Here is a 50557-nt window from a genome sequence, read left to right as displayed (position 1 = left end):
CCCCAGGCCGCACGCCCGGACGGCGGGCGGGCGGAGGGCCGGGGGTACGGCGGCGCGCCGCGCCGCCGCTTGATCCTCATAAGAACAACTCGGCAAACCGGCTGACGATGGCGCCGGTGCTGCTATCAAAGTAGAACGCGAACAAAGTTTCGATCTCCCCGCGCGACCCCGAGGCAACGGTTCCTTCGCCAACGCTTCTTGCTTAGCGCGAACGAGACATCCAAGCAGCATGCACCCAAACGTCCAGCGTCTTGCACGCAACCGAGCGTCCTGTCATGATCACATTAGCGGGCCCCGTCACTGGGCGATCACCTAACAGAAGGGCATACAGTGCGAACGTGAATTGCGCATTCAAGGAGAATTGGGATAATACGGTCACGCCAACAATGGCCAGCTGTAACGATTTGTAGTCATCTGACTACGTGAGCGAAATACTGTTTGTCGCCTCTTGAAGGGGATGGCATCCTAGCTGACATGGTGACTGAAGAAGACCTCCCCATCTCCAGCCTTCTCCTCGACAATAAGAACCCGCGCCATCGCGAGGTGGCGGGGCAGGAGGAGGCCATCCGTGCACTCCTCGGTCACCAGCCAATCAAGCTCTACAACCTCGCCGTACACATCATCGACAATGGCCTAAGTCCAATTGATGGGCTGGTCGCCCTACGGCAGGGAAGCGAGTACGTCGTACTCGAGGGAAACAGAAGAGTAGCGGCACTGAAGCTATTGCTGAAGCCCGCGATCTGTCCAATTCCGCGGTATCGCAATCTCTTCGCCGAACTAGCCAAAAAGGCCTCTCTTCCCACAGCTATTCGGATTAAAGTCGTGGACAATAGAGCCGAGGCTAAGCCTTGGCTCGAGCTAAGACACGGCGGCGAGCTGGACGGCGCGGGCACCGTTAGGTGGAGCACGGGGCAGAGGACGCGTGCCTTCGCAACGCCCGGAACCCAGGAGTACAAGGCTGTTGCGACCTTGGACTGGGTATTCGAAAAAGCCGAATCCGGAGCCAACGAGGCGCTCTACCAGCTCGCCGAGAATATATTCGATAACAAGATCACCACTTTTGGTCGGCTTGTTGGAGATCCCAGTTTTCGGTCTTACTGCGGCTTCGATCTTGTTGGCCACGACATGCACTTGACCGACAGCGACAGTGCTGTACTCGTTCGCCTTAACCAGGTTCTACTCGACCTCGCAGGCGATCTCACTGTCTCTGACCTTAAGAGCAAGGAACAGAGAAAGGAATACATCCGGAGGCTCGCCGAGAGGCTCGGTGAGTCCGTCGACACTCCGGCTGCCAAAGATACGACATCATCTTCTGAGAACTCGAAGCCGTCAACGGACCAGCCCAACACGAAGGATGCTGGGGAACAGACAGCGGGCTCCGGCTCCTCCGCCAAGCCGTCCGCCGGCACCACGGATGCCACAGAGAAGGAGACCCACGAGGACGCAGACGACAACGACAGTGCAGCGTCCCCTGGAACCGAGGAGGAAGCCGCTAAGCAGAAATCCGACGAGAAGAAGACCGAAAGAGAGAGGGCTAGGTCCAAAAAGCTGTTCTACGGCCTCAGACTTAGGAACTGCGGCCCTCGTACTCGGGATATACTCCTCGAGGCCCAGAAACTTGATGCTGATACCTTCAGGAATAGCGCGGCTGCGCTCACTAGAATGGTGATCGAGTTTGTGGTCACTCAGGCAATCACCGATTGCGGCTGGACCCAGCCACCGCGGGATGAACTCCGTCAGAAGGTACAGACATGCATCACCTATCTAGACCCTTCCGGAAAGGACAAAAGGTATAAGGATATTCGTAATCAGGTTGGCGCTCCTGACAGCATCATCGGCGGGAGCACTCTAAATGCATTCCTTCATAACCCTAACTACTTCCCCACCGCGGTCGAACTGCGTTCAATCGCGGACAAATATGTCGACTTCCTGAAAGAACTCGACGCTGCGATTGGACAGGCAAAGACCTAATGCAATACGTGAGTCCACTCCGGTATCCGGGGGGCAAGGGCAAGATGACAGATTTTCTTGCGCGACTCATCCGAGGCCAACGACCACGTCCTACAACATATATCGAACCATTCGCCGGAGGTGCAGGAGCGGCAGTCGCGCTCCTGCACCTTGAAGTCGTTGACCGCATCATACTGAACGACCTTAATCGAGGAATCGCACAATTTTGGCAGAGTGTGTTCTCTCAAACAGAGGACCTGATTTACAGGATTCAAACCTGCGACGTAAGCTTGAATGAATGGCATCGACAACGAGAGGTTTACCTATCCGACTCTGCCGATGGCCTCGACTTGGCCTTTGCTGTATTCTATTTGAACAGGACCAACCGATCCGGAATCTTGGACGCAAGACCAATCGGTGGACTAGAACAAACCGGGAATTGGAAGATTGACGCACGTTTCAACAAAAAGGACTTGATTGAAAGAATTGAGAATCTAGGCGCCTACAGACATCGCGTAGAGATCATGTCCGAGGACGGCATCGATCTCATGGCGTCCTTTCGAGACAAGAAAGGCGCCTCTTTCTTTTATATCGATCCACCCTACTTTGGGCAGGGCGATGAACTATACATGAACACATTGACCTGGGCGGATCACAGCCGACTTGCCAAGACAATCGCGAGCGACAAAGTGCGCTATTGGCTTCTAACCTATGATGCCGATCCTCGCGTTGAGACACTCTACCCCAAACACCGAATAGCAAGTTTCTCCATCTCTCATACCGCCGCTAAGCAGCACGTAGGCATGGAGTACTTGGTGGTGTCGGACCTACTAGACGTCGTAAGCCTCGACGGCATCTCCCGGCGCAACGGATCATGGCTGGAACGCGAATCTTCAGCGGGTGACAAGCCCATTTCTGTTTGAAGGACCACTTATCCACACAGGAGTCGGATTTTCACCGCTTCTGTTGATGGCCGGCAGCCACCAGCTAGGGCCGCAGACGGGGCTGCCTCCTTGAGGCGAGACAAGGCCACACCGGAGTGGGGCACAGCGGTCGTTGTCCCGCCTATCGATAGAAGCCATGTACTGCGAATGTATAAGGCGATAGCTTCGCGGTGTGGCTGATGACGCTGAGCTGACGCGCTGGGTCGTGCACGGGGAACGGCTGATCTACGACAACCGGTGGATTCGGCTGGGGTTGGCCGATGTGGAGATCCCCGGAGGGGAACGGTTCGAGCATCACGTGGTGCATCTGGATCGCGCCGCAATCGCTGTCGTACTGGATGAGCAGGATCGGGTCTTGCTGATGTGGCGGCATCGGTTCGTGTTCGATCGATGGGGGTGGGAGCTTCCCGGCGGGCTTGTCGAGGCCGGCGAGGATCCGATGGTGACCGCTGCCCGGGAGGTGGAGGAGGAGACCGGGTACCGGCCCAAGAACGTCGAGCGGCTGGTGAGCTACCAGCCGATGGCTGGCATGGTGGATGCGGAGCACCTGCTGTACGTGGCGCGCGGGGCCGAGCTGGTGGGCGCGCCTGACGGCGAGGTGGAAGCCGACCGGATCGAGTGGGTTCCCATGGCGGAGGTTCCCAGCATGATTGCCCGCGGGGACATCTGGACGTCGGGAACGTTGATCGGGTTGCTTCAGGCTCAGGTGTGGCTCAACGGCCGAGGGCGCGGTTGACCGCTTTCGACAGTTCGTCGATGCGGCGGCGTTGTCTGCGGCTCCCGGTCATGGTGGCCAGTTGCTGAGCGCGTTGGATATGGGGTTGGGCGGCTTCGGGGTCGCCGACGGCCAGGAGGGCGTGGCCGAGGTCGCAGCGGACGCCAGATTCGGCTCTGTTGTAGGTGCCGTCCATGCCGGCAAGGGCCGAGCGGAGGTCGTCGGCGGTGTCTGGGTCGCCGAAGCGTACGAGACAGTTGCCGCGCCAGCGGGCTATGTGGTGGGCGTTGATGGACAGGTAGGGCATGTCCGGGTCGCCGTCCCCTTCGGGGAGAAGGGCGGTGGCCTGGTCGAGAGCCGCGCGGCAGGTGGTCTCGTCGCCGAGGATGGCGGCGGCTTCTGCTTCGGCTGCTGAGAGCCAGGTGCGAAGGCGAGCCGGCACGTGCGCACCGTGGTGCTCGTGAACATGCTGCAGGAGTTCGGTCGCTTCGGCGGGGCGGCCGAGTTCCATGAGGACGTACGCCTGTTCGCCAGAGACGTAGGCCAGCAGGGCCGCGTCGTCAGCCTCGTACGCGGCGGCTTTGGCGCGCTCGTAGTGGGTCCAGGCGTCGTTGAGTGCCAGGGTGTTGATGGCCTGCCATCCCGCGAGTGAGGCGGTTTCGGCGAGGAGGTGGGCCAGTTGGGCGCGGAGGCCGGGGCGGATGGCGTGGCGGTGGGCGCGCTGGATCTGGGCCATCTGGGCGTGCATCTTGTCGGCGATGGCGGGGCCTCCGAGGCGGCGGTCCAGGAGGCGCAGGTTGTTGGTGTCGGTACGCAGGATCATGACCGTGGTGGGGTCGACGACTGCGGCGGCGTCCAGTCGGTTGATGAGTTCGGTGGTTTGTTCTTCGTGTTCGTCGTCGTGGTCGCCGGTGGGTGAGGCGATGTCGACCGGGGCCAGGCCGAGGAGCATGCGGGCGTGATCGGGCAGGCGTAGGCCGGAGGCGACGCGCTCGATGACGGCAAGTTCTTTGATCGTTCCGTTGCCGCGCAGGATGGCGTTGACGCGGGGCTGACCGAGGCCGGTGGCGGTGCCGATGCGGACCTGGCTCGCGCCGTATTTGACCGCAAGACCGAAAAGTCCGGCAATGTCGCGCTCTCTGAGAATTTCCCGGGTCTGTTCCTGTTCCCAGACAACGGCGGGTAGTTCAATTGGGTCGAACGCGCCATTTTGCATTGCTGACCTCCGGCTTTGTCAATGTCCGGATGATGCATTGCCGTGTGGCGGAGCCTATATCCCATCGTCGTATATCAGCGTGGGATAGGTAAGAAAAGTATCGGCGTCCATGCTGTCCGGCATGACAACGCCAGTCAGATGTACAGAGTGCGAGGGACGGGGCTGGAAGATCGTCACCCGGCGCGGCCACGTGGCGGCTTCGGGGCTGGGTCTGGCGGCATCCGCCCAAGAGGACTGCCTACACTGCCCGGGGCCGGCCGAGACGCCTCAGGAGCGGTTCGAGTGGGAAGTCCGGATCACCTCGGAGCAGGGTGAGGCGCTGGGACCGTGCGGGTCCTCTGCCTTCCAGGCCACCGCGATGGACGAGTTGCGCAAGGCGATGCGGGGCATGCCGGGTGACGCCTCTATTCGGGGCAGCATCGTGCACAAGGTCTTCGACTTCGGTGCGGGTGCGGATGGCTGGTCAAGCCGTCATATCTTCCGGGCATATCTCGACCCGGCGGGTTCCGTACTATTTGAGCGGGTCGCCAAATGATCGCCCCCATGATGATCGGTACGGATCCCTGTCGGTCGGCCGAGCTCCTGCAAGAGGCTTTGCGGCACGACGGAATCAAGGCCGATGTCCATGATGGTTATGGGCTGGCGTTGGTTTCGGTCTGGGTTGGCCTGGTCGTATGGTGCGACGGTGGGCGCTTTTGGTGGCGTACCGGGTGGAATGCCGGTCGTCGGCGCGTCATTTATGCCTGGCATCCGGCGACTGATCCATTTCGGGCGGCTCGCCGTATCGCTATGCGGTACGAGGAATTGCGCGACCAGCGATGCACTGAGGTGGGCCGACACGAGGCGCCCTCTGCGGAGCCTCAATGAACACGTGGGAGCGTGTTGGGAGCCGCGCAACGATCGTGACCATGGAGCACAGCCCTGCCTCCACGCGGGCCTACCGATCTATGTTGATCGGGCGCGAAGGGCGGGTGGTGGCGGTGCTGCGTGAGGGCAACGTCGCTCTCCTGAAGCTCGACGGCGAGTGGTGCGACCTGCCGGAAGGTGCGCAGCGTTGGGCTGTCGCGTGGGATGACCTTGCGATTCATGAACCGGCGGGCGAGGCTGAGGTCGCTGTCCAGAGGTACGTGGCCGGCTTCTCGAAAGAGGGCCGCGTCCTGAAGCAGCACGCCGTCGTGCCTGGAACGAAGGTCGCCATTTGTTCTTCGCCGGTCAAGCCGCTGCCCTTCTGCGGTTGGTCGCTGACCTTCTCCCCCACTGCCCCTCAGGCGTGCGCGACGTGCCTCACGCTCCTCGATGCCCTTGATCCGGACGGCAGTAAGGTCACTATGCCCGCACCCTGATGGGGCCTGACAAGCACATCCTTAGCCGGTACTGTGCTTGTGCGCATGAGTGCAAGAGCGAACGGGCGGTTGAGATGAGCATGGACTTCGCCCCACCGAAATACGCCCAGGTGATGCGGGCTATTCAAGAGCGTATCGAGTCGGGCGAGTACGCCCCGGGCGACATGCTGCCGTCCGAAACACAGCTCGTGCGCGAATTGGGCGTCGGCCGAACCACGGTAGTGCGTGCCCTTCAGACGTTGGCCATGCAAGGTTGGATCGAGCGCGAGCATGGGCGTGGCTCCTTTGTGAAGGGTCGTCCGGAGAGCGCGGCCGAGCGGGTACGGCCCAGCCAGATGACTACCGAACAGGGCGAGAGCGCCGATGCGGTGGTGGAAGCCGGGCGCGTTCCAGCCCCACGGCATGTAGCGCGTCTGCTGGGTGTTGCCGAGCAAACCCCAGTGATCATGCGTAAGCGGGTGGCTCGACAGGCGGACGTGATCTCGGCCGTGGAGACGGTCTGGGTGCCGCTGGAGCATGCCATCGGCACCGACCTGGACAAGCCCGAACCCCTGCGGCGCGGCATCCGCCAGCACCTCCAGGCCGTCAAGCACCTGCGCTTCGACCACATCACCGAGCGAGTCAGCGCACGCATGCCCACTCAGGAGGAAGCCGAGCTGCTCGGGTCATCCAACCCGGTCCTCGGCGTGCTGGCCACCGTGCATGACCCGGCTGGCGACGTGCTGATGGTGGCGAGCCTGGCCCTGCCCGGGAGCCTGCACGAGCTCGAAGATGTCTTCAAGGTGAGCTAACTCTTACCAGCCACTTACCTCTCATCCACTTGTGCGGACGAGTTGTAGTCACTTACTCTCAACTCATGCGGACAAGTGGACGAGCGAACGAAGGGCTCTCCATCGCTATCGAGAGGAACAACATGGCAATCCAGGGACCCATCCCCGTCACCTACAACATGGTCTTCCCGCACGGCTGCTACATCGTCGGCGAGGTCGAGCCCGTCAAGGACTTCGACGCCTCGTCCAACGGCCGGTTCGTGCAGGCCCGCGACAAGCAGACAGCAGAGCTGGTCTGGCAGGTCGCGGTCATGGACGGTGACCCGACCCTCAAGCCCGCCCAGAAGACGGTGGCGGTCAAGATCCTCGCGCCGGTCCAGCCGGTGCCCCCTCAGCCGATGCCGGGGCTGCCGTTCACGCCGGTCGAGTTCGACGGCATGTCCATCACGCCGTATGTCAACGCCGCCGGTCGCCTCGCGTACTCGATCAAGGTCCGCGAGATGCACGCACCCCGCCAGACCACCCAGCCCACCCAGAGCAAGGCTTCGGCCGGAAAGGACGCCGCCTAAATGACCCGTCGCCGTACCCCGCGCAACAGCGTGATCCGACTGACCACCGGACACGCCGCCCGCACCCTCAACCACCCGTACGCCCACCGTGAGCCCGTCCTGGCGCTCGACTTCGGCGCCACCTCCGTCCTGGTCACCACCAGCGGACCCGTGACCGTGGAAGACCTGAAGTTCGCGCGCCAGCTCGCCCGCGAGGCCCACCGCTTCGCGCGCTCCCTGGAGCGCAGCTTCTACGGGCTGCCCGATGGCAAGGGGGTCGCGGCATGAGTCTCGGCCCGTACACCTACGTCACGCTGTCCCTGCGACAGGAGTCCACGCCGCACGTCGGCGTCTCCTTCCACACGCCCGACCTCAAGGTCCGCTCCGGACTCCTGCTCAGTTGTTCGCGGCCGTACCTGGAGTTCAACTCTCACGAGGCTGACGTGCACATCTCCACCACCGGAGCCGGACCGGTCACCGACACCGACCTGGCCATTGCCAGAGAGATCTTCACCGCTGCCGCTCGCTACCTGGCCGACTGCGAGCAGTTGCACGCCGAGCAGTCGGCCACCACCAAGGACGCCACCGACCCGGCGGCCTGACATGAGGCGGGGCCGCTGGAAGCGGCAACTTCCGGCGGCCCCTCGGTTCTCCCCTGACTCCACATCACGAGAGGTTCCCAGCTTATGTTCAAGCGGCTGCCTGGCGACGAGGCGCGCAACCTCGTCTCCACCACGCCCGACACGGCCGTCGTCTTCCGGCCGGCCGTCGTCAAGACTCCCGCCATCATCACCATCGTCATCCTGGTCTGCCGCACGCTCGCCAGGCTCGTCCGTACGATCTGGCGCCACCCCATCGCCACCGCCATCCCGGTAGCCTTCGGCGCAGCCTGGTACTTCTACGGCTGGCCCATGGCGGCATCCCTGCTCGGCACGGTCGCCTTGGCCTTGGCCTCATGGGCGTTCATCGACCGGCCGTCGTTCGCCCGTCTCGTCGGCTACCGGCTGCTGGCCTGGTGGCGACTCGTCTGGATCTACCGGCGGCACTGGCAACCCGTCATGATCGTCTCCGGTCTCGGCCGACACCTCCAGGGCCGCGACTACCTCCCCCGACTCGGCAAGGTCACCTGCACCTCGTGGGCCGACCTGGTCACCGTGCGCATGCTCAAGGGACAGGCAGTCAAGGACTGGGCTGACCGCACCGACCACCTGGCCCAAGGATTCGGCGCGAAGTCCTGCCGGGTGGCGCTGTCCCGGGCCGGTCGGCTGACGCTGACCTTCCCGCGCAGCGATCCACTCGCCTCGCCCCTGCCAGCGCTCGCCATACCGGACGAGCCGACCGTGGGGCCGGTCGAGATCGGCAAAGGTGAGGATGGGCGGCCGTGGCGGCTCAAGGTGCACGGCACCCATGTCCTCGTTGCGGGCGCGACCGGGGCCGGCAAAGGGTCGATCATCTGGTCCGTCATCCGTTCCCTGCTCCCCGCCGCCTGTGCGGGCCTGGTCGAGTTGTGGGCGTTGGACCCCAAGCTCATGGAGCTGTCCTACGGGCGCGACCTGTTCGGCGATCGGTACGCGGCCGCCCCCGAGGAGTGCGCCGACCTGCTGGACGAGGCCGTCTGCGTCATGCAGAAACGGGCCGCCCGGTTCGCCGGACTCCAGCGCTCCCACACACCCACCGTCGATGATCCGTTCGTCCTGGTCGTCGTCGATGAGGTGGCGTTCCTGACCGCCTACCAGTCCGACCGGCAACTCCGGCAACGCATCTCCGCTGCGCTGGCCACCCTGACCACCCAAGGGCGCGCGGTCGGCGTCGGCGTCCTGGCCGCGCTTCAGGACCCCCGCAAAGAGGTCATGAACATCCGCAACCTGTTCCCCGACAAGATCGCCCTCCGGCTCGACGAATCCGAACAGGTGGACATGGTCCTCGGCGACGGCGCACGCGACCGGGGCGCCCTGGCCGACCACATCTCACCCGTCCCGGAGCTGGGCGCGGGCGTCGGCTACGTCCGGCTGGAAGCCAGCCCCGAACCCGTCCGGGTCCGCGCCGCCTACGTCTCCGATCACGACATCCGCGCCATGGTCGACGCCTACGCCCCGCACGGGGAGGCCGCGTGAAGATCTGCTTCCACGGCACCGCCGACGAAATCAGCCTGGTCGCAGGCCGCCCGCTGCTGGTCCTGCTGACCGCTCACGACCTGCCCCGCATGCGGGTCTTCGAGCTCTACCGGCCTCACGTTCACGCCTACCCCTCTTACGAGCACTACCGGCTCTGCGCCGTGATGACCGAAACCACCGGCGAAGGGAGGACCGAGTGACCCATCCGCACGACCGCGCACTACCCCGGGCCGTCCGCCAGGCCATGCCGATGGCCCGGGATGTCCTCGTAGAGGTCGCCAAGCTTCACGGGGTCTGTATCAGGCCCGTCCCGCTGCGGCGGCTCGACATCGTCACCGGCAAGTCCGAGATCATCGACGTTCCGTGCGGGGCCGTCCTCGCCAGCAAGTGCCCGCCGTGTGCCAAGCGCAACCGGCAGCTCCGCATGGCCCAATGCCGCGAAGGCTGGCACCTGGACGAGGAGCCCACGATCGTGCCCGACGAGCCGAACGAGGAGCAGCGCTGGCTGGTCGAGTTCCGCGCCGACATGCAGGCCAAGCGCGATGCCGCCGAACAGGCCGGCGACGACACCACCGACCTGGACGCCGTCCTGTCCGGCCTCGATGACGAGATCAACGCCGCCGGCATGCGGGGCAGCGTCACCGGATCCGCGGTGCCCAAGCGCACCCGCTCGACCCGGCGGCGTCAGGACGCACCCGACCTGCCCAAGCGCAAGATGACCAACACCACCCTTGGACGCACGTTCACCACCGCCGACGGCAAGACCTACCGGCCGTCGCTGTTCGTCACGCTCACCCTGCCCAGCTACGGCAAGGTCCGTGACGGCGTTCCCGTCGATCCCGACACCTACGACTACCGGCGCGCTGCTCGGGACGCGCTGCACTTCTCCAAGCTCGTAGATCGCTTCGTGCAGAACCTGCGCCGGGTCGCGGGCTATGACGTGCAGTACTTCGCCTCGGTGGAGCCTCAGAAGCGGCTGGCGCCACACCTGCACATGGCCATTCGGGGCACCCTGCCGCGTGCGGAGATCAAGCAGATAGCCGCGGCCACCTATCACCAGGTGTGGTGGCCTCAGGCCGACGAGGTGCGCTTCGAGGGCGATCGGCTGCCAGTGTGGAACGAGGAGGCCGGCTACCTCGACCCGGCAACCGGCGAGGTCCTGCCCACCTGGGACGAGGCCCTCGACTTCCTCGACGAAGACGCCGAACCGCTCCACGTGATCCGCTTCGGCAATCAAGTGGACGTACAAGGCGTTCTCGCCGGTACGCGGGACGCTGACCAGTGCATCTGGTATCTGTCCAAGTATCTGACCAAGTCCATCGGCGAGACTCTCGACGGCGGGCAGGCCCAGCGTGAGCACGCCGCGCGCATGGTCGATGCCCTGCGCTACGAGCCCTGCTCGCCGACCTGCCCGAACTGGCTGCGCTACGGCGTCCAGCCCAAGAACGTCAAAGCCGGGATGGCCCCCGGCCAGTGCCGATCCAAGGCGCATAAGCCCGAACACCTCGGCTACGCAGGCCGCCGCGTCCTGGTCTCCCGCAAGTGGTCCAACAAGACCCTCGCCGAACACAAGCAGGACCGCCGTACATGGGTCCTGGAAGCCCTCGGCCAGGCCGACGAACCCACCGATCCCCACCGCTACGTCTGGCGACCTATACCGGCAGGAGACGCCAACGTGCCCCCGCTGGCCGTACGTCTCCTGCGCACCGTGGCCGAACGCCAACGCTGGCGAGCCCACCTCAGAGAGCTGGAAGCCAGAGCATCCGGACAAGACCTTTCGGCAACCGAGGACCTGGGGAGGGCCGCATGACCAGGCGAGACGAACTGCTGACCGTGGCCCAGGTCCTCGACGAACTCGGCGGAGTATCCCGCCGCACCTTCTACCGCTGGCGCGAGATCGGCAAGGCGCCTGAAGGCATCCGCCTGCCCAACGGCGAACTCCGCATCTACCGCAGCGATCTCAACGCCTGGCTCGAATCCCTCCGGAGCACCGCATGACGACCTCGTACGACGTGAAGTTCTTCGAGATCAGCCGCAACAAGTCCAGCAAGACACCCTCGTACGTCGTCCGCTGGTCCGTCGCCCGCAAGCGCTCCTCCAAGACCTACCGAACCAAGGCCCTGGCCGACAGCTTCCTGTCCGACCTACGGCAGGCCGCCAAGCGCGGTGAAGCGTTCGACGTGATGTCCGGGCTGCCCACATCCATGATCAAGGCCAAGGACGCTCAGAGCGTCCTGGAGTTCGCCCAGGCGTTCATAGAGATGAAGTGGCCACACGCGGCGGCCAAGAGCCGCGACAGCATGTCCGACGCCCTCGCAACGGTCCTGCCCGCACTGAGCAAGGATCGAGCAGGCCGCCCGGACACTCGCGAGCTTCGCACCGTCCTGCGCAAGTGCCTGCTCCTGCCAGAGGACAAGCGACCGGATATACCGCAGCAGCACAGCGCGGCGGCGGCCTGGCTGAAAGCTGCCTCGCTCGACCTGGCGAGCCTGGAGGAGGCCAAGACGGTACGGCTCGCCCTGCACGCCCTGACCTTGTGCCTCGACGGCAAGGCGGCGGCCTCCACAACCATCGCCCGCAAACGCGCCGTCTTCCACGCTCTCTTGGAGTACGCGGTGGAGCTGGAGGAACTTTCGGCAAATCCGCTGCACAAGATCAAGTGGAAGCCACCCAAGACAACGGAGACGGTGGACCCTCGCGTCGTGGTGAATCCGCGCCAGGCGCAGGAGCTGCTGACCGCGGTGACCTACGTAGGACAGCGCGGCAGGGGCCGGCGCCTCATGGCCCTCTTCGCCTGCATGTACTACGCCGCCCTACGTCCGGCCGAAGCAGTCGGCCTACGACTGCAAGACTGCCACCTGCCCACGTCCGGCTGGGGGCGGCTCACGATCGACGTGTCCCGGCCAGAGGTCAACACCCAGTGGACCGACAGCGGAGACGCCCATGAAGAACGCGGCCTCAAGCACCGTGGCAGGCAAGACGTCCGCCCGGTGCCCATCCCACCAGAACTGGTCAAGATCCTTCGCGAGCACATCGCGGAATACGGCACAGCCAAGGATGGCCGCATCTTCAGCAGCGAACGCGGTGGCGTCGTGGCCTCAACCGCCTACACCGAGGTCTGGCAGGCCGCTCGCCTCCTGGCCTTCGCACCCGCCCAGGTCGCCTCTCCGCTCGCCAAACGCCCGTACGATCTCCGGCACGCGGCCGTCTCACTCTGGCTCAACGCGGGCGTCTCAGCCCCGGACGTGGCCGAGAGGGCGGGCCACAGCGTCGATGTCCTGCTGAGGGTCTACGCCAAGTGCATCGACGGCCAACAGGAGATCGCCAACAAGCGGATCGGCGACGCACTCGCCGCATGACCACGTCCCAACCGCACCTAGAGCCCCGGCCCACCACCGGGGCTCTTCTTCTTGGCCGCGTATTGGCCGAATCGGGCCACCGACCTGCGGAAACGCGCCAAAGATCATTGCACGTATATTGGTGGACCAGCGACAACGGGCCGCTCAGAGCGGCATCCGGCTGCATACCCCTGAAATGCAGAAGAGGCCCCGAAGGGCCTCTGAGCTGCGCTTACTGCGTGTGGCAGGTGCAAGGTTCGAACTTGCGTAGGCTGAGCCGACGGTTTTACAGACCGCTCCCTTTGGCCACTCGGGCAACCTGCCGTGCCATCCGCTCTCGCGGCGACAGATAGAAGGATAGCGGACTTCCGAGGTGTGCGTGACAACGGTTGGGTGTGCGCCGGATCTCCGTTGGGCACCGCGCCGAAACGGGTGGAGGGGAGCCGGAATCCGGACGGTTCTCCGTACGGGGAGCGGTGTCCTGCGCGGCGGGCCGATGCTGGCTAGGCTCGTGCGCTGGGTCCGCGCGTTTTCGCGTACGCCGGGGAAGCAGGATCCGGGTAGTGCTTTCGCCGCTGAGAGGATGAGTGTTTTGGCCGATTCGTCTTTCGACATCGTGAGCAAGATCGACCGTCAGGAGGTCGACAACGCTCTGAACCAGACGGTCAAGGAGATCGGGCACCGCTTCGACTTCAAAGGTACGGGGGCCGCGATCAGCTGGTCAGGGCAGGACAACATCGAGATCAAGGCGAACAGCGAGGAGCGGGCGAATGCCGCTCTCGACGTGTTCAAGGAGAAGGTGGTCAAGCGGGGTCTCTCGCTGAAGATCCTCGACGCGGGTGAGCCCAAGCTGTCGGGCAAGGAGTACCGGATGCTGGTCAGCCTGAAGGAGGGCATCGACCAGGAGAACGCGAAGAAGATCTCCAAGCTGATTCGCGACGAGGGGCCGAAGGGGATCAAGGCGCAGATTCAGGGCGAGGAGCTTCGGGTCAGCTCGAAGAAGAAGGACGACCTTCAGGACGTCATCTCCCTTCTGAAGGGCAAGGATCTGGACATCGCCCTCCAGTTCGTGAACTATCGCTAGCGGAGGCTACTTCAGGCCTTTGAACTGGCGTTTCAGCGTTCCGCAGGGCTCGAAGGGCACATCCGGGGCACACGGTCGAGCGCGCTGTCCACGAGGGCACGCGTCTTCTCCTGTGCCTCGGGCCGCTCCCCCGCATGTACGTGTCCTCGGTGGAGTGGCTGAGAGCGGGCTACACAGCCTTGGTCGAGGTGCCTCGCGGATCGGCCAAATGGCTCCGTGGGTGATGCTGGCCAGTCAGAGGCGGGGCACCCACCGCGGACCGCCAACGTCCATATGCACGGCTTAGAGGCCGCATTTCGGAAGTGGATTCATAGCGACTCATTGATTGTGGCGAGGTGGGATGGCGACCTTGTAGCGGATGGCGAGCGTGCCGAAGCGAGGTGGTCACGGCCCAATGAGGTTTGAGCCGACTGATGCCGCGTCCCACAGGTGGCGCTGCTTGCATGATCGACCGGCAAGATCCGCCGGGTGCCATTACGATGCCACCGCCGGAACAACCCGTAGATCGCCTGCCAGCACCCATACCGCTCCGGGAAGTTCCACTCAAACGCTCCCGCCCGCACCGGAGCCTTCAATCGGCTGCCGTTTCGTCCAGATCGGCGCGCGGCCGGCGGGCAGGGACGGCTCTGGTACCACCACCAATAAGGTGCTGGCGAAGTCTCCGCGTTTGATGGTCTCCTTGGGTCGTTGAACCATCTATCCGAGATCTCGTGCCTGTGTCGATCGTCGACGCGGCACCCGGTCTTTCCGATCCGTCACCTTGACCCGTTTTCGCTGGCGGAGTTCTTCGCCGACGCGCACCATGGGAGTTCGATCCTCCTCCCGGGGAAAAGAAATCTAGGCACCGGTGCGAAAGAACCGCTGCCTGACTACGGGCGCCCATCGGCAGGTTGGGGAACTGTCCGTCACTGAGTCCTCACTCAATGAGACCATGGATGAAGTCAACCACAAGGGAGTACTCCCTCTGCCGCAAAGGTGGAACAGTGGACAAAGAAGGACGCCTTCTCGACCTGATGTCACGGATGCGGGCACTCGAAGCGGGCGTGCCCAGCAGTGGCGCCGGCAAGGCCACAACGGCCGAAGTCGCCCAGATAAAGGCCGACATCGCCGAGTTCCGTATTGAGGTCACACAAGATCTCGCAGCTCTCGGCGACGAGATGGCCGGGCTTCGGCGGCACTTGAACGAGTACCTCAGTTCCTTCCAATGCAAGGTCCAACTCCAGCCGGGGTCCCTCTAACCCGACCTCATCGATCCCTAGATAGCAGAGGGCTCAGCCGAAGCCGCCGATATGCCTGCGGCGGCTCAGGCTGAGCCCAGCATCCGCTTGATCTCCGACCTGCGTGGTATGGACATGAATGATCGACTTCGCAGTGCTTCAGGTTGATCTGGTCCAATTCCAGGGTCTGGCTGGTTGTCCAGCCCGATCGCGCCCTCAGTCAGATTGCCCTAGAGGATGGTGGGTGGCGGCGGGCGGTATGTCGGGGCTCGATCGTAAGCTCGGTAAACGTGACGAAGATCCCCCTGCGCCGCTTTACGGCGCGTGCCCTGCCCATTGATGATCAAGATCGAGTCCTCCTGCTCCACGGCTTTGACCCGGCCAGGCCCGATGAGCCGTTCTGGTTCACGATCGGCGGGGCGGCGGAGGATGGCGAGACGTTACCGGAGGCGGCGGCGCGGGAGTTGTTCGAGGAGGTCGGGATCCGGGCGAATGCGGACGAGCTCAGCGGGCCGTACGGGAACAGCGTGATCGAGTTCAACTGGTCCGAATATGCCGTCACGCAGGATCAGACGTTCTTCGCGATCTGGGTGGGGGCCGGTGCGGTCGTGTCGTTCGATCACATGGAGCAGACCGAGAAGGACACGACGACGGCTTATCGGTGGTGGAGTGCGGAGGAGCTCGAGAGCACGGAGGAGACCTTCTTCCCGACGGATCTCGCGTCCATCCTGCGCCAGGTCACTGAGGGCGGAGGATCCGCGTAGCGCCGGCGATCAGCGCCGTGGCCAGGATCCAGCCGGAGACGATCAGTCCGTACGCGAGCCACTGCGTCCACCCGCCCGGGTCGAACAGCTCTCGTTGCCCGAATGCGGGGATCGGGAGCAGGAGGTCGAAGGTGTAGGCGAAGGCGTTGAAATCGGGGCTCTCGGAGGGTTTGAGCGCTCTTGGGGGGTTAATGGCGAAGACGACCGTCCCGATCGCGAGCAGCAAGGCGAACCACATGCCCGCCAGCCAGGGGCGGTAGCCGTACCCGACCGCGACGTCGAGGAGCCGCCCCCACGCCCGGCTTCCGAGGCCCTGGGTCTGCCGGCGGGCTCGGAGTTTGGCGAGTTGGGTGCGCCGGGCGAGCGCGTCGTTGCCGTCGCTGAGGAACCAGGCGGCGAGTTGCTCGTACGGCTGCGGCCTGAACCCCTCCGGATCCCGGGCCACCCAGTCGATTCGGCGGGTTACGCCGGAGCCGCGCAGGCGATCGTAGGTCAGGCCGTTCAGACGTAATTTCTCGGGCCAGGTGTCCGGATTGTCGTGCAGCGTGCCGACGGTGGTGTGCGCGAGGGTGACAACGCCTTCGATGGGCTTTGCAGGCTTCAGGTAGAGCTCGCGGAGCTCCATGTGGCTGGCGTGGAGGGCGTAGCTGGTGTCCGGGCTTCGGATGATCCCGTCGAGCGAGAGTGTCCCGTTGATTCGCGCTCCGCGTAATCGTACGCAGCCCAATGCCAGGAATCCGTCGGTGCAGCGCATGATGTCCTCGACGACCATGTTGTCGGCGATGAGGGCCTGGTTGCCGGGATTGCGGAGGGTTGCGCCGTCCAGGAAGAGTCCGCCGTTGAGGCGGGCGCCGAGCAGGCCGATTGCTCCGGTGATGTCGGCGTTGCGCAGGTACGTGCCGGAGTCCACGACGACGGCGTTCGCGTAGAGCGCCCATCCCTCGTCGTCGTCTGCCGTCATCTTGGTCCCACCCAGCCACAGCCCGCTCTCGAACTGGGCCCGGTTCAGGCGGACGGTGCCCGTGATGTTCGAGCCGGACAGGCTGAGGTGCCCGGCCACCCGCAGGCCGCCGCCGCTGAGGCCCGGGAGGCGGCAGTCGGTCAGGCGTACGGTGCGGGTGTTGGAGTCGGTGAAACGGATGGGTTCATCCAGATGGCAGCCGATCAGGCTGAGTTCGTACGGGATCGTGCCGCCGATGATCGTGAGCCGGCCGGTGATCCGGGCGCCGCGCAGGCGTACCGCCGGGACCGAGCCGGTGCCTGTGTCGCGGGCGCCGAGGAGCAACTGGGCGATCACTTCGGCTCTGATCGAGCGTTCGGGCCCCCACGTGTGGCCGTCCGTGGGGGCGTTCGCGCCGGCCGTACGGAACGGACCGATCTTGAACGGGCCCAGCTCGACGGTCTGCCCGGTGGGGAACGCGTTCCAGAGCCTCCGCTCCGCCTTGGTTAATCGGCGCATGGGTCAGCGGCGGTAGCCGGCCATCCGCTCGAGGCGGGCGACCCGCTCGGACGTGGGTGGATGCGTGGAGAACAGCCGGCCGAAGCCCGAGCCGCTGAACGGGTTCGCGATCATCATGTGGGAGGCCGAGGTGAGGCGGCTGTTCTCGGGGAGCGGAAGCCTGCGGGCACCCATCTCGATCTTGCGGAGCGCCGAGGCCAGTGCGAGCGGGTCGCCCGTGAGTCTGGCACCCGATTCGTCGGCCTGGAACTCTCTCGTCCGGGAGATCGCCATCTGCACCATCCCGGCCGCCACCGGTCCGAGCACCATCATCAGCAGCGCGCCCACGAAGCCCGGCCCCTCGTCATCGTCCGAGCCACCGAAGAACACGGCCACGTAACTGATCCAGGTGATCATCGTGGCCAGCGCGCCGGCTACGGAGGAGATGAGGATGTCCCTGTTGTACACGTGTGACAGCTCGTGCCCGATCACTCCGCGCAGCTCGGCCTCATCGAGCAGCTTGGTCAGGCCGTACGTCACGCACACCGCGGCCTTGCGAGGGCTTCTTCCGGTCGCGAACGCGTTCGGCTGCACCGTCGGCGAGATGTACAGGCGCGGCATCGGCTGGCGAGCCTCGGTGGAGAGCTCTCGCACGATCCGGTAGAGCGTGGGCTGCTCCACCTCGCTGACCGGCCTGGCGCGCATGGCCGACAGGGCGATGCGATCGGAGAAGAAATAGGCGACTCCGTTGCTCGCCAGGGCAAGCACGAGCGCGATCTGCACACCGGCGCCGCCGCCCAACCACGCGCCCACCGCGACAATCAGCGACGACAGGCCGCCCAGCAGGATGGCCGTGCGCAGACCGTTGTGGTGCAAGGTTTCCCCCCTTCGTGGTCTGGGTTCACCTCCTCCAACGACCACGACCCGGTGCTTCGTTCCCCAGCCGCTCCCCGGCGTGCTCAGCTGCGGGCGGAGCGCGACCTTCTTCTTACCCACGGCCCGTTTCTCAACCGAAGGCGGACAGTGCGGTCATGTCCAGGACCAGTTGGGGGGCGATCGAGAACAGCACGGCCACTGCCACGGCCAGGCCGATGGCCAGCCACGTCGTGGGCGTCGGGCGGTGCCGGACGAGGACCGGTGCCGTGGGAGGGGTGAAGAGGCGCGCGGTCCAGACGGCGTAGTAGTAGAGCCCGATCACGGTGTTGACGGCCATGATCAGGGCAAGCCAGCCCGAGCCACCCTCCACGATCTCGCGGAAGACGAACACCTTGGCGAAGAGCCCGGCCAGGCCCGGTGGCAGGCCAGCCAGGCAGACCAGGCAGAACGCCAGCGCGAGCCCTGCCGCGGGGCGCCGGAACGCCAGGCCCCGGTAGTCGTCGAGCTCGTTGCGGGTGGCGGTCCTGGAGACGAGCAGTACCACCGCGAACGCGCCGAGGTTCATGGCGGCGTAGATGACCAGGTACGCCATGGAAGTGCTGACCGCGCCGACCCCGGTTCCGGCTGGGTATGTGCCGGGTCCCCTGGCGGGCCGAAGGGTTATGCCCTGGGCCGCCACCGCCAGCGGCGCCAGGATGTAGCCCGACTGCGCGACGGAGGACCAGGCCAGCAGGCGTACGGCGGAGCGTTGGCGCATGGCGAGCAGGTTGCCCGCGGTCATGGTCAGCGCGGCGATGATCCCGACAATGGGCGCCCAGGTGGCGGCCTGCCCGGACAGTCCGGCGACCAGTACGAGGATCAACCCGGCGAATCCGGCCGCCTTGGAGATCACCGAGAGCAGCGCGGCCACGGGGATCGGGGCACCCTGATAGACGTCGGCCGCCCAGGAGTGGAACGGCACCGCGGCGATCTTGAAGGCGAACCCCGCCACGACGAGCACGACTCCGACCGAGACGACGGCGGGCAGACTCTGGGCCGTCGCGAGGGTCGTGGTCTCCGCCAACCCCGGTGCCGGGGCCTGACCGCTGAACACGGCCGCGAGGCGGGACAGGTAGACCGTGCCCGCGATGCCGTACAGAAGCGAGACGCCGAACAGCATGACGGCCGTCGACACCACCGAAACCACGAAGAGCTTCACGGCGGCCTCGGAGGCTCGGCCGTCGTAGCGCTTCATGGCGGTGAGAGCGAAGACCGGGAGCGAGACCAGCTCGAGCGCCACCACAAGCATGATCAGGTCTCGGGAGGCGGGCAGGGTAACCGCGCCGACGAGGGTGCAAAGGAGGAGGAAGTACCACTCACCCACCGGGATGCCGCCGGCCGCCAGCTCGGTCATCGACATCAGCACGACCACCACGGCCGCGACCAGCACCATGCCCGCGAACACCAGCGTGAAGCCGTCCGCCACGAAGGAGCACAGCCGGGTGGGACCGGCGAGGTCGGCCGGGACGCAGAAGGTCGATCGCGGCAGGCCGCCCCTGATCGCCTGGGCGACGACGAAGGCCAGCGCGACCAGGACGCCTGCCAGCGTGACGATCCCCAGCACGGGCTTCGTACGGGGGCGGGCCGGGAGGAAGGCGTCCAGCAGCAGCACCAGACCGGCCACCAGGGCCAGCGCCAGCGGGGGCGCGATCACGAAGTAGTCGATCTGCTGGATCATGAGACGGCTCCCAGCAGGGTCTGCACGGCCGGTGTGGTGAGCGACAGGAGGAGGCCGGGCCAGAGCCCGAAGAGCAGGATCAGGGCCACCAGCGGGGTCCATGCCAGCAGCTCGTAACTCCTGATGTCATCTGGCGCCTGCTGCCGGGGCGCGCCGGTAACCCGCTGAGCGCCGCCCGGCAGGGTGCCGCCGCTCACGGGTCCGGCATCTTCCAGGTACGCGTCGTCACCGGACGGTGCGGCGTGGTCCGGAGGAGTGCCGGGCCCGGTGGCGCTTGGAGGCTTGTTCTGGCCGCCGTAGGGCTCCGGTCTCGGGGGCGGCTCCAGGGTGGCCGTCGCCGAGCGTCTTGCCGTCGAGCCGAGAGGTACGACGGGACGCTCGTCCGGTGTGACGCCTTCCCGCTCGTCCAAGCGGGGGCGACCGTGGGTCACACGGGACAGCATGACCAGGAAGTACGCGGCCGTCAGGACCGCCCCCAGACCCCCGATCGCCATGTACGTCACGAACAGCGCGCGGGGCAGCCCGTTCGCCGGCTGGAAGGCCCCGAACAGCGCCAGCATCTCCCCCCAGAACCCGGCCAGCCCCGGCAGCCCCAGTGAGGCGATCGACGCGAAGGTGAGCACCGAGCCCAGCCGCGGCAGCGTCGCCAGCATGCCGCCGCCCAGGGAAGGCATGTCGGCGGTGTGGTAGCGATCCTTGATCGCCCCGGCCAGGAAGAACAGCAGGCCGGTGATGAGGCCGTGGGCGACGTTCGCGAAGAGGGCGCCGTTGATGCCGACCGGGGTCAGCGTGGCGAACCCCAGCAGGACGAAGCCCATGTGGCCGACGGAGGAGTAGGCGATCATGCGTTTGAGGTCACGCTGGGCCAGGCAGGCCAGAGCGCCATAAATGATGCCCACCACGGCGAACGCACCGAGCCACGGAGCCACTGCCATCGCGCCCTCGGGGAGGATGGGGATGGCGATCCTGGCGAAGCCGTACGTGCCCATCTTCAGCAGCACCCCGGCGAGCAGCACCGAGCCGACGGTGGGAGCCTCGGTGTGGGCGTCGGGCAGCCAGGTGTGCAAAGGCCACATGGGGGTCTTCACCGCCAGGCCGATGCCGATCGCCACGAACGCCACGATCTGCACAGACCTCGCCATGCCGGCACCGTGGGCCGCGCTCAGTGCCTCGATGTCGAGCGTGCCGGTCTGAGCCCATACGATCAGCAGGCCGAGCAGCATCACGACCGAGCCGAGCAGCGTGTACAGGATGAACTTGACTGACGCCGCCCGGCGGCCCTCGCCGCCCCAGATGCCGATCAAGAAGTACATCGGGATGAGGACGATCTCGAAGAACACGAAGAAGAGCAGCAGGTCGAGAGCGAGGAATGTACCGATCATGCCCACTTCGAGCACCAGCAGCGTGAACACCAGTGCCCTCGGCCGCGCCCCCACGAACCCCCTCCGCGCGGCGCCCCAGCACAGGTAGACAAAGCACAGGAACGTCAGCAGCGCCGTCAGCACGATCAGCGGCAGCGAGATCCCGTCGACGCCGAGGTGGAAGCGGAGTCCCAGCCCGGGGATCCACGCCCGGTCGACCTCGAACTGCGGCCGCGCGCCCCGTGCGTAGTCGAACGTCGCGGCCATCAGCACGGCCAGTGCCAGCGTCAGGCCGGACAGGGTCAGTCCGTACGTGTGCAGCAGCGGCCGGAGCCGGTGCGGCGCGAGGAGGAGCAGGAGGGCGCCGAGCAGCGGCACGGCCAGCAGCGCGACGGAGAGCCAGGGCATCATGCGAGCACCTCCGCCTCTGCGTCGAGGCGATACCGGGCCATCATGTGAACGCCACCGCCTCTGCCCCGAGGCGATACCAGGCCATCACGCGAGCACCACCGCCTCAGCAGCGAGGCGAGGCGATACCGGGCCGTCATGTGAACATCACCGCCCCCACCGCGATCAGCAGGACACCGGCCAGCACGCCGCTCACGTAGAGCTGGACATTGCCGTTCTGGGCCAGTCGCAGCAGTCCGGACAATCCGCGCGCCGACCTGCCGGACGCGCGCACCGCCCCGTCCACGACCACGTCGTCCGTCCGCACCACGAGCCTGGCCAGGGCCAGGACCGGGCGTGCGAACAGCGCGGCGTAGAGGCCGTCCACGTAGAACGCCCGCTCGCAGGGCCCGCGCAACGGCCCCAGCAGGCGGGCGGGGTCGGCGATGGGATCGATGCGCCAGAACGCGTACACCGTCCCGGCGCCGAGTGCGGCGAGCACGACGCTGACGGCGGCCACGCCGAGGTCCAGGTGCAGCTCCCCGGCGAAGCCCAGCAGCAGGGCGGGGACGGCGAGGACGACGACAGGAACGAGCATTGTGCGGGGGGCCTCGGTGACGTCCACGACGTGGGCCGTGCCCGGCTCCGGCTCGGGGAGCGCCACGGCCCGCGCCTGGCCGAAGAACGTGCGTAGCCAGGCTCTGGTGGCGTACGCGCCGGTGACGGCCACGGTCGCGAGTGCGCAGCCGTACAGGAGGAGCGCGGCCGCGTCCGTCAGGCCACCGGTGGACAGTGCGCGGTCCATGGCCAGCAGGATGCCGTCCTTGCTGAAGAAGCCGCTGGCCGGAGGGATGCCCATCAAGGCGGCGAAACCTATCGTCATCGTCACGAACGTCACCGGCAGTTCGCGCCGCAGGCCGCCCATCTGGGTCATCAGGTTGGAGCCGACGTGGTGGATCACCACACCCGCGCACAGGAACAGCAGGGCCTTGAATGCGCCGTGAGTCAGCAGGTGGAAGATGGCCGCCGTGTCGGAGCCTGCGGCCAGGCCGCCTGCCATGTACGCGAGCTGGCTGATCGTGGAGTAGGCGAGCACGCGTTTCAGGTCGTCCTGGGCCAACGCGGCCAGCGCCGAGCCCAGCATTCCCAGGGCCGCGACGACGGCCAGCACGTCGAGCGTGGGCCGGGCCGCGAGAAACGCGGGGAACAGCCTGGCCACGATGAAGATCCCGGCGGCGACCATGGTGGCGGCGTGGATCAGGGCACTGATCGGCGTGGGGCCCGCCATGGCGTCGGGGAGCCACGTGTGCAGCGGGACCTGGGCGCTCTTGCCCGCCACACCGGCCAGCAGGAGCATCGTGGCGGTCACGAGCGTGGCCGCGGACATCTCCGGCACTTTGCCCAGCACGTCGCTGATGCGGAAACTGCCTGCCGCGAGACCGAGCACGAAGATGCCGAAAAGGAAGCCGACGTCGCCCAGGCGGGTGACGAGGAACGCCTTGACCGCCGCGCGGGAATTGCTCCGGTCTTCCCACCAGTGGCCGATGAGGAGGTACGAGCAGAGGCCCATGATCTCCCAGCCCACGTAGAGGACCAGGAGGTCACCCGCGTAGACCACCAGGAGCATGGCACTGGTGAACAGGCTGATGAACGCGCTGTAGGAGGGGTAGCGCGGGTCATCCTTGAGGTAGCCGACGGAGTAGACCTGCACGGCCAGGGCGACGAGGGTGACCAGGACGCCGAGGATGCTCGACAGGTTGTCGGCCTGGAGGGTGAGCGTGATCGGGACGCCGCCGGTGACGATGGTGCCGTACGTCTGGCCTGTGGGTGGGGAGGTGGTCGCGCCGTGCAGGTAGGCGACGCCCGGGCCCCAGGCTAGCCAGCCCGCCAGGATCGCTGAGAGCGTGGTCGGGAGGATCGCGATCCAGGCTGCCCGGGTGTTGGCTCGCTGGGCCGCCGCTCTGGTTGCCGCAGTTGTCTCGGCTGTCCTGGCTTCGTGATCGGGCGTTGTGGCCTCTATCGCGGAGGTCGCGGTTTCGGGGGCCGGGGTTGTGGCCTTTGGGGTGGATGTCGTGGCTTCGGAGGCGGGCGTCGTCGTCCCGAGGCTGCCGGCTGGGGCGCCTGGGCTGGGTGTCTTGGGCCCTCTTGTGCTGGAGGGGGCGCTGAGGCGCTGGTGGGGCCAGCGGGAGAGCAGGAGCCCTGCCGCGGCGGCGACGAAGGGCAGGAGCACGGCGATGAGCGGGAATGTCGTCACAGCGTGCCACCTCGCTTGGCGGGCTGCTCGTCCCCACGGCCGCCTTCGGTCTCCGCCTGCCCTGTCCGATCCGCCTCACCTGTCCCGTCTGAGGCTGCTTGGGGTGCCTGAGCCGGCTGGGTGTGGTGGTGCTCGTTGGGCTCGGCGGTGGCGCGTGGACGGCCTTCGGTGGGTTCAACCGTGTTGGCGGGCGTGGCGGGATCGGACGCGGCGGGGTCAGGGGTGTGTTCCGAGGCGATGGCGTGGCCTCGTACCGGTGTCGTTGCTGAGCGCGCGGCGTCGGCGGGCGTGCCCGCGATCGCCGGCGTCTCTGTGGGTTCGTCGGTGGGTTCGGCGAGGTCGCGGAGGTGGTCGATGTCGACGGTGCGGCGGTTGCGGTACAGCGCCAGCACGATCGCGAGGCCCAGGCCCACCTCGGCGGCCGCGATGACGATGACGAACAGGGTGAGGACCTGGCCGCTGTGCAGGCGGTCGGCCAGCCACACGTCGAACGCCACCAGGTTGAGGTTGACGGCGTTGAGCATCAGCTCGACCGACATCAGCACGAGGATCGTGTTGCGGCGGACGAGCACGCCATAGACGCCGATGGAGAACAGGAGCGCGGAGACCACAGCCGGGTAGACGATGTGCACTAATGACCCCCGGTCTGGTCGGGCGGCGGATTGCCCCCGGTCCGGTCGGGCACCGAGTTGTCCTGGGTGTCGGGGGGTGACGGGCTGGTCTCCGGCCGGGCTGGCGAGCTCTCCCCGCTCCGGGTGGATGGCGATCTATCCCCCGTATGCGCATCCTCCCCGGATGGGTGACCTCCGACCCGCCGAGGTGCCGAGTCCTTTTCCGTCGGCGAGCTTGCGGCGCTCGTCTCGTCGGGTGGGGTGTTGCTGCCGGTATGAGCGGACGGCGCGCCGCCGGGGATGTCCGTACGGGACAGGACGATGGCGCCGATCAGGGCGGCGAGCAGGAGCACGGACAGCGCCTCGAACGGCAGCACCCAGGTGGCGAACACACTGGCGCCCAGCTCCTTCGCGGCTCCCTGGCCTGGGGTCAACGGTGTGTAGGCGGTGTGGAATCCGTCGATCACCACCGTGACGAGAACGGCCGCGGTCGCCACCGCCACCAGGGCTGCGACCAGGCGGTTGCCGCTGTCCAGGTCTGTGGAGCGGCCGATGGGGGCCCGGGTGAGCATGATGCCGAACAGCAGCAGCACGACCACCGCGCCCACGTAGATCAGCACCTGGACCCAGGCCACGAACTCGGCGGTCAGCACGAGATAACAGCCCGCCAGGGCACCGAAGGACACCACGAGCCAGAGGGCGGCGTGGACGAGTTGTTTGGTCGTGACGACAAGCAGCGCCGATCCAACCGCTACCGCGCCCAGCAGCAAGAAGACGATCTCTTGCCCGGTGGGTGACAGGTAGGAGGGCACCGCTTCGGTCACGACTCCTCCTCGGACTCCCTTGTCTCGTCAGGGCCGAGCCGCCCGGGCGGTCGGATGGACCGTGGATCGGCCATCCTGCGCCTGCGGGAGCTCGCGGCAGAAGTTTGCTCCTCCGGCTCGGGCTTCGGTTGCGGGACGCCCGAGGCTGTGGACAACTTTTCTGAGGACGGCTGCCCTGTGGATGAAGCCTGTCCCTGGGGTGGCTCCTTCGCGGAGGGACCAGTCTCGCCGCCTTCCGTGGGGGGCGAGGTAGTGGCCGCCGTTGGGGAGGGCGCGCTGGTCGCCGGGTTGTCGTCCTTTGTTGTGGGGGCTGCGGCCGTCTCGCCTTCTCCTGCGGGGCGAGATGTGGTCGTCTGGTCCTGTTCCGGAGGGAGGGCGGAGCGCGGCACGTCGGCATTCGGCTCAGAGGCGTCGTCCTGAGCGCGGGATGGGAGGGCGCCTGGAGGACGGATCCCCCGTACGTTCTGGATGGGTCGGCGTGGGCGTCCGCTTGGCGTGCGTGACGGAGCGGTCGCGGGGCCTGATCCGGGCGCGCCCGCAGTGGGCTCCCCGTCCTGGGCGTCGGGCGTGGACGTCGTCGCTGAGGCGTCGGGGGCCGTGCCTGGGGTGCTGGATTCGGGAATCGTCCCGGATGCGCCGGTTCCGGGCGTCGTCCTGGATGCGCCAGCTGCAGGCGTAGTTCCGGAAACATCGGCTTCTGACGTTGTTTCCGGGACGGCAGCCGAAGGCGTTGTTCCGGGGACGCCAGCTTCGGATGTGGTTCCAGGCAGCCCTGCTGGGCTGGTTGTGGGCTGTGGGCCTTTTGCTCCCATTGCGGGCCTTGCGTCCAGCGCGTCGGGGGTGGGTGGTGTGTCGCTCGTTCCCGCTGCCGGCCGGGTCTTCGGCGTGTCTGGGGAAGGGCCGGCTGCCGTACCTCTGCGCTGGGGTGGTTCCGCTGTGCGTGCCGTACGGGCGGCGGGACGGCGGGGGGCGGCCGTGAGTTCCTTCGGGGGCTCGGCGCCCGGGTCGTGGGCCGGAGGCGGGGGGACGGTCTGGGTCCAGGCGGCCAGCTTGTCCTTCTCGTGGATGAGGTTGCGGATGTCGCCTTCCGCGTACTCGAACTCCGGAGACCAGAAGAGGGCGTCGAACGGGCAGACCTCGATGCATATCCCGCAGTACATGCACAGGCTGAAGTCGATGGCGAAGCGGTCGAGGACGTTCCGCTGGCGGGGGCGGCCACCCTCGGGGGCCGGGATCGTCTCCTTGTGGGAGTCGATGTAGATGCACCAGTCGGGGCACTCTCGGGCACAGAGCATGCAAGAGGTGCAGTTCTCCTCGACCAGGGCGATGACGCCGCGGCTGCGGGGCGGGAGGGCAGGCTTGACCTCGGGATACTGCTGCGTCACCGATTTGCGCAGCATGTGGCGAAGGGTGATGGACAGCCCCTTTGCCAGCCCGACTCCTGGTATCCGCCCCATGCTTCAATATCATGACGCAATTGGTCCCGCAGGCAAATGAGTGGGGACAGGGTCCCCGGTTTTCCACAGCCGTCCACAGGTTGACGGGGAGTTATCCACAAGCTGTGTGCATGCCCGGTATGAACCGTGCCGGGGCGATAGTCTCTCGGCCATGCAGCAGAGCCATCAGGTCCGTCCCGGTGGCGGGGCGTGGGCGGCCGCCGTCGTCTGGGCCTGCCTGCCCCTGTTCACGTGCGGGCTGGCGACCCCGTTCACCATCGGGTTCGCCGCGTTCTGGCTGCGGAGCATCTGGCAGGTCTTCGCGGCGTCCGCCTATCTGGTCTGCATCGGGTCGTTCGTGATCTCGGCGCTGGCGTACGACACCTTCGAAGACATTCCGCAGCCGCTGTCCGTGCTGGTCTCGTTGGGGCTGTTCGTCAGCTGGCTCGGCGGGGCCATTCACTCGGGAATCCTGGTGCCGACCATGGCGCGGGCGCGGCTCCGGGGGCCGGTGCATCCGAAGCACACGAATCTGCACCAGAGGACGACCTCGCCCTCCCATCAGCATGGTCATCGGGAGCCCGGACCCTATCAGCGGTATCCCGGCCCTGCTGAGACGCCTCGGCCGCGCCCCGCCTCGGGCGAGACGTACCAGCGGCGTACCGACTCTGCCGACACCCATCCGCCACGTCCCGGACGTGGCGAGAACTACCGGCGGCGTACGACCGAGCCCGAGTCGCGCCCGCGGCGCCCCGGAGAGCCTGAGTGGATCGGGCACTATCGGGTGCTCCAGTCGCTCGGGCGCGGTGGGCAGGGGGCGGTTTATCTGGCCGCGGCGCCCAACGGGACGCGAGTGGCCGTGAAGGTGCTGCACGATCTCGTCGATGAGATGGCGCGGGCCAGGTTCGCGCGGGAGGTCGATGCGGCGCGGCGGGTGGCGACGTTTTCCACAGCCCGTGTGCTCGACGTGAACATCTCCGGGCAGCACGCCTACATTGTCAGCGAATACGTGGAGGGGCCGTCGCTGGAGCAGCTCGTCAAGAAACACGGTCCGCGTGATGAGGACAGTCTGACCAGGCTGGCGTTATCCACAGCCGGAGCGTTGGCGGCTATCCACAAGGCGGGGATCGTGCATCGTGACTTCAAGCCGAGCAATGTGCTGATCGGGAACGACGGGCCTCGGGTGATCGACTTCGGGATCGCCCGGGCACTGGATCAGGTGACGATGACGTCGGGGAAGATGGTCGGGACGCCGCCTTATATGTCGCCTGAGCAGCTGACCGGGGAGGCTGTGGGGCCGGCTTCCGATGTGTTCAGCTGGGCTGTGACGATCATGTTTGCGGCTACGGGGCGGCCTGCCTTCGGGGAGGACACCGTGCCTGCTGTGTTCAACCGGGTGCTCACGCTGCATCCGGACCTGTCGCCACTGTCGCCTGCTTTACGGGGAGTTGTGGGGTCTTGTCTTAACAAGCGGCCTGAGGATCGGCCTTCGGCGTCTGATGTGATGTTGGCGATCGTGCACTGAGTTGTTGCCGCCCAAGGCGGTCTCCGGCCTCCTGGTTTTGGGAGGGATGGGTTGTTGTCGGTTGCGGTGTGACGCGCTTGGCGTCTTGGGTGGGCGTGCTGGGTGAGCAGGTGGGGTTGATCTGCCAGTGTTCTCGGCGTCGTTGGCTGCTGCCGCCTCTGGCCCGGGTACGTCGTTGATCGCGGCGTGCCTTCGACATGGGTGGGCGCCGCTGGTCCGGGGTGTTGGCGCTGTTGTTGATGTCGTTGATGGTGATGAGCACTGAGGCTGGTTGGGCGCCGCCGAACCGGGCGGATCCTCGACCGGGCAGGCCGTTCAACCAGTTGGGCTCCGGGCGTGTTGTCGTGTGGGTGGCTGATCGCGGGTGTCCGTCAACGGGAGTTGGTTCGGCTGCGTGGGTGGGCGCTGCTGTTCTTGTCGCGGCTGCTCCGGGGTTGTCAGGGGGTGGCTTCTTTGGTGGCTCTGGTGAGGTTGAGGTACTCCTCGCGCGAGATGCGGTGTACGGCGAGGGAGAGGTTGTGGCGTTTGGTGAAGGCGTGGGCGTGTTCGGGGAGCCACCGGCCCGGGAGGTGGTGAAGGGGGCTGCCGGTTACGTCGAGGATGAAGAGGCCGGTGAGGCTGTCGTACTGATAAAGGAGCAGGCTGAAGGCTTCGCGCGGGGATGCGCCGATTCGCCGGGTGGCCGTGACCTCCGTGCCATGGAAGATCTGGAGTGTGCCGGAGGAGCTTGCTTTGAGGTCCGGTCCGCGGCCCGCTGAGGGCAGGAGGGTGCCTCGGCGTGCCCGCCAGCGGGTTATTCGTCCGAAGACGGGGCGTAACACCAGCAGTGCGGGGCTGAAGGCGACCATCAGCCATTTGGATTCAAACATTTCCAGGAGGAACCGGCCCATTGACGAGACAGCGCGCCAGGCGGCCCACATTCCCAGAGACGCGAGGTAGGCCATGAGGACCATGCCTGCGATTCCCGCACAAATGGCCACCGGTTTATGCCATTTGCGCGGAAATAACGGTCGGAGGCCGCGTAAGCGTTGCCAGCCAGGAGCGCGGCTTGCCAGGACGGCGCGTACGCGGGCCGGAGGGTAGGAGCGGGCGTCCAGCAATGGGATGCCTGCCCTGTGCGCGAAAAGCTCCAGGTCGGGCTTGTGCCACTCGCCCGGCAGGTCGAGCAGGACCAGGCCGTCCGCGTCCAGGGCCGCTATGCCTTGCACGGGTTGTAGCTTGCCGGTTTTGGTGGTGACCTGCTCGCAGGTGTAGTGGTAGAGGCTCGCAGGTGTCACGCGTACGGAATGGTCTGAAGCAACGTCGGTGACGACCAAGGTTCGGTCGTGTGATGTCAGAACGGTTTCCGGGCGGAGTTCGCCCTTTGTCGCGCCTGAGATCGGGACGAGATGGTCCATAGTCATACCCCCAAAGGCCCCCTGCCCAGGTACGACGAATAAAGCGAACCTAAAGTTTCGCCTCTAGAAGAGAACCTTGATGATGCCGGTCAGGGCCAGTTGGCCAAGGGCCAGGGGGACCAGGATGGCCCAGGCGAGCTTTTGCAGCTGGTCCTCGCGCAGTCGGGGGAACGTGACGCGTAGCCAGATCACCACGAACGACAGCGCGAAGACCTTGATCAGAGTCCACAGCCAGCCAGGGAGGAACGGGCCGTGCCAGCCGCCCAGGAACAGAACGGTGGTCAGGAACGACAGAACCACGATCCCGACGTACTCGGAGAGCATGAACAGCGCGAAGCGCATGCCCGTGTACTCGGTCATCGGGCCCATGATGATCTCGGACTCGGCGATCGGCATGTCGAACGGGGGGCGGCGCAGTTCGGCGAGCCCCGCCAGGAAGAAGACGACGCCGCCGACGGCCTGCCACGGCAGCCACCACCATTGCCACGCCTCGACGATGCCGGGAATCGACAGCGTGCCCGCGGCCATGGCGACGGACGAGGCCGCCAGGACCAGCGGCAGCTCGTACGACATGAGCTGGGCGGCCGAACGCATCCCGCCGAGGACCGAGTATTTGTTGGCCGAGGCCCACCCGGCCATGATCGAGCCGAGGACGCCGATGCCCATGACGGCGAGGACGAAGAAGAGGCCGAGGTCGAGGTTCACGGCCACGCGGCCACGGTCGATGGGGATGGCGATCAGGACGACGAGGTACGGGACGAGCGCCACGCCGGGGGCGATCATGAAAATGCGGCGGTCGGCCGCGGCCGGGATGACGTCCTCCTTCTGCGCGAACTTCACCCCGTCGGCGATGAGCTGCGCCCAACCGTGGAAACGACCCGCGTACATGGGGCCCAGCCGCGACTGCATGTGAGCCATGACCTTGTGCTCGGTCTGGCCGACGATCAGCGGCAGAACCAGGAACACGATGAGGATGACGGCGAAGCTCAGCACCACTTCAAGCATCGGGCGGCCCCCAGTCGGCTGGAACTCCTGGCGGAAGTGTCTTGCGGCGGCTCGGTGCGCCATGTCCCGATTCGCCGGGCTCCTTGGCGCCGGGCCACGGCTTGGCCACGCGGGCGGCGAGGATGAAATCCTTGCGGAGCGGGTGGCCCTCGAACCCGTCGGGCAGGAGGAGGGGCACGAGGTAGGGGTGATCGTCGAAGATCACGCCGAACATCTCGTACGTCTCGCGCTCGTGCCAGTTCGCGCCCCGGTAGACGCCTACCGCGGTGGGGAGGTGGGGGTCTTCGCGGGGTACGCGGGTGCGGAGGAGCAGGCGTGCTCCGGCGGTCAGGTTGTAGACGTGGGCCACGACGAGGAAGGCCTCCGGCGGGTCGTCCACGCCGGTCAGCCAGTCGAAGAACGCATAGCCGAGGTCGTCTCGGACGAATGTCAGGAGCTCGATCCAGTCGGCGGGGGCCACGTCGATCGTGGTGTCGCCGTAGGACTCGGAGATCTCGGCACGGTCCCCGAACCGGGCCTTTACCTGGGTGAGACCACCAGGGAGGCCGGTGGTGTCGGGGGGTTGATGCGGCGTCGGCTGCTGGGTGCCGGCGTCCGTCGGTTGTGTGGATGGGTGGGTTTTGGGCCGCTCGGACGGCTGTGCGGGCGGGCGACTCCCGGGCTGCTCGGATGGGCGTGTTCCGGACCCCTCGGACGGCTGCGTGGGTGGGTGGGGTTCGGGCCGCTCGGGTGGTTGCTGGTCGTGGGGGTTGGAGGCGTTCGAGGGGTCGGGGGTGTTGTCCGGTCGGTCCGGGGTTCCCTCGGTGGTCACGCGTCCTCCCCGTGGGAGCGGGACCACACGTACCGGTCGCTGAGCTTCTCGTCGGCGATCTTCTCCTGGAGTTTCATGATCCCGTACAGGAGAGCCTCAGGGCGGGGCGGGCAGCCGGGGACGTACACGTCGACGGGGATGATCTGGTCCACGCCGTTGGTCACGCAGTAGGAGTCCCAGTAGGGGCCGCCGGAGTTGGAGCAGGCGCCGAACGAGATCACGTATTTGGGGTCGGGCATCTGCTCGTAGAGCCGCTTGACCGCCGGGGCCATCTTGTCGGTGACCGTGCCGGAGACGATCATCAGGTCGGCCTGGCGCGGGCCGTTCGCGAACGGGATCACGCCGAACCTGATGAAGTCGTGCCTGCTCATCGAGGTCGCGATGAACTCGATGGCGCAGCAGGCCAGCCCGAAGTTGAACACCCACAGTGAGTAGCGCCGGCCCCAGTTGAGCACGAAGCGCATCGGCTTGGGCGCCAACCTGGAGATCGGGCCCACGGTGGGCATCGGGAGGTCTGTTGCTGCCATGTTGACCATTCTTGCGCGGATCGCAGGTCAGGCAAAGGAATCTTCGGTTGGGGGGTGGTTGGGGAGTTCTTGGGATGGGTGAGCGGTGAGAGGGGGCGCGGGCGGGGTGGGGCTCCAGCAGGGCGCGGGTCCCATCGGCGCGGATCCGGCCGGGGCGCAGGCAGGAGCTCAGGCGCAGGTGGGAACTCAGCGGAGGCGGAGGCGGAGGCGGAGGCGGAGGGCGGAGGCCAAAGCGAGGCGCAGGCGAACGCGCAGGGCCACGCGCAGGGCGACGCGCAGGGCGAAGGCGGAGGTGAAACGGGGGCAGGGGTGAAGGTGAGGGTGTGGAGAAGGCGAGAGTGGAGGCGAAGCGGAGGGTGCAGGTGAAGGCGCACTGTGGTGGAGGCACCGTGCAGGTGAAGGTGGAGGCACCGTGCAGGTGAAGGTGGAGGCACCGTGCAGGTGAAGGTGCGGGTGACGGTGAAGGCACCGTGCAGGTGAAGGTGCGGGTGACGGTGAAGGCACCGTGCAGGTGAAGGTGCGGGTGACGGTGAAGGCACCGTGCAGGTGAAGGCGCGGGGCAGGTGAAGGCGCAGGTGGGTGGGTGGGTGGGTTAGGTCCAGGTGAGTACGCGTTTGCGCCAGGCGTACAGGATGCCGAGGGCGATGAAGCCCAGGAAGACGAACATCTCCACGAGCGTCGTCAGCCCATACCCAGGCGTGTCGAAGATCGTGGCCCACGGGAACAGGAAGACGGCGTCCACCGCGAACACCACATACAGGTAAGTGAAGACGTAATAGCGGACCTGCGACTGCGCCCACCCCTCCCCGACCGGGTCGACCCCGCACTCGTACGTGGTCAGTTTCTCCGGGGTCGGGCGGGTCGGGCGGAGGAGGCGGTTGGCCATCATGGCGCCGGCCACGATGGCGACGCCGATGGCGAGCAGTGCGGCCACGAGCACGTAGGACCCGAAGTAGCCCTCCATGAGTGAGATCGTAACCCGGAACCCCCATCACGAACCTGGTCAAAGTTCAGGAATCCGCCACAAACCCCGACGCAGAAGGCATCAGCGCCCGCCAGGTACCCGAGCCGGTCAAAGGCTCGGTGGTGATCACGTCAAGACGGGGTAAATAGTAAGATCAGCAACATACCCTGACATTCATGCACAAATTGCGATTCTTTTCCGGAATCGCTCTGCTGGCCCTCTCGGCGACCGCCTGCGATCTGGCGGCCGTCTCCCCCGAGAGGGACGTCGTGGTCCCGGCAGAGCCGACGATGATCGACTTTGTCGACCCGGCGGCCGTTGCCGGCCTGTCCACCAGGACGCTCACCGACGACCACTACACCGGCAGCCGATATGTGCACATCAGCTACCCCGAGTTCCAGAACGCCCCCGCGCTCAACCGCGCCCTGCGCGCCGAGGCCGAGCGGAGGTGGCGGGACTTCGGCGGGCGGACCAAAGGCCGCGCCGCCTCCTCGCGGCCCGAGCTGAACGTGGACTGGCAGCTCGCCGCCGGCTCCCCCCAGGCCATCGCGGTACGGCTGCGGACAGGCGAGTTCCAGGGCGCGGGCTGGGCGTACTCCACGCGTACGTACTGGTTCGACCGGCGCAGCGGCAAGGCGGCGGAGTCGGCCGGGCTGCTCGACGGCGAGCACGCCCTGCGGCAGCTCGCCCAGCTGGTGCGGGAGCAGTTCAAGGGGCGCGGGTCGCAGGTCGAGCGGGAAGAGGTCAGCGCCGGAGGCGACCGGTTCGACTCAATGGCGTTCAACCGGGGCGGGGACCTGGTGGTCGAGTTCGACGACTGCCAGATCGGGCCGTGCTCGCTGGGGCGGCTGGCCGTGGCGATCCCGGCGGAGCGGGTACGTCCGCTGCTGTCCGAGTTCGGGCGGCGGGTGCAGGACAGCGTGCGGGAGGCGGCCAGGAGAGCGCCGATCCGGCGGCCCGAAACGGCGCCCACGGAGAGCCCGCAGGCCGCCAGCAACCGGGCGGGGACCGTGGACTGCGCCAAGGCCAAGTGCGTGGCGCTGACGTTCAACGACGGCCCCGGGCCTTATACCGCTAAATTGCTGGACATCTTGCGGAAAAGCCAGGCGAGGGCGACGTTCTTCGTGGTCGGCTCCAACGCCGCCGCCCAGCCCACGCTGGTCAAGAGGATGAGCGCCGAAGGGCACCTCGTCGGCAACCACACGTGGGACCACAAGGACCTCTCGAAACAGGCGACGAGCCGGATCACCGACTCGCTCGCGCGCACCGAGGACGCGGTCTCCACCGCCATCGGGCAGCGGCCGACGCTCGCGCGCGCGCCGTACGGGACCGCGAGCCAGGCCGTGCGCGACGTCGCGGCCGAACTGGGGCTGGCCCTGGTCGACTGGGACATCGACGTCAAGGATCTGTTCGCAGATAAAGCGGGCGACATCGCGGACCTTGCCGTGCGCAAGGCGCATCCAGGTGCGATCATTCTCATGCACGACATCCACCGGGAAACGGTTGACGCGGTTCCGGACATCCTCAAACGGCTGCGCGGGAAGGGTTACAGCTTCGTCACCGTTCCTGAGTTGTACGGCTCGGCAGGGATGCAGGCCGGACACCTGTACCGGTCGGGGAGCGAGCTGCCGGGTAAGCGCCCCCTGACGTAAGACACGTATTGGGGGGACGTATAGTTGGCGCTCGTGACCCGAACCGTTCTGTACGCCCGCCTGCATGTGGACCTCTGCAGGCTCGCGTCCGGGCTGTGTCGTCGTTCTCCCACCTCACCCTGACTTCGACCGCGTTTACCCGCTATGCGCGGGACGCAAACGCGTGACCTTCCGAGGATCTAGCATGGATACAGAGAACGCGCCCCGGGCAACCGCGCCTCGGGCGTCGAGGAGGACTGAGCCGTGACCCAGCGCAGCGAGGGCACCAATGAGCACAGTCGAGTTTCGTTCACAGCACTGACGAGGGAGGCGCTGTGAACAAGCAGGTCCAGCAACTCGACCGCGTGATCATCAGATTCGCCGGAGACTCCGGCGACGGCATGCAGCTCACCGGCGACCGCTTCACCGCGGGCACGGCGGAGTTCGGCAACGACCTGTCGACGCTCCCCAACTTCCCCGCCGAGATCCGTGCACCCGCAGGCACCTTGCCGGGTGTGTCGAGCTTCCAGCTCCACTTCGCCGACCACGACATTCTCACGCCCGGCGACGCGCCGAACGTGCTCGTGGCCATGAACCCGGCCGCTCTCAAGGCCAACCTGGGCGACCTGCCCAGAGGCGCGGACATCATCGCCAACATCGACGAGTTCACCAAGCGCAACCTGCAGAAGGTCGGCTACGACGCCAACCCGCTGGAGGACGACTCGCTCAGCGAGTGGCGCGTGCACGCGGTGCCGCTGACCTCGCTCACCGTCAAGGCCCTCGAGGGCTTCGAGCTGTCCAAGAAGGACGCCGAGCGGTCGAAGAACATGTTCGCGCTGGGCCTGCTCAGCTGGCTCTACCACCGGCCGACCGAGCACACCATCAAGTTCCTCGAGCAGAAGTTCGCGAAGAAGCCGGACATCGCCAAGGCCAACATCGCCGCCTTCCAGGCAGGCTGGAACTACGGCGAGACCACCGAGTCCTTCTCCGTCTCGTACGAGGTCAAGCCCGCCCAGCTCGCTCCCGGCGTCTATCGCAACATCTCCGGCAACCAGGCCCTCGCGTACGGTCTGATCGCCGCCAGCGTGCAGTCCAAGCTCCCGCTGTTCCTGGGCTCCTACCCGATCACCCCGGCCAGCGACATCCTGCACGAGCTGAGCAAGCACAAGCGGTTCGGCATCCGCACCTTCCAGGCGGAGGACGAGATCGCGGGCGTCGGCGCGGCGCTCGGGGCCGCGTTCGGCGGAGCGCTCGGCGTGACCACCACGTCCGGTCCGGGTGTGGCGCTGAAGGCCGAGACCGTCGGCCTGGCGGTCACCACGGAGCTGCCGCTGATCATCGTGGACGTGCAGCGCGCGGGGCCGAGCACCGGCATGCCGACCAAGACCGAGCAGACCGACCTGCTCATGGCCATGTTCGGCCGCAACGGCGAGTCCCCGGTGCCGATCGTGGCGCCGATGTCGCCGAGCGACTGCTTCGACGCCGCCATCGAGGCCACCAGGATCGCGGTCAAGTACCGCACCCCGGTCATGCTGCTCTCGGACGGCTACCTGGCCAACGGCTCGGAGCCCTGGCGCCTGCCCGAAGTTTCCGACTTGCCGGACATTTCGCAGCCCTTCACCGAGGCCCCCAACGGCGCCGACGGCGAGTTCCTGCCGTACAAGCGGGACACCGAGACGCTGGCCCGCCCGTGGGCCATCCCCGGCACGGCCGGCCTCGAGCACCGCATCGGCGGCATCGAGAAGGCCGACGGCACCGGCAACATCTCGTACGACCCGAACAACCACGACCTGATGGTCCGCACGCGTGCCGCGAAGATCGCCGGCATCGACGTGCCGGAGCTGGCGGTCGACGACCCCGACGGCGACGCGAAGGTGCTGGTCATCGGCTGGGGCTCGACGTACGGGCCGATCGCCGCGGCCGTCCGCCGGATCAGGAGGAACGGCGGCAAGGTCGCCCAGGCCCACCTGCGCCACCTCAACCCGCTACCGGCCAACACCGGCGAGGTGCTCAAGAGCTACGACAAGGTGCTGCTGCCCGAGATCAACCTCGGCCAGCTCGCGCTGCTGCTGCGGGCCCGCTACCTCGTCGACGTGATCAGCTACAACCGTGTGCGCGGGCTCCCGTTCAAGGCCGAGGAGCTGGCCGGAGTCATCCAGGACGTGATCGACAGTGACTGAGCTCGTAAACGGGAAGGGCCTGTCGCTCATCCCCAAGACCGACGGCAAGCAGACCCTGAAGGACTTCAAGTCCGACCAGGAGGTCCGCTGGTGCCCCGGCTGCGGCGACTACGCCATCCTGGCCGCGGTGCAGAGCTTCCTGCCGGAGCTGGGGCTCAAGCGCGAGAACATCGTGTTCGTGTCGGGCATCGGCTGCTCGTCGCGCTTCCCGTACTACCTCAACACGTACGGTTTCCACTCGATCCACGGTCGCGCGCCCGCCATCGCGACGGGGCTGGCCGCCTCCCGGCCCGACCTGTCGGTGTGGGTGATCACCGGTGACGGCGATGCGCTGTCGATCGGCGGCAACCACCTGATCCACGCGCTGCGCCGCAACGTCAACCTGAACATCCTGCTGTTCAACAACCGGATCTACGGGCTGACCAAGGGCCAGTACTCACCCACCTCCGAGGTCGGCAAGATCACCAAGTCGACGCCGATGGGCTCGCTGGACAAGCCGTTCAACCCGATCTCGCTGGCCCTCGGCGCCGAGGCGTCGTTCGTGGCCCGCACCATCGACTCCGACCGCAAGCACCTGCAGTCGGTGCTGCGCGAGGCCACCGCGCACCGCGGCACCTCGCTGGTGGAGATCTACCAGAACTGCAACATCTTCAACGACAACGCCTTCGAGCAGCTCAAGGACCCCGAGGTCCGCGACGACATCACGCTGCGTCTGGAGCACGGCCAGCCGATCGTGAGCGCCTCCAAGGCCGTCGTTCGGGCGGCCAACGGCGGCATCGAGGTGGTGGCGCGCGACGGCGTGGGCGAGGACCAGATCCTCGTGCACGACGCGCACGCTCCCGACCCGTCGGTGGCCTTCGCGCTCAGCAGGCTGGACGAGCCGGCGTTCGAGCACGTGCCGATCGGCATCTTCCGGCAGATCGACCGGCCGGCGTACGACGTGCTGATGGCCGAGCAGCTGGAGGAGGCCGTGGCGCAGAAGGGCCCCGGCGACCTGAGCGACCTGCTCCTTGGTGGAGACACCTGGCGCATCGGCTAGTTGATGATTAGATGGAGCCGTCGGCCCGAACGGCTCCATCTCCCACGGAGGTCAATCCACGATGTCGTATTGGCCGGAGACCGTGGTGCTGGTGACAGGGGCGGCCGGATTCATCGGCTCACACCTGGTGACGCGCCTACGAGCGCTCGGCGCTCAGGTGCACGCCGTCAGCCGCCGCCCCCAGCAGGCTCGCCATGGCGAGACCTGGCACGTGGCGAGCCTGAGCGACGCCGAGGCGACGACGCGGCTCTTCCGGTCGGTACGGCCGACGCTCCTGTTCCACCTCGCCGGTGAGGTCACCGGATCGAGAGGTGACGAGGTCCTGCGCGCCACCCTGGAGAGCAACGTCATCGGCGGGGTCAACGTGCTGGCCGCCGCGCACGAACGCGGCATCAGGACCGTCTTCACCGGCTCCATCGAGGAGCCGCGCCCGGGCAACGACCAGGCCCCGCCGTCTTCGGCGTACGCGATGTCCAAATGGGCCGCCACCGGCTACGCGCAGCTCTACCACCGGCTCTGGGACCTGCCCGTCACCGTCCTGCGCCCCAGCATGGTCTACGGGCCCGCCCAGCCCGACACCACCAAGCTCGTGCCGTACGTGACGCTCTGCCTCCTGCGGGGCCAGCACCCCCGGCTCACCAAGGCCACCAAGCTCGCCGACTGGATCTATGTCGACGATGTCGTCGACGCGTTCGTCCTGGCGGGCGAATCAGACAAAGCCGTCGGACACACGCTGGATATCGGCACCGGCGTCAAGACCCCGGCCCATGAGGTCGTCGAGCGGATTTATCGGATCACCGGCACGAGCACGCGGCCCGAATTCGGCGCCACCCCCGATCGCCCGCACGATATTACGCAGGTCGGCGACATAGCCCCGGCCGCGGACCGGCTCGGCTGGCGTCCTGTCACGGAATTGGACGAAGGGTTGCGCCGAACTGTCGATTGGTATGCGTCGCAAGAATGTCACAAAGAATCACACGCTCAGCCGGGCCCGGCATAATTCTGGGAGCATAGAGGTACTTGTCTGGCCGGAGGAGCGCCTTTATGAGCCGTCTTAATGCCCTGCGCAGCCGTTTCGTGGACGCTCCGGACTCGCTGGGGGCCAAGGCACGGGCGCGACGGTGGCAGTGGTTCGCCGACCGGTTCCCCGACCTCGACCAGATGAACGTGCTCGACCTCGGCGGCACGGCCGGGGCCTGGATGCGCGCCCCGGTCAGGCCGGCCCACGTCCACATCGTCAACCTCGAGCAGCCGCCCACCGACCTGCCGGGATGGCTGCGGGCCGATGTCGCCGACGCCTGCGACCTACCGGCCGCGATCCGTGGCTCGCGCTACGACCTCGTCTTCTCCAACGCGGTCATCGAACACGTCGGCGGGCACCAGCGCCGGCAGCGGTTCGCCGACACCGTGCACGAGATGGCCGACCGGCACTGGGTGCAGACGCCCTACCGCTATTTCCCGGTCGAGCCGCACTTCCTGTTCCCGGGGTTCCAGTTCCTGCCGCTCGCCGCGCGGACGACGATCCTGCGCCGCTGGCCGCTCGTCCACACCCCGACCTCCGACCGCGACGCCGCCCGGATGATCGCCATGGAGGTCGAGCTGCTCAGCGTGACCGAGATGCGGCACTACTTCCCCAAGTCCCAGATCCGCTTCGAGCGGCTGGCCGGGCTGGTGAAGTCGGTCATCGCGATCCGCACCTAGTCCGCGGCCAGCACGCTCGCGCCGCCGCTCTCCCAGGTGTTGCCCTTCCAGACGTTGCCCGGCCCGTTGGAGTCCCAGTACGACACCGGGCCGGCGGAGCCGCCCTTCGGCCACACCTTGCGGCTGAAGACGTTGTCGATCACCTTGATGTTCGAGGACAGGCCCTTCCGGCCGGCGCCCGCGTAGAGCGACCAGCCGCCCCCGGCCAGCAGGTTGCCCTGCACGGTGACGTTGCGGGTCACGCCGAAGTCCTGGAAGAGCGCGATCGCGCCCGTCTGGTCGAGCGTGTTGATCACGGTGTTGCGCCGGATGATCAGCTCGGTGCCGGCGGCGGCGGTGCCCGTTGACATGATCATGTCGGTGTGGTCGCCGGAGTAGTACTTCGGGTCGTGCACGTACGAGTCCTCGACCAGGCCCTGGTCGGTGAGGATGCCGTTGGAGATCGTGTGGATGTCCACCCGGCGCACGGTGATCATCTTGCCCTGGTTGAGGATGCCGAACTGGGTGCGCTGCTTGCCGTTGCCGAAGATCTCGCTGTCCTCGACCTTGAGGCCCGAGAAGCCCTCGCGCTGGAGGATGCCCCAGTAGTCGGTCTGCCCGCGCACCCGGGTGTTGCGGATGGTCACGTTGTCGGCCTCGACCGTGATGTCACCGGTGATGTCCCAGCCGTCGATGACCTTGCCGTCCTCCTTGATGACGATCGAGCCGGTCTTGCGGACCAGTTCGGTGCCCTCGGGGACGCCCGTGTTCCCGGGGCCGGGCCAGCCACCGCTCGGCGGCGGTGCGGTCGTCGGCGTCTTCGTCGGAGAGGGAGTGGGGGTGGGAGTGCTAGGGGGCGTCTGCGTGGGGGTGCCGGGAAGCGTCCTGGTGGGAGTCGCCGTCGGAGTCGGAGTCGGCGTCCTGGTGGGAGTCGGGGTCCGGGTCGGGGTGGGGGTCCGGGTCGGGGTCGGCGTCACCGTCGGAGTTGGGATCGGCGTCACCGTCGACGTCGAGGTCGGCGTGGGTGTCACAGGAGGAGGAGTCGGCGTCCTGGTCCTCGTCGGCCGAGGCGTCGGTGAGGAGATCAGGGTCGGCGTCTTGATCGGCGTCGCGGTCGGAGTCGCGGAATCGCCGGTCGCCGGTGTCTCCGTCGGAGTCGCGGAATCGCCGGGCCCCGGCGTCTCCGTCGGCCTGCGCGTCGGCCGCGAGGTCGGCTTCTTGGTGGGCCACCGGGGCCACCACCAATGGCCCTTGGTCTTCCGTGGCCGCGGGCTCTCCGTGGTGGGGCGCGGCCGGGACTTCTGACCGGCGGCCGCCCGCGGTGAGACCGAAGCCCGTGCTCCCCCGCTCGCGTCCGTCAGGGCCGCCTGAGGCTTCAGCACATCAGAGGCGATGACGCCGTATCCGCCCGCCAGCACCGCCACGGCGGAGACACCGGCCAGGGATAACCACCCGGTCCGCCTCTTACTTCGCGTACTCCGCCGATGCCTTGACACAGGTGACTCCTTCCGATCACGGCCATATCGAGTCCCCAAGGGGAGAGAGTAGCCATGCCGGAAGCACTAAGAGGGGCTTTTTGCCGAAAAAGGACTCCTTTACCCCTCAATTCCCAGAAAGCTCAGCTTTCTCAATGATGATCAAAAAGCACGTTATCCCGGACTTACCGCCCCACCGTTTTCCCAGGTGTTACTGTGCCACGTATTTCCGGGCCCGTCCTTATCCCAATAAGAAACCGGCCCGGCAGACCCGCCCTTCGGCCACACCCTGCGGCTGAAAACGTTGCCGATCACCTTGATGTTCGACGAGGTGCCCTTGGCCCCGGCGCCCGCGTACAGCGACCAGCCGCCCCCGGCCAGCAGGTTGCCCTCCACCGTCACGTTCTTGACCACGCCGAAGTCCTGGAACAGCGCGATCGCGCCCGTCTGGTCCAGCGTGTTGATCACCGTGTTACGCCGGATGATCAGCTCGGTCCCGGCGGCGGGCGGCCCGGTCGACATGATCATGTCGGTGTGGTCGCCGGAGTAGTACTTCGGGTCGTGCACGTACGAGTCCTCGACCAGGCCCTGCTGGGTCAGGATGCCGTTGGAGATCGTGTGGATGTCCACCCGGCGCACCGTGATCATCTTGCCCTGGTTGAGGATGCCGAACTGGGTCCGCTCCTTGCCGTTGCCGAAGATCTCGCTGTCCTCGACCTTCAGCCCGGTGCGCCCCTCGCGCTGGAGGATCCCCCACCAGCCCTTGGTGCCGCGGACGCGCGTGTTGCGGATGGTCACGTCGTCGGCCTCGACCGTGATGTAGCCGGTCACCTCGACGCCGTCGATGACCGTGCCGTTCTTGGTCACCCGGATGGATCCGGATTCGCGCAGCGGCACGCCGCTGGGCACACCCGTGTTGTCCGGTCCCGGCCAGCTCCGCTCGGCCGGGTTCAGCGGCGGGGCCGAGGCGGACGTGGTCGGGGTCGTGGCGAGCGACTGGGTGGCGAGCGGCTTGTCCTGGGCGCCACCGTTCTGGCACCCGCTCAGCAGCACGACCAGGCCCAGGCCGAGACACCAGCCTATGGCGGACGACCTCACTAGGCGTTGGGCTTCCGGCCGCCGACGAGGTCGGCCAGCGCCGGTGGCGTCCACCGCTTGGCGACCTGGCGCAGGTTGCTCTTCCACGCCTCGCCGGGCCGCTGCTTGAACAGCGTGGTGTGCTCGTCGGTGGTCTCTTCCTCGGGCCGGCCGTTGGAGTAGTAGTACAGCGCCATCGAGCGCCGCGCCCGGTCCGGCGGACAGGTCAGCGGGTCCGGGTGCCCGTGGTTGGCGTCGTCGGTCGTGGCGAACACCACGAACCGGTTGAAGAGCGGGAGGATCTTGCCCTCGCACTCGGTCATGTCCTTGTTCCACAGCTGCAGGTGCCCGCCGTAGCTCTCCTCCCAGTCCTTGTTGAGGTAGAGCAGGCCGTTGAGCCGGCGGTCGAGGTTGAGCTTCCGGCTCTTGTTGAAGTCGGCGTGCACCTTGAGGAAGCCGCCCGGCCGGATCTGGTGCAGGCCGCCCCCCTCGAAGTGCGGGTCGGAGACGAGCTGCGTGATGCCGGTCAGCCGTTCGAGAAACTGGACGAACACCCCACTGTTGAACTCCGCCAGCAGGTGCCGGGTGGCCGGCCCCATGCGCTCGGTGTCGGCCAGCGCCAGCTTCACCTCGCGCGCGGTGTCGAACCGCTGCCAGGTGGCGTCCCGCGGCTCGGGGAACTCGTCGAGGACGGGCTCCAGCACCTCGGGCGGCAGGAAGTCGTCGATGACCACATGGCGGAACGGCGAGGCCGTACGGAACTGCTCGGAATACTTGTCCGCCAACGGGAAGAGGTCATCCCGGCGGAAGGTGAAAGCCTGCAGATCCTGCATGAAATGTGTCTCCGTCTCTACGACACCGCGGCCCCTATCTCGTCATCGCCTCAGCCGTGTCATCTGTTACCTGTAACGCTCCATTGCTGGGGTGCGATGGGGACATGTGAAGCCCGGCTGCCCCCGAGTCGCGATCGTGATCGTGACCTACAACAGCGCTCCGGTCCTCGGCGGTTGCCTGGCCTCTCTGCCCGAGGGCGCCGATGGGGTGGATCTCGCGGCCGTCGTCGTGGCGGACAACGCCTCCAAGGACGACTCGCTCCGCATCGCCGAACAGGCCGCCGGCCTGCCCATGCGTCCCGTGCCAGTGGGCAGGAACGCCGGGTACGCGGCGGCGATCAACGCCGGCATCGCGGCGCTCGACCTCCACGAGCTCGACGCGATCTTCGTGATGAACCCCGACTGCCGCCTTCGCCCCGGCTCGCTGGCCGTGCTGTGCGAGGCCCTCGGGCGTCCGGGCACCGGCATCGCCGTCCCCCGGCTGATCAGCACCGAGGGTGTGCTCCACCACTCGCTCCGCCGCACGCCGGCCGTACGCCGCGCGCTGGCCGAGGCGGTGCTCGGCGGGCACCTGGCGGGCCGCGTCGGCGCGCTGGGCGAGATGATCGTCGATCCGGACCGCTACGAGCGGCCGGGCCCCGCGGACTGGGCCACCGGGGCCGCCATGCTCATCTCCGTCGCGGCGCTCACCGAGGTCGGCCCGTGGGACGAGTCGTTCCTGCTGTACAGCGAGGAGACCGAGTACGCGCTGCGGGCCGCGGACGGGGGCTGGAGCCTCTGGTACGAGCCCGCCGCCGTGGTCGAGCACATCGGCGGCGAGGCGAAGACCAGCCCGATGCTGGCCGCGCTGCTCACGGTCAACCGCGTGCGGCTGTTCCGGCAGCGCCGGGGCAGGATCGCGAGCGCGGGCTTCTATCTCGCGGTCCTGCTCGGCGAGGCCATGCGGGCCGCCGCGGGCCGCCGCACGGCCAGAGCGTCGGTCGTGGCCCTCCTGCGGCCCTCCCGCCGGTTGCGCACCCTGCCCGGATGAGTTGCGGACCCTACCCGGATGAGTTGCGGACCCTACCTGGATGAGAGGAACACCATGAGAGTCGAGCACCTGGAGCTTGAGGGCGTGCTGCTGTTCGTGCCGACGCCCAGCCACGACGATCGGGGCTTCTTCACCAGGACCTTCGACGCCGTGATCGCCGCGGAGCACGGGCTGGACCACACCGCGTTCGTCCAGGACAGCCAGTCGCGCTCGCGCCTGGGCACGATCAGGGGGATGCACGGCCGCTCGGGCCGGGGCGAGGCCAAGCTGGTACGGGCCGCGCACGGCGCGGTGCTCGACATCCTGGTGGACGCGCGGCCGGCCTCGCCGATGTTCGGCTCCCACATCACCGTCCGGCTCGACGACGTGTCGTTCGCGCACCTCTACGTGCCGCCGGGCATCCTGCACGGCTACCAGGCGCTGACCGAGCACGCCGACGTCTGCTACCGCATCGACCGGGAGCACGACCCCGCCGAGGACCTGGCCGTCCGCTACGACGACCCCGACCTCGCGCTGCCCTGGCCGTTGCCGGTCACCGCGATCAGCGAGCGCGACAGGTCGGCGGGCTCCTGGAAGGAGCTCAGGACCATCTTGTCCGCCTGATCCCGCCGCTCGAACCGCAGCAGCGCCCCCGCCGCGCCGACCAGCAGGAACATCACGCTGGTGATGCCGGGGAAGGAGAGCAGGTCGAAGGTGGCCGCCCCCAGCAGCGGGATCACCAGGCAGGCGGCGATGGTCAGGCCCAGGTTGCGTACGTTCGGGTCGGAGCTCAACCGGCGGACCCAGAGGGCCACGACGATCCCGCACCCGATCACGCCGACGAACCCCAGCACGCCGAGCACCCCGGTCTCGACCAGTGACAGCAGGTACTGGTTGTCGAACACCTGATGCTTGAACGGATACCAGGTGCCGAGCCCACGGCCGAAGACCGGGCTCTTGTCGAACTCCCGCATCGCGAACGGGTAGTCGTGGGTGCGGTAGATGATGCTGCTGTCCTCGCCGGCGCCGGCGAACAGGTTGTAGAACGTTCCGATCAGGCCCGGCGCCAGGACCTTCATGAAGCCCAGGAACACCACGAACGCGCCGATGGTGACGATCCGGCGCCGGTTGGACCAGCCGAGCAGGAGGATCAGCCCCGCCCCCGCCAGGCCGAGCACGGCGGTCCTGGAGACCGAGAACATCAGGCCGGCCGCGATGATGGCGGCGCAGATCCACCAGCGGGTCGCGGCCTGGCCGCGGCTGCGCGCCTGGAAGCCGAGATGCGCGGCCAGCGGCAGCAGCATCGCCGACACCGCGCCGAACTCGATCGGGTGCCCGAGCGTGCCGGCGACGCGGCGCAGGTCCGATCGGGAGATCACGGTCGGCACCTCCTCGACGGAGGAGTGGCGCAGCCCGGGGATCTGCATGTACTTGGTGAGGTCGAAGTCGAGCCTGAACTGCAGCAGGGCGACGATCGCCGCGAACGTTCCGCCGATCACGACCGCCTTGAGCACGAAGTCGAGGCGCTCGCGGCTGTCGATGCCGTCGCAGACCATCAGCAGCAGGCTCACGTAGCCCGCGTAGAGCACGAACGTGTGGTCGGAGAGGTTGAGCTCGTCGGACGGCAGGTACAGGTAGGTCGTGTACCCGTAGATCGCCAGCAGGAGCATGCCGTACACGAAGATCGAGGTGCGGACCGGGTTGCCGCCCTTGGCCACGCCGGTCGTACTGATCATCTGCGCGCACACCCACACCACGCCCAGCACCAGAGCCATGATCTCGGCGGGCGTGAGCGACAGCGGAAGCCCGGCCACCGCCAGGCGGGCCGGAAGCATCAGCAGGACCACGACGAAGAAGCAGACCAGCGTGGCGCCGTCGGCGCGCCGGAGCGGCCGCTGGGCCAGGTTGACCCCGGTCATCCTTCGCGTCCAGCCAGCGACCGCGTTCCGTTGCTCGCGACGGGCTCGTAGAGTCCGAGCTCGGGCGGCGTCGGGCGGCGGCGGGCCCGGCGATGGCGGGCGAAGCTCTCGGCCGCGAAGGCGGCGAACAGGCTCATGAAGAACGCCAGCGCCCCGGTGACCACCGCGCTGCGCATCCGGCTGCCCTTCTTCTCGTCGGGTTGGGTGGGCGGCACCACGACGGTGGCGCTCACGTAGGTGGTGGGCGGCGCCTTGACCTGCCGCTGCCGGGCGCGCAGCTCCTGCTGGGCCAGCTCGGTGACCTTCACGACGATGCCGTGGGCCAGCTCGGCGCTCGGCGCCTCACAGGTGATGACGATGAAGGGGGTCGCCGGCATCATCTCGGGGTTGGTGCCACCGCTGGTGATCTTGAGCGTGACGTCGCCGCCGATCGGCGCGCCGACCTTGGCGACCGCCTCAGGGGTGTTCAGCGCCTGGATGAGGATCGACGAGGTCATGCTCAACCCCTGGTCGAAGGAGACCAGGGGGTTGGTGCGGGGGTTGGGGAACCTGGGGTCGCTCGGCACGCTGCCGCCGGTGACCGGCAGGGTGAGGACGAGCGCCGAGCTGGAGATGAAGGTCTTGGGCGCCACGGCGAAGACGCCGACGGCTCCCACGACCGTGAGCAGGAAGGCCGGAATCGTCACGTACCACCGCCTGAACAGAACGGTCGCCGTCGCCCAGAAGTCCATGCGCGGGCCTCATCCCTCGCCGTTGTCCTGGGCCGCCTTGCCGGGCCAGGGCACGGGCGAGAGAGGCTCCCCCCGGTAGATGGGGAACTCCATGGTGCTGGAGCTGTCCTCGTCGAGCTCCGCCAGTTCGACGGGCTCGTCCGCCTGCGCCGCCACCGGCTCCGGCGCCGGCGCCGCCACGGGAGTGACCACCGGAACCGCCACCGGGACCGCCAAGGGTGCCGCCAGGGGCACCGCCGGGGGGAGCGGGGGCTCCGGCTGCTTCGGCTGCTTGGGCGCGCGCCTGGTCACCACGCCGTAGGCGATGCCGAGGCCCAGGAACAGGCAGAGCACGGCGCCGCCGAGCGCCCCCTGCCAGTTCACGCTGTGGTCGGCCTCGGGCGTGGACGGCGGCACGATGTCGGTGGACGTGATGAAGGTGTTCGCCGGAGCGCCGAGCGCCTTCTGCCATTTGAACAGCTCGGTCGCCACGCGCTCGCGCGCCGCCATCAGCACGGCCGTGGCCTGCCGAGGAGACTCGCTGTCGACCCTGATGTAGATGTAGGGCCCGTTGATGTCCAGGACGTTGGGGTTGGAGCGCCCGTCGTCGATCGTGATCTCCGTCGGGCCGTTCTTGGGCGCGCCGAGCTGCGTCCAGACGTCCTGCGTGTTCATCGACAGGATGACGATGCTCGCCCCGGTCTTCAGCGCGTCGTTGAAGGAGAGGAACGGGTTGGTGAGCCCCTGCTTGGTCTTGTCGGAGGGGACGGTGCCCCCGTTCACCGGCGTGGCCAGCACGAGGGAGACATCGGTCGTGTAGTGCGCCGGAATGACCGTGTACACCACAACGCCCACCAGGATCGAGAGACAGATCAGTGGCGGGCCAATGAGAACTCGGCGGAGAAGACCAAGGATCGTCTTCCAGAACTCCATTTTGGTACGTTCCCCCGCATCAGCAATGCTTGCTCTATAGCGGACCATCGCCCATTCGCGGCCAGACGTTACATCTCCGTAGAACGGTTACACCGCGCGTAGTCGCAGCGATAGACCTACCGACTACGGCGACGGGGGCTTCGGTGGGGATGACGGTAGAGCGTCCGGCGACGCGGCGCAGGCTGACCGGGCTCGACGGCTTACGGGGGCTGGCGGCGTTGTTCGTCGTCCTGCACCATTGCTGGCTCCTGTCCTTCCCCGGGTTCCCGGTCAACGACGCGCCCTGGTGGACGGGATGGCTGCTCTACGGCCACTTCGCGGTCGTGGTGTTCATCGTCCTGTCCGGCTTCTCGCTGGCGATCTCGCCCGCCCGGTCCGGCTGGCAGCTCGGGGGCATCCCCACGTTCCTCAACCGCCGCGCCTGGCGCATCCTGCCGCCCTACTGGGCGGCGCTGGCGTTCAGCCTGGTGATCGCGTGGACGGTCATCCCGCAGCCCGGGCAGCAGACGCCCACCGGGCAGTCGGCCCTCATCTACGGGCTCCTCCTGCAGGACGTCTTCGGCTCCCCCAGCCCCAACGGGGCCCTGTGGTCGATCGCCGTCGAGGCGCAGCTCTACCTGGTGTTCCCGCTGATGCTGCTGGTCCTGCGCAAGATGGGCGCGGCGGTGATGCTCGGCGCGGTGACCCTGATCGTCGTGGCGGTGGGGGCGCTGGCGCCCTCCGTGCCGGCCGTGGACCTGCTGATGCGGCTGACGCCGCAGTTCGCCGTGCTCTTCGCCGTGGGCGCGGTCTGCGCCGGCGTCGTGCGCGCGCAGGAGCGTACGGAGCGGCTGCCCTGGCACTGGTTCGCGGCGGCCGCCGCGGTCCCGGTGCTCCTGCTGATCGTGGTCGCCGGGCCGGTCTGGGTGGTCGCGAACTTCTTCTGGGTGGATCTGGCGGTCGGCCCGGCCGCCGGGTTGTTGCTGACGGGCGTGGCGACGGGCAAGCCGGTCTGGCTCGTACGGCTGCTCGACACGCGTCCGCTCCGGCGGCTGGGCTCCTTCTCCTACAGCCTCTACCTGATCCACTCACCGCTCGTCGTCATGATCAACCGGCTCGTCGTCGCCCCGCACGTGCCACCGGGCATGCCGACCTTTCTCCTCACGCTCGCCCTGGCAGTGCCGGTGAGCGTGGGGACGGCGTGGTTGTTCGCCTCGGTCTTCGAGTTGCCCTTCCAACGGCACCGGAGCTGGAGGGGCCTGCGCGACGCCGTACGCGCGCGGTTCGTCAGGTGAGCTTGGCCAGCGCCTCGGCCTCGGCCTCGTACTCCGCCGCGAGCTCCTCCGGGATACGTGTCAGGTCGTCGGCCCGGTAGAAGTCGCGCAGGGTGGTGCCGCGGCAGGTGGCGTCCACGTTGGGCGCCGCCGCGCGGGAGCGGACGTCGTCGATGTGGACGGTGCGGAAGTCGATGCTGAACCGGGTCCTGCCGGAGGTGTTGGTGACGGTCGAGTGCAGGTGCGCCCCGGAGAAGAGCAGCATGCCGCCCGGCTCCGGCACCAGCCGGAGCTCGGTTTCGAGATCGAGCGCCTCCTCCGGCTTGGGCTGCTCCCGCGTGTCGCTGTGGATGTGCTGGGCGGCCGTGGGCCGGCTGACGGCGGTCCACTCCGCATAGTCGTAGCGGCCGCTGCCGTTGCGCACGGGGCGGTCGAAGTACTGCGGGTGCAGCGCGAAGACGTTCTCCGGGACCACCTCGTAGATCGGGATCCACCAGTTGACCTGGCAGAACGGCGCGGCGTACCAGCAGTCGCGATGAGCGTGGTAGGCGTAGGAGATGCCGGAGTCGAGGTAGTGATCGGCGGTGGAGGTGCGCAGCCTCGGCACGTCGAAGTAGGTCTTGTCCAGCGCCATGCCCAGCTCCTCGAGCAGGGTGACGAGGAGCTTCTTGCTGGTGGGGTGGTGGATGAAGCGCGGCTTGAGGTCCGCGAGCAGTGCCGCGAACTCCTCGACCGGCATCTCGTACTGGGCGGTCTGGGGGTCGCGGCCCTCGAACGCCTCCTCGATCAACTCGCGGGCGAACTCGATCAGCTTGGTCGAGGCAGGCGTCGCCGAGTAGAGGAAGAGGTCTCCCTGGAAGAGCATTTTGCGCCGGACATCATCGTTGATTCGGCTATTTGCCAATAAAACGGACATAGCGAGATTTTCCCCCTCGCGTGGTTCTTTTCCCTTCTCTCGCCTTTGCCCGCATCTTCGTTACAGGGGGTTGGAGGGGTTACAGAGGCAACTGCGTCTGCGTGTCCGGCCTGCCCACGTAGACCGAATAGTCCGGGTGGTCGAAGCGGTGCAGCGCCTGGATGTTGTCGTTCCAGGGGGCCGGAACCGGGCGCTTGTGCCGCAGCCCGTTGATCGGCGCCAGCTTCATCAGCTCGTTGTCCTCGTTGAACTCCCGGATCGCGCTGAGCTCGCCGACATACTCGTTGTGGATGATCTGGTCGTCGTCGCCGACGGTGTCGTCGAGGTAGCAGAACACGCGGGGCAGGAAGTACTTGTGGTCGCCCCCGAACAGCCGCAGCGCCGCCGCGGTCGAGGAGTAGAAGTCCACGTCGATGGAGACGAACCCGATCGGCGCCGGACGCTCGCCGTCCAGGAACTCGCCGACCGTGTCCTCGATGTTGCCCAGGATCAGGGTGGCCTCCCCCAGCCGGGCCCGCAGGGCGTCGACGTCCATGACGAAGTCGCCTTCGCGCCAGATGTAGGGCAGGTCCCGGAAGTCGGTGGGCTTGGGCAGCCCGGCGCCGGTGTCGAAGCCGTAGACGTCGATCTTCACGCCCGACGCGGCCGACGCCAGCGCCGCCATGCGGTTGAGCTCCACCATGCCCGCCCCGCCCGCGACGCCGAACTCCACCACGCTGATCCGGCCGACGCCGAGGCGCCTGGCCAGCTCGGCCGCCTGCTGCAC

Annotated in this window: 48 protein-coding genes, 1 tRNA gene and 1 pseudogene (1 of these 50 cut by a window edge); 27 read left to right on the top strand and 23 right to left on the bottom strand. The window is 67.2% G+C overall.

Annotated elements, in window-relative coordinates; translation table 11 throughout:
• Positions 1–474: 474 nt before the first annotated feature.
• From ACWDX9_RS06335 to ACWDX9_RS06325, 3 genes are all read left to right on the top strand, one after another.
• The gene (locus tag ACWDX9_RS06335) at positions 475–1971 is read left to right on the top strand and encodes a hypothetical protein (protein WP_449949692.1); all 1497 of its coding nucleotides are present in this window, start codon (positions 475–477) and stop codon (positions 1969–1971) included.
• Positions 1971–2873 carry a DNA adenine methylase gene (locus tag ACWDX9_RS06330; RefSeq protein WP_449949689.1) on the top strand — a complete coding sequence of 301 codons (903 nt, stop codon included), beginning with the start codon at positions 1971–1973 and terminating at the stop codon, positions 2871–2873. The genes ACWDX9_RS06335 and ACWDX9_RS06330 overlap by 1 nt, the downstream gene beginning before the upstream one ends.
• Before the next feature lie 193 nt (positions 2874–3066).
• A complete protein-coding gene (locus ACWDX9_RS06325) occupies positions 3067–3630 on the top strand; it encodes an NUDIX hydrolase (RefSeq protein ID WP_449949686.1) in 564 nt (187 codons plus the stop codon).
• Here ACWDX9_RS06325 and ACWDX9_RS06320 read toward each other — a convergent pair.
• Complete coding sequence (locus tag ACWDX9_RS06320; protein WP_449949684.1) at positions 3608–4825, bottom strand: XRE family transcriptional regulator; 1218 nt, start codon at positions 4823–4825, stop codon at positions 3608–3610. The two genes, ACWDX9_RS06325 and ACWDX9_RS06320, sit on opposite strands and share 23 nt — an antisense overlap.
• A gap of 121 nt (positions 4826–4946) precedes the next feature.
• On the opposite strand from ACWDX9_RS06320, the gene ACWDX9_RS06315 reads away from it, so the two are divergent.
• The 11 genes from ACWDX9_RS06315 (at position 4947) to ACWDX9_RS06265 (ending at position 12959) form a co-directional block, all read left to right on the top strand.
• Entirely contained in the window at positions 4947–5360 is a 414-nt protein-coding gene (locus ACWDX9_RS06315) for a hypothetical protein (RefSeq protein WP_449949681.1), read from the top strand.
• Positions 5361–5688: 328 nt separating this feature from the next.
• Entirely contained in the window at positions 5689–6168 is a 480-nt protein-coding gene (locus ACWDX9_RS06310; RefSeq protein WP_449949679.1) for a hypothetical protein, read from the top strand.
• A 74-nt stretch (positions 6169–6242) separates the two neighbouring features.
• Positions 6243–6959, top strand: coding sequence for a GntR family transcriptional regulator (locus ACWDX9_RS06305; RefSeq protein ID WP_355354820.1), 717 nt, complete (start codon positions 6243–6245; stop codon positions 6957–6959).
• 122 nt (positions 6960–7081) lie between these two features.
• Positions 7082–7507, top strand: coding sequence for a plasmid replication, integration and excision activator (locus ACWDX9_RS06300; protein ID WP_449949677.1), 426 nt, complete (start codon positions 7082–7084; stop codon positions 7505–7507).
• Positions 7508–7774, top strand: coding sequence for a hypothetical protein (locus tag ACWDX9_RS06295; RefSeq protein ID WP_449949674.1), 267 nt, complete (start codon positions 7508–7510; stop codon positions 7772–7774).
• A complete protein-coding gene (locus ACWDX9_RS06290) occupies positions 7771–8088 on the top strand; it encodes a hypothetical protein (protein ID WP_449949672.1) in 318 nt (105 codons plus the stop codon). The genes ACWDX9_RS06295 and ACWDX9_RS06290 overlap by 4 nt, the downstream gene beginning before the upstream one ends.
• 84 nt (positions 8089–8172) lie before the next feature.
• The gene (locus tag ACWDX9_RS06285) at positions 8173–9600 is read left to right on the top strand and encodes an FtsK/SpoIIIE domain-containing protein (protein WP_449949669.1); all 1428 of its coding nucleotides are present in this window, start codon (positions 8173–8175) and stop codon (positions 9598–9600) included.
• Positions 9597–9800: a hypothetical protein gene (locus ACWDX9_RS06280; protein ID WP_449949666.1), complete on the top strand. Its 204-nt coding sequence runs from the start codon at positions 9597–9599 to the stop codon at positions 9798–9800. Before ACWDX9_RS06285 ends, ACWDX9_RS06280 begins: the two co-directional genes overlap by 4 nt.
• Positions 9797–11410: a replication initiator gene (locus ACWDX9_RS06275; protein ID WP_449949664.1), complete on the top strand. Its 1614-nt coding sequence runs from the start codon at positions 9797–9799 to the stop codon at positions 11408–11410. Before ACWDX9_RS06280 ends, ACWDX9_RS06275 begins: the two co-directional genes overlap by 4 nt.
• Positions 11407–11598 (top strand): helix-turn-helix transcriptional regulator, encoded by a 192-nt coding sequence (locus tag ACWDX9_RS06270; protein WP_355354801.1) that lies wholly within the window; start codon positions 11407–11409, stop codon positions 11596–11598. The genes ACWDX9_RS06275 and ACWDX9_RS06270 overlap by 4 nt, the downstream gene beginning before the upstream one ends.
• Positions 11595–12959 carry a tyrosine-type recombinase/integrase gene (locus tag ACWDX9_RS06265; protein ID WP_449949660.1) on the top strand — a complete coding sequence of 455 codons (1365 nt, stop codon included), beginning with the start codon at positions 11595–11597 and terminating at the stop codon, positions 12957–12959. Before ACWDX9_RS06270 ends, ACWDX9_RS06265 begins: the two co-directional genes overlap by 4 nt.
• A 221-nt stretch (positions 12960–13180) precedes the next feature.
• Here the strand turns inward: ACWDX9_RS06265 and ACWDX9_RS06260 are convergent.
• Positions 13181–13262: transfer RNA gene (locus ACWDX9_RS06260), tRNA-Tyr, on the bottom strand.
• A 259-nt stretch (positions 13263–13521) separates the two neighbouring features.
• Between ACWDX9_RS06260 and ACWDX9_RS06255 the strand changes: the two genes are divergently transcribed.
• The 3 genes from ACWDX9_RS06255 to ACWDX9_RS06245 all read left to right on the top strand — a co-directional run bounded on the left by ACWDX9_RS06255 (position 13522) and on the right by ACWDX9_RS06245 (position 16003).
• Positions 13522–14022, top strand: coding sequence for a YajQ family cyclic di-GMP-binding protein (locus ACWDX9_RS06255; RefSeq protein WP_350733739.1), 501 nt, complete (start codon positions 13522–13524; stop codon positions 14020–14022).
• A 983-nt stretch (positions 14023–15005) separates the two neighbouring features.
• Positions 15006–15260, top strand: coding sequence for a hypothetical protein (locus ACWDX9_RS06250; protein ID WP_449949657.1), 255 nt, complete (start codon positions 15006–15008; stop codon positions 15258–15260).
• Positions 15261–15529: 269 nt separating this feature from the next.
• Complete coding sequence (locus ACWDX9_RS06245) at positions 15530–16003, top strand: NUDIX hydrolase (protein WP_449949654.1); 474 nt, start codon at positions 15530–15532, stop codon at positions 16001–16003.
• Here the strand turns inward: ACWDX9_RS06245 and ACWDX9_RS06240 are convergent.
• The 8 genes and pseudogenes from ACWDX9_RS06240 to ACWDX9_RS06205 all read right to left on the bottom strand — a co-directional run bounded on the left by ACWDX9_RS06240 (position 15978) and on the right by ACWDX9_RS06205 (position 26766).
• On the bottom strand, positions 15978–17462 hold the full coding sequence (locus ACWDX9_RS06240) for a hypothetical protein (RefSeq protein WP_449949652.1): 1485 nt from the start codon (positions 17460–17462) through the stop codon (positions 15978–15980). The genes ACWDX9_RS06245 and ACWDX9_RS06240 overlap by 26 nt on opposite strands.
• 3 nt (positions 17463–17465) lie before the next feature.
• A complete protein-coding gene (gene htpX, locus ACWDX9_RS06235) occupies positions 17466–18317 on the bottom strand; it encodes a zinc metalloprotease HtpX (protein ID WP_364264265.1) in 852 nt (283 codons plus the stop codon).
• 130 nt (positions 18318–18447) lie between these two features.
• Positions 18448–20034 (bottom strand): NADH-quinone oxidoreductase subunit N, encoded by a 1587-nt coding sequence (locus tag ACWDX9_RS06230; protein ID WP_449949650.1) that lies wholly within the window; start codon positions 20032–20034, stop codon positions 18448–18450.
• Positions 20031–21803 carry an NADH-quinone oxidoreductase subunit M gene (locus ACWDX9_RS06225; protein ID WP_449949703.1) on the bottom strand — a complete coding sequence of 591 codons (1773 nt, stop codon included), beginning with the start codon at positions 21801–21803 and terminating at the stop codon, positions 20031–20033. The genes ACWDX9_RS06230 and ACWDX9_RS06225 overlap by 4 nt, the downstream gene beginning before the upstream one ends.
• Before the next feature lie 136 nt (positions 21804–21939).
• Entirely contained in the window at positions 21940–24036 is a 2097-nt protein-coding gene (locus tag ACWDX9_RS06220; RefSeq protein ID WP_449949647.1) for an NADH-quinone oxidoreductase subunit L, read from the bottom strand.
• Positions 24037–24365: 329 nt separating this feature from the next.
• A pseudogene (nuoK, locus tag ACWDX9_RS06215) lies at positions 24366–24668 on the bottom strand (NADH-quinone oxidoreductase subunit NuoK); the annotation flags it as partial.
• Complete coding sequence (locus ACWDX9_RS06210) at positions 24668–25471, bottom strand: NADH-quinone oxidoreductase subunit J (RefSeq protein WP_449949644.1); 804 nt, start codon at positions 25469–25471, stop codon at positions 24668–24670. The gene ACWDX9_RS06210 and the pseudogene nuoK, both read right to left, overlap by 1 nt.
• Positions 25468–26766, bottom strand: coding sequence for a 4Fe-4S binding protein (locus tag ACWDX9_RS06205; protein ID WP_449949700.1), 1299 nt, complete (start codon positions 26764–26766; stop codon positions 25468–25470). The genes ACWDX9_RS06210 and ACWDX9_RS06205 overlap by 4 nt, the downstream gene beginning before the upstream one ends.
• A 313-nt stretch (positions 26767–27079) precedes the next feature.
• Between ACWDX9_RS06205 and ACWDX9_RS06200 the strand changes: the two genes are divergently transcribed.
• The gene (locus ACWDX9_RS06200) at positions 27080–28432 is read left to right on the top strand and encodes a serine/threonine-protein kinase (protein ID WP_449949642.1); all 1353 of its coding nucleotides are present in this window, start codon (positions 27080–27082) and stop codon (positions 28430–28432) included.
• 437 nt (positions 28433–28869) lie between these two features.
• On the opposite strand, the gene ACWDX9_RS06195 is transcribed toward ACWDX9_RS06200, so the two are convergent.
• The 5 genes from ACWDX9_RS06195 to ACWDX9_RS06175 all read right to left on the bottom strand — a co-directional run bounded on the left by ACWDX9_RS06195 (position 28870) and on the right by ACWDX9_RS06175 (position 33136).
• Positions 28870–29829 (bottom strand): hypothetical protein, encoded by a 960-nt coding sequence (locus ACWDX9_RS06195; protein ID WP_449949639.1) that lies wholly within the window; start codon positions 29827–29829, stop codon positions 28870–28872.
• Between the two features lie 63 nt (positions 29830–29892).
• Complete coding sequence (locus tag ACWDX9_RS06190) at positions 29893–30834, bottom strand: complex I subunit 1/NuoH family protein (protein ID WP_449949637.1); 942 nt, start codon at positions 30832–30834, stop codon at positions 29893–29895.
• Positions 30827–31645 carry an NADH-quinone oxidoreductase subunit C gene (locus tag ACWDX9_RS06185; protein WP_449949635.1) on the bottom strand — a complete coding sequence of 273 codons (819 nt, stop codon included), beginning with the start codon at positions 31643–31645 and terminating at the stop codon, positions 30827–30829. Before ACWDX9_RS06185 ends, ACWDX9_RS06190 begins: the two co-directional genes overlap by 8 nt.
• A complete protein-coding gene (locus tag ACWDX9_RS06180; protein ID WP_192789552.1) occupies positions 31642–32172 on the bottom strand; it encodes an NADH-quinone oxidoreductase subunit B in 531 nt (176 codons plus the stop codon). The genes ACWDX9_RS06185 and ACWDX9_RS06180 overlap by 4 nt, the downstream gene beginning before the upstream one ends.
• Positions 32173–32764: 592 nt before the next feature.
• Positions 32765–33136: an NADH-quinone oxidoreductase subunit A gene (locus ACWDX9_RS06175; RefSeq protein ID WP_449949633.1), complete on the bottom strand. Its 372-nt coding sequence runs from the start codon at positions 33134–33136 to the stop codon at positions 32765–32767.
• A 176-nt stretch (positions 33137–33312) separates the two neighbouring features.
• Here ACWDX9_RS06175 and ACWDX9_RS06170 point away from each other — a divergent pair, with 176 nt between their 5' ends.
• From ACWDX9_RS06170 to ACWDX9_RS06145, 6 genes are all read left to right on the top strand, one after another.
• Complete coding sequence (locus ACWDX9_RS06170; protein ID WP_449949630.1) at positions 33313–34788, top strand: polysaccharide deacetylase family protein; 1476 nt, start codon at positions 33313–33315, stop codon at positions 34786–34788.
• 33 nt (positions 34789–34821) lie between these two features.
• Positions 34822–34911, top strand: coding sequence for a putative leader peptide (locus ACWDX9_RS06165; RefSeq protein ID WP_350733556.1), 90 nt, complete (start codon positions 34822–34824; stop codon positions 34909–34911).
• A gap of 191 nt (positions 34912–35102) precedes the next feature.
• Positions 35103–36947 (top strand): 2-oxoacid:acceptor oxidoreductase subunit alpha, encoded by a 1845-nt coding sequence (locus ACWDX9_RS06160; protein WP_355206698.1) that lies wholly within the window; start codon positions 35103–35105, stop codon positions 36945–36947.
• Positions 36940–37986: a 2-oxoacid:ferredoxin oxidoreductase subunit beta gene (locus ACWDX9_RS06155; RefSeq protein WP_449949627.1), complete on the top strand. Its 1047-nt coding sequence runs from the start codon at positions 36940–36942 to the stop codon at positions 37984–37986. Before ACWDX9_RS06160 ends, ACWDX9_RS06155 begins: the two co-directional genes overlap by 8 nt.
• 61 nt (positions 37987–38047) lie before the next feature.
• On the top strand, positions 38048–38986 hold the full coding sequence (locus tag ACWDX9_RS06150) for an NAD-dependent epimerase/dehydratase family protein (RefSeq protein WP_449949624.1): 939 nt from the start codon (positions 38048–38050) through the stop codon (positions 38984–38986).
• A gap of 44 nt (positions 38987–39030) precedes the next feature.
• On the top strand, positions 39031–39687 hold the full coding sequence (locus ACWDX9_RS06145) for a hypothetical protein (protein ID WP_449949622.1): 657 nt from the start codon (positions 39031–39033) through the stop codon (positions 39685–39687).
• Here ACWDX9_RS06145 and ACWDX9_RS06140 read toward each other — a convergent pair.
• The 3 genes from ACWDX9_RS06140 to ACWDX9_RS06130 form a co-directional block, all read right to left on the bottom strand.
• Positions 39684–40643 carry a hypothetical protein gene (locus ACWDX9_RS06140; RefSeq protein ID WP_449949620.1) on the bottom strand — a complete coding sequence of 320 codons (960 nt, stop codon included), beginning with the start codon at positions 40641–40643 and terminating at the stop codon, positions 39684–39686. The two genes, ACWDX9_RS06145 and ACWDX9_RS06140, sit on opposite strands and share 4 nt — an antisense overlap.
• Positions 40644–41315: 672 nt before the next feature.
• Positions 41316–42239, bottom strand: a complete 924-nt coding sequence (locus ACWDX9_RS06135) for a right-handed parallel beta-helix repeat-containing protein (protein WP_350733545.1) — start codon at positions 42237–42239, stop codon at positions 41316–41318.
• Positions 42239–43051, bottom strand: a complete 813-nt coding sequence (locus ACWDX9_RS06130) for a 2OG-Fe(II) oxygenase (protein WP_357751752.1) — start codon at positions 43049–43051, stop codon at positions 42239–42241. The genes ACWDX9_RS06135 and ACWDX9_RS06130 overlap by 1 nt, the downstream gene beginning before the upstream one ends.
• Before the next feature lie 91 nt (positions 43052–43142).
• Here ACWDX9_RS06130 and ACWDX9_RS06125 point away from each other — a divergent pair, with 91 nt between their 5' ends.
• Both ACWDX9_RS06125 and ACWDX9_RS06120 read left to right on the top strand, forming a co-directional pair.
• On the top strand, positions 43143–44081 hold the full coding sequence (locus tag ACWDX9_RS06125; RefSeq protein ID WP_449949617.1) for a glycosyltransferase family 2 protein: 939 nt from the start codon (positions 43143–43145) through the stop codon (positions 44079–44081).
• 54 nt (positions 44082–44135) lie between these two features.
• The gene (locus ACWDX9_RS06120; protein WP_449949615.1) at positions 44136–44684 is read left to right on the top strand and encodes a dTDP-4-dehydrorhamnose 3,5-epimerase family protein; all 549 of its coding nucleotides are present in this window, start codon (positions 44136–44138) and stop codon (positions 44682–44684) included.
• Here ACWDX9_RS06120 and ACWDX9_RS06115 read toward each other — a convergent pair.
• From ACWDX9_RS06115 to ACWDX9_RS06105, 3 genes are read right to left on the bottom strand one after another with little or no spacing between them, the layout of a single operon-like run.
• A complete protein-coding gene (locus ACWDX9_RS06115; RefSeq protein WP_449949613.1) occupies positions 44573–45979 on the bottom strand; it encodes an O-antigen ligase family protein in 1407 nt (468 codons plus the stop codon). The genes ACWDX9_RS06120 and ACWDX9_RS06115 overlap by 112 nt on opposite strands.
• Positions 45976–46710 (bottom strand): hypothetical protein, encoded by a 735-nt coding sequence (locus ACWDX9_RS06110; RefSeq protein ID WP_364264212.1) that lies wholly within the window; start codon positions 46708–46710, stop codon positions 45976–45978. Before ACWDX9_RS06110 ends, ACWDX9_RS06115 begins: the two co-directional genes overlap by 4 nt.
• Positions 46711–46719: 9 nt before the next feature.
• Positions 46720–47544 carry a hypothetical protein gene (locus tag ACWDX9_RS06105; protein WP_449949611.1) on the bottom strand — a complete coding sequence of 275 codons (825 nt, stop codon included), beginning with the start codon at positions 47542–47544 and terminating at the stop codon, positions 46720–46722.
• 227 nt (positions 47545–47771) lie between these two features.
• On the opposite strand from ACWDX9_RS06105, the gene ACWDX9_RS06100 reads away from it, so the two are divergent.
• Positions 47772–48896 carry an acyltransferase family protein gene (locus ACWDX9_RS06100; RefSeq protein ID WP_364264206.1) on the top strand — a complete coding sequence of 375 codons (1125 nt, stop codon included), beginning with the start codon at positions 47772–47774 and terminating at the stop codon, positions 48894–48896.
• Here ACWDX9_RS06100 and ACWDX9_RS06095 read toward each other — a convergent pair.
• Both ACWDX9_RS06095 and ACWDX9_RS06090 read right to left on the bottom strand, forming a co-directional pair.
• The gene (locus ACWDX9_RS06095) at positions 48889–49740 is read right to left on the bottom strand and encodes a hypothetical protein (protein WP_449949608.1); all 852 of its coding nucleotides are present in this window, start codon (positions 49738–49740) and stop codon (positions 48889–48891) included. The genes ACWDX9_RS06100 and ACWDX9_RS06095 overlap by 8 nt on opposite strands.
• A 130-nt stretch (positions 49741–49870) precedes the next feature.
• On the bottom strand, positions 49871–50557 hold the 3' portion of the coding sequence (locus ACWDX9_RS06090; protein WP_350733533.1) for a hypothetical protein. It continues 135 nt past the right edge of the window; only the last 687 of its 822 coding nucleotides appear in the window; its start codon lies off the right edge, out of view; it ends in the stop codon at positions 49871–49873.

This window comes from Nonomuraea sp. NPDC003201, assembly GCF_053590415.1.
Note: the sequence above shows the minus strand (reverse complement) of the source record. Positions and strands in the feature narration are given on the sequence as shown.

What these genes read in the sequence shown, in the direction of transcription:
- ACWDX9_RS06335 (WP_449949692.1), top strand. Translation starts at nt 475, where the DNA reads ATGGTGACTGAAGAAGACCTCCCCATCTCCAGCCTTCTCCTCGACAAT.
- ACWDX9_RS06330 (WP_449949689.1), top strand. Translation starts at nt 1,971, where the DNA reads ATGCAATACGTGAGTCCACTCCGGTATCCGGGGGGCAAGGGCAAGATG.
- ACWDX9_RS06320 (WP_449949684.1), bottom strand. Translation starts at nt 4,825, where the DNA reads ATGCAAAATGGCGCGTTCGACCCAATTGAACTACCCGCCGTTGTCTGG.
- ACWDX9_RS06315 (WP_449949681.1), top strand. Translation starts at nt 4,947, where the DNA reads ATGACAACGCCAGTCAGATGTACAGAGTGCGAGGGACGGGGCTGGAAG.
- ACWDX9_RS06310 (WP_449949679.1), top strand. Translation starts at nt 5,689, where the DNA reads ATGAACACGTGGGAGCGTGTTGGGAGCCGCGCAACGATCGTGACCATG.
- ACWDX9_RS06305 (WP_355354820.1), top strand. Translation starts at nt 6,243, where the DNA reads ATGAGCATGGACTTCGCCCCACCGAAATACGCCCAGGTGATGCGGGCT.
- ACWDX9_RS06300 (WP_449949677.1), top strand. Translation starts at nt 7,082, where the DNA reads ATGGCAATCCAGGGACCCATCCCCGTCACCTACAACATGGTCTTCCCG.
- ACWDX9_RS06295 (WP_449949674.1), top strand. Translation starts at nt 7,508, where the DNA reads ATGACCCGTCGCCGTACCCCGCGCAACAGCGTGATCCGACTGACCACC.
- ACWDX9_RS06290 (WP_449949672.1), top strand. Translation starts at nt 7,771, where the DNA reads ATGAGTCTCGGCCCGTACACCTACGTCACGCTGTCCCTGCGACAGGAG.
- ACWDX9_RS06285 (WP_449949669.1), top strand. Translation starts at nt 8,173, where the DNA reads ATGTTCAAGCGGCTGCCTGGCGACGAGGCGCGCAACCTCGTCTCCACC.
- ACWDX9_RS06270 (WP_355354801.1), top strand. Translation starts at nt 11,407, where the DNA reads ATGACCAGGCGAGACGAACTGCTGACCGTGGCCCAGGTCCTCGACGAA.
- ACWDX9_RS06265 (WP_449949660.1), top strand. Translation starts at nt 11,595, where the DNA reads ATGACGACCTCGTACGACGTGAAGTTCTTCGAGATCAGCCGCAACAAG.
- ACWDX9_RS06255 (WP_350733739.1), top strand. Translation starts at nt 13,522, where the DNA reads ATGAGTGTTTTGGCCGATTCGTCTTTCGACATCGTGAGCAAGATCGAC.
- ACWDX9_RS06240 (WP_449949652.1), bottom strand. Translation starts at nt 17,462, where the DNA reads ATGCGCCGATTAACCAAGGCGGAGCGGAGGCTCTGGAACGCGTTCCCC.
- ACWDX9_RS06230 (WP_449949650.1), bottom strand. Translation starts at nt 20,034, where the DNA reads ATGATCCAGCAGATCGACTACTTCGTGATCGCGCCCCCGCTGGCGCTG.
- ACWDX9_RS06225 (WP_449949703.1), bottom strand. Translation starts at nt 21,803, where the DNA reads ATGCCCTGGCTCTCCGTCGCGCTGCTGGCCGTGCCGCTGCTCGGCGCC.
- ACWDX9_RS06205 (WP_449949700.1), bottom strand. Translation starts at nt 26,766, where the DNA reads ATGCTCTGTGCCCGAGAGTGCCCCGACTGGTGCATCTACATCGACTCC.
- ACWDX9_RS06200 (WP_449949642.1), top strand. Translation starts at nt 27,080, where the DNA reads ATGCAGCAGAGCCATCAGGTCCGTCCCGGTGGCGGGGCGTGGGCGGCC.
- ACWDX9_RS06195 (WP_449949639.1), bottom strand. Translation starts at nt 29,829, where the DNA reads ATGGACCATCTCGTCCCGATCTCAGGCGCGACAAAGGGCGAACTCCGC.
- ACWDX9_RS06190 (WP_449949637.1), bottom strand. Translation starts at nt 30,834, where the DNA reads ATGCTTGAAGTGGTGCTGAGCTTCGCCGTCATCCTCATCGTGTTCCTG.
- ACWDX9_RS06180 (WP_192789552.1), bottom strand. Translation starts at nt 32,172, where the DNA reads ATGGCAGCAACAGACCTCCCGATGCCCACCGTGGGCCCGATCTCCAGG.
- ACWDX9_RS06175 (WP_449949633.1), bottom strand. Translation starts at nt 33,136, where the DNA reads ATGGAGGGCTACTTCGGGTCCTACGTGCTCGTGGCCGCACTGCTCGCC.
- ACWDX9_RS06170 (WP_449949630.1), top strand. Translation starts at nt 33,313, where the DNA reads ATGCACAAATTGCGATTCTTTTCCGGAATCGCTCTGCTGGCCCTCTCG.
- ACWDX9_RS06150 (WP_449949624.1), top strand. Translation starts at nt 38,048, where the DNA reads ATGTCGTATTGGCCGGAGACCGTGGTGCTGGTGACAGGGGCGGCCGGA.
- ACWDX9_RS06145 (WP_449949622.1), top strand. Translation starts at nt 39,031, where the DNA reads ATGAGCCGTCTTAATGCCCTGCGCAGCCGTTTCGTGGACGCTCCGGAC.
- ACWDX9_RS06130 (WP_357751752.1), bottom strand. Translation starts at nt 43,051, where the DNA reads ATGCAGGATCTGCAGGCTTTCACCTTCCGCCGGGATGACCTCTTCCCG.
- ACWDX9_RS06120 (WP_449949615.1), top strand. Translation starts at nt 44,136, where the DNA reads ATGAGAGTCGAGCACCTGGAGCTTGAGGGCGTGCTGCTGTTCGTGCCG.
- ACWDX9_RS06115 (WP_449949613.1), bottom strand. Translation starts at nt 45,979, where the DNA reads ATGACCGGGGTCAACCTGGCCCAGCGGCCGCTCCGGCGCGCCGACGGC.
- ACWDX9_RS06110 (WP_364264212.1), bottom strand. Translation starts at nt 46,710, where the DNA reads ATGGACTTCTGGGCGACGGCGACCGTTCTGTTCAGGCGGTGGTACGTG.
- ACWDX9_RS06100 (WP_364264206.1), top strand. Translation starts at nt 47,772, where the DNA reads ATGACGGTAGAGCGTCCGGCGACGCGGCGCAGGCTGACCGGGCTCGAC.
- ACWDX9_RS06095 (WP_449949608.1), bottom strand. Translation starts at nt 49,740, where the DNA reads ATGCTCTTCCAGGGAGACCTCTTCCTCTACTCGGCGACGCCTGCCTCG.